This window comes from Streptomyces spinoverrucosus (genome assembly GCF_006539505.1).
GTDB lineage: Bacteria > Actinomycetota > Actinomycetes > Streptomycetales > Streptomycetaceae > Streptomyces > Streptomyces spinoverrucosus.
On sequence record NZ_BJND01000008.1, the window covers coordinates 173015 to 230032 of the forward strand.

The following is a 57018-nucleotide window of genomic DNA, read 5'->3' on the forward strand; positions in this document are numbered from 1 at the left end:
CCTTCCAGATCGTCACCAGCTTCGGGATGTTCGACACCCGGTGGGCGCCGATCGTGCTCTACATGGGCACGGACATCGTGTCGATCTACATCTTCCTGCAGTTCGTCCGGTCCATCCCGATCTCCCTGGACGAATCGGCCCGCCTGGACGGCGCCAACGCCTTCACCATCTACCGAAGGATCATCTTCCCGTTGCTGAAACCGGCGATCGCCACGGTGGTGATCGTGAAGGGGATCACCGTCTACAACGACTTCTACATCCCCTTCCTCTACATGCCGTCACAGGACCTTGGCGTGATATCGACGTCCCTGTTCCGCTTCCGCGGCCCCTTCGGAGCCCACTGGGAGGTGATCTCGGCGGGCGCGGTACTGGTGATCCTCCCGACGCTGATCGTGTTCCTGCTGCTGCAGCGCTACATCTACAACGGCTTCATGCGAGGAGCGACCAGGTGAGACGCCTTTAGGGCGAAAGCCCTACGGGGCTTTGGCGGACAGCGCAGCCACCAGAACCGGCGTAACCAGCTCCACCTGCCACTCCCGAGCCCCGTACCCACGCAGCACCCCGACAACGGCCTCCACGTCGGCAGACGGCGGCTCCCAGCACACCCGCCGCACCGTGTCCGGCGCAATCAGGTTCTCCTGCGGCAGCCCGAGCTCCTCGGCCAGCGCGGAAACCCCGGCGCGCGCCGCCGACAGCCGGGCGGCCGCCGCCGGGTCCTTGTCGGCCCACGCCCGCGGCGGCGGAGGCCCCGTGACCGGCTGCCCCGGCTGCGGCAGCTGCGCCTCCGACAGCGCCCTGGCGCGATCCACCGCGGCCTGCCACTGCTCCAGCTGCCGCCGCCCCATCCGATGCCCGAACCCGTTCAGCGCGGACAGCGCGTGCACCGTGCCCGGAAGCGCGAGCGCGGCCTCCACGATGGCCGCGTCCGACAGCACCTTGCCCGGCGAGATGTCTCTGCGCTGCGCGATCCGGTCCCGGGTCTGCCACAGCTCGCGCACCACGGCGAGCTGCCGCCGCCGGCGCACCTTGTGCATGCCGGACGTACGGCGCCAAGGGTCCTTGCGGGGCTCCGGCGGCGGCGCGGCCACGATCGCGTCGAACTCCTGCCGGGCCCACTCCAGCTTGCCCTGCCGGTCCAGCTCCTTCTCCAGCGCGTCCCGCAGATCGACGAGCAGCTCGACGTCGAGGGCCGCGTACCGCAGCCAGGGCTCGGGGAGCGGGCGGGTGGACCAGTCGACGGCGGAGTGGCCCTTCTCCAGGACGAAGCCGAGCACGCTCTCGACCATGGCGCCCAGGCCGACCCGCGGGAATCCGGACAGCCGCCCGGCCAGCTCGGTGTCGAACAGCCGCGTCGGCACCATGCCTATCTCCCGTAGGCACGGCAGGTCCTGGGTGGCGGCGTGCAGGACCCACTCCACGCCGGACAGCGCCTCACCGAGCGCCGACAGGTCGGGGCAGGCCACGGGGTCGATCAGCGCGGTGCCCGCGCCTTGCCGGCGCAGCTGCACGAGGTACGCGCGCTGTCCGTAGCGGTAGCCGGAGGCGCGCTCGGCGTCGACGGCGACGGGGCCGGAGCCGGCGGCGAAGGCGGCGATCACCTCGGCGAGGGCGGCCTCGTCCGCGATCACGGGCGGAATGCCCTCACGCGGCTCCAGCAAAGGGATCGGCGCCTCCGTAACAGAAGATCCGCCGTCTTCCGGAGGGGCGCCTCCGGTGATGCGCAGTGAACTGTCTGCTGCGGTTTCTTGGGCGTCGGTCACCTGTCAAGGGTATCTGTGTATGGACAGCGCCCGCCGACGGAACGTTCCGTCGGCGGGCGCGCGGGGGTCGCAAACCAGTCAGATCCATGCGGGATACCGGTCACGACCGAGGGGAGACGCGGGCGGGCATCGGCGGCTCGATCCCGTTCACGTCAGTGAATGCCGAGGTGACTCGGCCAGGTGGCGGCTCGGGGAAGATCTTGGGGGAGGGGTGGGGGGAAGCGAAGGAGAGGGCTTGCGGAGAGCGGGGGCGACTCTGTGTGGGGGGCGGTCGTCAGTGGATGATGCCGGTGCGCAGGGCCACGGCGACCATCCCGGCGCGGTCACCCGTGCCGAGCTTGCGGGCGATGCGGGCGAGGTGGCTCTTGACGGTCAGTGCGGACAGGCCCATCGAGACGCCGATCGCCTTGTTCGACTGGCCTTCGGCGACCAGGCGCAGCACCTCGACCTCGCGGCCGGACAGCTCGCGGTAGCCACCCGGGTGACTCGGGGCACCCGGGGGGCGGCGGTGCAGACGGGCGGCGGCCGCGCCGATGGGGGCGGCACCGGGCCGGGTGGGGAGCCCGACGTTGGTGCGGGTGCCGGTGACGACGTAGCCCTTCACGCCGCCCGCGAGGGCGTTGCGCACGGCACCGATGTCGTCGGCGGCGGACAGGGCGAGCCCGTTGGGCCAGCCGGCGGCGCGGGTCTCCGACAGGAGCGTCAGACCGGAACCGTCCGGGAGGTGGACGTCGGCGACGCAGATGTCACGGGGGTTGCCGATGCGGGGACGAGCCTCGGCGATGGACGAGGCCTCGATGACATCGCGCACACCGAGCGCCCACAGATGGCGGGTGACGGTGGAGCGGACGCGGGGATCGGCCACGACCACCATCGCGGTCGGCTTGTTCGGGCGGTAGGCGACCAGGCTTGCGGGCTGCTCTAGGAGAACGGACACCAGGCCTCCTGGGTGCGGGACGGGGTCGGCTCGTGGGGGGTGAAGCCGGGACGAACCGTGCTTTCAAGGTCACAGTCGTCTTCGGCACCAAACCGGTCCGCCTTTAGAGAATGATCACGATCTGGTGAGTAACAATCCGAGCAATTCGGACACGCGATCGATCACCCGAAGATCGAACGGTTTCGGTTCGATTCGATGTCCGGTCGAAAGCGGCCGTATCGCCAAAGAGATCAGCCCGAACGGGTGCATGCGGGTGTGCGCGGCGCGTCAGCGGGACTGCGGGCCGCGCCGCTGCGGCAGGGTCACCACGGAAGCGTCGCCCGGCCCCGCCGGCGGCAGGCCCGCGACCTGGGCGAGCAGGTCGCACCAGGAGGCGAGGTGGGCCGCGGTGTCCGGCACGCCGCCCAGGCCCTCACGGGGCGTCCAGGAGGCCCGGATCTCGATCTGCGAGGCGGCGGGGCGCGCGGACAGCCCGCCGAAGTAGTGCGAGCTCGCGCGCGTGACCGTGCCGCTCGGTTCCCCGTACGTCAGCCCGCGCGCCTGCAGCGCTCCGGTCAGCCAGCTCCAGCACACCTCGGGCAGCAGCGGGTCGGCGGCCATCTCCGGCTCCAGTTCCGCCCGCACCAGCGTCACCAGGCGGAAGGTGCCGTGCCAGGCGTCGTGCCCGGCGGGGTCGTGCAGCAGCACCAGGCGGCCGTCGGCGAGATCCTGGTCGCCGTCGACGACGGTGGCCTCCAGCGCGTACGCGTGCGGGGCCAGCCGCTGGGGCGCGCGCGTGGTTTCGACCTCGATCTGCGGCCGCAGCCGTGCGGAGCGCAGCGCCTCGACGGCGGCCCGGAAGGGCGGCGGAGCCGTGTCGCCCGTATGCAGGTCCCCCTCCTTCGGGTCGTCCATTCCGCCAGCGTCGTCCGACAGTCGTCCCTGAGCCGCAGCCATGCGGTGCAGATTAAGGGGAATGAACGCCGGGCGCAGGCTAGACACCCCGCCCAGCGGTGCGGGGTCGCCGTGGTCAGCCGCACCCGAGGCCCCGCCATGCCCTTGTTGCCGCCATGCGAAACTTGCCCCGTGAGTGCCAACGGAAGCCCCACGGGCCAGCAGCCGACAGCGACGTACGACTCCGCCTTCCTCAAGGCGTGCAGGCGCGAGCCCGTGCCGCACACGCCGGTGTGGTTCATGCGGCAGGCCGGGCGCTCCCTGCCCGAGTACCGGAAGGTGCGCGAGGGCATCCCGATGCTGGAGTCGTGCATGCGGCCCGACCTGGTCACCGAGATCACCCTGCAGCCGGTGCGCCGGCACAACGTGGACGCGGCGATCTACTTCAGCGACATCGTCGTCCCCCTCAAGGCCATCGGTGTCGACCTCGACATCAAGCCCGGCGTCGGCCCGGTCGTCGAGCGCCCGATCCGCTCCCGCGCCGACCTGGCCCAGCTGCGCGACCTGACCCCCGAGGACGTCTCCTACGTCACGGAGGCGATCGGCCTGCTGACCGCCGAGCTCGGCGAGACGCCCCTGATCGGCTTCGCGGGCGCCCCGTTCACCCTCGCGAGCTACCTCGTCGAGGGCGGCCCGTCCCGCACGTACGAGAACGCCAAGGCGATGATGTACGGCGACCCCGAGCTGTGGGCCGACCTCCTCGACCGCCTCGCGGACATCACCGCCGCCTTCCTCAAGGTGCAGATCGAGGCCGGCGCGAGCGCGGTGCAGCTCTTCGACTCCTGGGCCGGCGCCCTCGCCCCCGCCGACTACCGGCGTTCCGTCCTGCCCGCCTCGTCGAAGGTGTTCCGCGCGGTCGAGGCGTACGGCGTCCCGCGCATCCACTTCGGCGTCGGCACCGGCGAGCTGCTGGGCCTGATGGGCGAGGCCGGCGCGGACGTCGTCGGCGTCGACTGGCGCGTGCCGCTCGACGAGGCCACCCGCCGCGTCGGCCCCGGCAAGGCGCTGCAGGGCAACCTCGACCCGACGGTCCTGTTCGCCCCGCAGGAGGCCGTCGAGGCCAAGACCCGTGAGGTCCTGGACGCGGCAGCGAACCTGGAGGGCCACGTCTTCAACCTCGGCCACGGCGTGATGCCGTCCACCGACCCGGACGCGCTCACCCGACTCGTCGAGTACGTCCACACCCGGACCGCCCGCTGACGCCTCACCACGCCTGCCGGGGCCGCGCCCGCCTGCCGAACAGCAGGCCGGGCGGCTCCGGCGGTGGTGGTGTGCCCGGCTTCAGAGGCCAGGCGAGCAGCATGCCGACGAGGAAGCCGACGATGTGCGCCGCGTACGCCACGGTGCCCGCGTCGGAGACGCCCTCGCCGGCGGAGTACACCGCCTGGAGCCCGAACCAGGAGCCCAGCACCAGCCAGGCCGGCAACCTCAGCGGCAGGAAGATCAGGAACGGGACCAGCACCCACACCCTGGCCTTCGGATACAGCACCAGATACGCGCCCAGCACACCGGCGATCGCTCCCGATGCGCCGATCAGCGGCTCGGCGGACTCGGCGTTCAGCAGCGCGAAGCCGTACGACGCCGTGTAGCCGCAGGCGCCGTAGAACAGCGCGAAGCGCACATGCCCCATGCGGTCCTCGATGTTGTTGCCGAAGATCAGCAGGAACAGCATGTTGCCCAGCAGATGCAGCCAGCTGCCGTGCAGGAACATCGCCGTGAGCACGCTCAGTTCGGGCGACTTGTCGTACGTGGGCGGGGCCACCACGCAGCCCGGGCCCTGCGGGCCGACCGCGACCTCGCCGGTGGGTACCAGCCGGGGCATCTGATGGTGGATCAGTTCCTGGGGCACCGCCGCGTACCGGTCGAGGAACGCCTGGAGATGGCACAGTTGCGCCAGGCTGCCGTCACCCGCCACCGAACCCGCGAGGCCGGGCATGAACACGAAGACGACGACGTTCACCGCGATCAGCGCGTAGGTCACCCAGGCCGTGCGGCGCGCGGGGTTCGTGTCATGGACGGGGATCACCACAAGGAAGTAGTGCCCTCGATACGCCCGCCGAATCGGTGAACGCGGCCGACCGGGCGTGCGTATGTCTACTCGACCGGCCGCGGCACGGCGAGGCGCGTCGCGGGACGACGTGAGGAACAGGCGATGAACGACCGAGTTACTCCTCCGATGCAGGCCACCCCCGACGGCGAGGCACAGCTCGCGCTGGTGGTCCACCTCCCCTGGGAGGACGTCGCCCGACTCGGCCAGGAGGCCGGCCGTATGGCGGCGCAGTTGCAGCGACCGGTGACGTTGGACGAGGCGGTGAGCAACCGGTTGCGGTCCGTTTCCCCGGGCGCGCACGCGAAACCGGCGGGGGCGCAGCCCAGTGCCATGCCGGCGGCTGCTTCGGTGTCGTCGCTGCCGTCCAGGCCGCCGTCCGAGCAGGCACGGCAGGCGATCGACAGGATCAACGGGACGGCGTAGACGTGCGGACAGCGCCGTAGAGTGCGCGTTGTGTGCCGGATGCGCGTTGTCCGTGGCTGGTCGCGCAGTTCCCCGCGCCCCTGGGGGCACTGCCCCTACGGCGTCTTGTTCCGCACCGCCGCTGCCGCCTTTCGTGCCGCGACCAGCACCGGATCCCACACCGGTGAGAACGGCGGCGCGTACCCCAGGTCCAGCGCCGTCATCTGCTCCACCGTCATCCCGGCCGTGAGCGCCACCGCCGCGATGTCGACCCGCTTGCCCGCCCCCTCCCGGCCGACGATCTGCACGCCGAGCAGCCGCCCCGTGCGGCGCTCGGCGAGCATCTTCACGGTCATCGGGGAGGCACCGGGGTAGTACCCGGCCCGGCTGGTCGACTCGATGGTGACCGTCTCGAACCGCAGCCCCGCCCGCCGGGCGTCCTTCTCACGCAGCCCGGTACGGGCGATCTCCAGATCGCACACCTTGCTCACCGCGGTGCCGACCACCCCGGGAAACGTCGCGTAACCGCCTCCCGCATTCGTGCCGATGACCTGTCCGTGCTTGTTGGCATGCGTGCCGAGAGCGACATGCCGTTCCCGCCCGGCGACCAGGTCGAGCACCTCGACGCAGTCACCGCCGGCCCAGATGTTCTCGTGACCGCGTACGCGCATCGCCAGATCGGTGAGCAGCCCGCCGTACTCGCCGAGGGGCAGCCCCGCCGCCTTGGCGAGCGTCGTCTCGGGGCGTACGCCGATGCCGAGCACGACCACGTCCGCCGGGTACTCGGCGTCGTCCGTGGCCACCGCCCGCACCTGCCCGTCGTCACCGGTGAGGATCTTGGTGACCTCGGCGTCGTTGACCATGGTGATGCCCATGCCCTCCATGGCCTGGTGCACCAGCCGCCCCATGTCGGGGTCGAGCGTGGACATCGGTTCCGCGCCCCGGTTGACGACCGTCACCTCGTAGCCGCGGTTGATCAGCGCCTCGGCCATCTCGACGCCGATGTACCCCGCCCCGACGACCACCGCACGCCGCCCCCGCGCGCGTGTGAGGGTGTCCAGCAGCTCCTGGCCGTCGTCCAGGGTCTGCACGCCGTGCACGCCGGGGGCGTCGACGCCGGGCATGTCGGGGCGGATCGGCCGGGCGCCGGTGGCGATCACGAGTTTGTCGTACGACGTCCAGGACTCGGCGCCCGAATCGACGTCACGCGCGCGTACCCGCGCCCCGTCGACGTCGATCTCCACGACCTCCGTCCGCAGCCGCAGGTCGATGCCCCGCGAACGGTGCTCCTCGGGCGTGCGGGCGATCAGCTCGTCGCGCTCGGAGACCTCGCCGCCCACCCAGTACGGGATGCCGCACGCGGAGTACGAGGTGAAGTGGCCGCGTTCGAAGGCCACGATCTCCAGCTCGTCCGGGCCCTTCAGGCGGCGGGCCTGGGACGCCGCGGACATGCCCGCGGCGTCGCCGCCGATCACGACCAGTCGCTCTCTCGTACCGCTCATGCTCATGCGAACACGCTACGGCTGCGGGGCATTTCAGTGCTGCTCGCCCTGCTCCTGCTCCGGTGCCTGCCGGGCCGTCGGCAGCGGTCCCAGCGTGGTCGTCGCCGGCGCCGTGGCCGGGCGGCGCGCCCGCCGGGGCCGTACGAGACGCAGCCAGACCAGGACGAGCAGCGCCGCCAGCACGGCGAACGGCAGCACCGCGCCCAGCGCCACGACGATCCAGCGCAGCATGGTCACGAACGCGTCCCAGCCGCCCGCCAGCGCATCCGTGAACCCGGGGTCCTCGTCCTCCTCGACGGTCTTCTTCACCGGCGTCTCGGACAGCGCGAGGGTGATCGTGGCCAGGCTCGTGCGGTCCTTCAGGGACGCCTGCTGGGCGAGCAGCGCCTCCAGATCGGCCTGGCGGCTGCTCAGCTCGCCCTCCAGCTCCACCACGTCGCTCAGCCGGGTCGCCTGGTCCATCAGCTCGCGGATCCGGGCGACGCTGGCGCGCTGGGTCTTGATGCGGCTCTCCACGTCGACGACCTGGTCGGTGACGTCCGTCGCCTTCGCGGTGCGGTCGAGGAGCTTGCCCGCGCCCTCCAGATCGGCGAGGACGTCCTCGTACTTGTCGACGGGCACCCGCAGCACGACCTGGGTGCGCTCGTTGCCGCGCTCGTCGCGGGTGGTGTTCTCGCTGCCCACGAAACCGCCCGCGGTCTCGGTGGTCGTACGGGCCTGGTCCAGGGCCTTGGGCACGTCCTTGACCTGCACGGTCAGGGACGCGGTGCGGATGATGTGGCTCGCGGGGAGCCGGGGCGCGTCCGGGGCCCGGTCGGCGCCGGACCGGCTGCCGCTGTCGACAGCGCCCTCCTCGGCGCCGGGTGCCACGGCGGCCTGGTCCTGGGCGGCGGCCCCGTCACCTGCGGTGGAGGAGGCGGTGTCGGCCCCGCCGCTGCATCCCGTCAGCGCCAGGGCGGCGGCGAGCAGGATCCCGGCCAGGGCCGGAACGGGGCGTGGTGCGGAGTGTCGTGCGGAGCGTGGTGCGCGCATGTGGGCGAAACCCCCGAGGGTCGTGACAACTGACGCTCCTACGACGCCGGGGCAGGCCGCGGCGTTGGACCCGTGCGGTCCCGATGCGATCCCGATGCGGTCACGGTCGGGACTCGGCGGGCCACGGGGTCCCGCCGGTGACTGTCAGTGGCGTCTGAGAAGGTGGAGCCATGAACGCAGCACGCACGGACGGCGGGCAGGTCGTCGTCATCGGAGCCGGAATCGCCGGGCTGGCCGCCGCCCACCGGCTGCTGGGGCGCGGCGCGCGCGTGACCGTGCTGGAGGCCTCCGACCGGGTCGGCGGCAAGCTGCTGCCCGGCGAGATCGCGGGCGTGCGCGTGGACCTGGGCGCCGAGTCGATGCTGGCGCGCAGGCCCGAGGCGGTCACCCTCGCGCGCGAAGTGGGCCTCGAAGCCCGCCTCCAGCCGCCGGCCACCGCGACCGCCTCCCTGTGGACCCGCGGTGCCCTGCGCCCGATGCCCAAGGGCCACGTCATGGGCGTGCCCGGCACCGCCGCCGCGCTGTCCGGCGTGCTGTCCGAGGAGGGCCTGGCGCGCATCGAGCGCGACGCCGACCTGCCCCGTACGGAGGTCGGCGACGATGTGGCGGTGGGGGAGTTCGTCGCGGCCCGCCTCGGCCGCGAGGTCGTCGACCGGCTCGTGGAGCCGCTGCTGGGCGGTGTCTACGCGGGCGACGCGTACCGCATCTCGATGCGCTCGGCCGTCCCCCAGCTGTTCCAGGCCGCCCAAGAGCACGACTCGCTCACCGAGGCGGTCCGGGAGATCCAGGCCAAGGCAGCGGCGGCCCCGCAGACCGGGCCGGTGTTCATGGGCATCGAAGGCGGCGTCGGCAGCCTGCCGCTCGCCGTCGCCGAGTCGGTGCGGGCGCGCGGCGGCGAGATCCTCACCGGCGCCCGCGTGACGGAGCTGCGCCGGGAGGGCCGTACGGGCTGGCGGGTTGTGACCGGCGACCGGGTCCTGAGCGCCGACGCCGTGATAGTCGCCGCCCCCGCGCCCGCCGCTGCCGAGCTGCTGCGCGCCGAGGCCCCGGCGGCCGCGACCGAGCTGGCCGCCGTGGAGTACGCGTCGATGGCGCTGGTCACCCTCGCCTACCGCAGGTCCGAGGCGCGCCTGCCCGAGGGCAGCGGCTTCCTGGTGCCCCCGGTCGACGGGCGGACCATCAAGGCGTCGACGTTCGCCTCCCAGAAGTGGGGCTGGATCGCCGACGAGGACCCGGACCTGATCGTGCTGCGCACCTCCGTCGGGCGGTACGGCGAGACGGAGATCCTGCGCCGCGACGACACCGACCTGGTGGCCGTCTCCCGGCGCGACCTCCAAGCGGCCACGGGCCTGGACGCCACGCCCGTCGCCACGCGCGTCACCCGCTGGGACTCAGGCCTGCCCCAGTACCCCGTCGGCCACCACGCGCGCGTGGTCCGCATCCGCGAGCACGTCGGCAAGCTGCCGGGCCTCGCCGTGTGCGGCGCGGTGTACGACGGCGTGGGCATCCCGGCGTGCGTCGCGAGTGCGTACGCGGCGGTGGACCAGATCCACGGCGACCTTCAGGCTGTGCAGCAGCTCACCGCCCACCCGGTGCAGAGCCTGCACGGCGGAGCGGGAGAATAAGGGACATGAGTGACGACGCCTCCACCACCGGCCCTGCTCGGATCCCGAACAAGGGCAAGCTGGCCAAGGACCTCAACGAGGTCATCCGCTACACCCTGTGGTCCGTGTTCAAGCTGAAGGACGTGCTGCCCGAGGACCGCGCGGGCTACGCCGAAGAGGTCCAGGAGCTGTTCGACCAGCTCGCCGCCAAGGACGTCACCGTCCGCGGCACCTACGACGTCTCCGGGCTGCGCGCCGACGCCGACCTGATGATCTGGTGGCACGCCGAGACCAGCGACCAGCTGCAGGAGGCGTACAACCTCTTCCGCCGCACCAGGCTGGGCCGCTCCCTGGAGCCGGTGTGGTCGAACATGGCGCTGCACCGCCCCGCCGAGTTCAACCGCAGCCACATCCCGGCGTTCCTCGCCGACGAGACGCCCCGCGCGTACGTCAGCGTCTACCCGTTCGTGCGCTCCTACGACTGGTACCTGCTGCCGGAGGAGGACCGCCGCCGGATGCTCGCCGACCACGGCAAGATGGCCCGCGGCTACCCGGACGTGCGCGCCAACACGGTCGCCTCCTTCTCCCTCGGCGACTACGAGTGGCTCCTCGCCTTCGAGGCCGACGAGCTGTACCGCATCGTCGACCTCATGCGCCACCTGCGCGGCTCGGAGGCCCGGCTGCACGTCCGCGAAGAGGTGCCGTTCTTCACCGGCCGCCGCAAGGAGATCGCGGAACTGGTCGCGGGCCTCGCCTGACCTAAGGGGTACTCCGGCGCCGGATCAGCGAACGCGCGCCGCGGCGTCGCCCTTCCGTGCCGCGTCGCCCTTCCGCGCGGCGGCGTCCGGCTTCGGCTCCGGGCGGGATGCGCAGGACGTGTGGCGTGCCGGGAGGCGGCCCTGGAGCAGGTAGGCGTCCACGTGGGCGTTGACGCACAGGTTGGGGCCGGCCGCGATGCCGTGGGTGCCGGAGTCCCGCTCGGTGACCAGGAGCGAGCCGGACAGCCGACGGTGGAGTTCGAGGGCGCCGTCGTAGGGGGCGGCGGCGTCCCGCTCGGCGGCCAGGATCAGCGTCGGCGGCAGCTCGCCCGGCGCGGTCCGCACGTCGAGCGGCCGCTGACGCGGCGCCGGCCAGTACGCGCACGGCAGGTTCAGCCACGCGTTGTTCCACGTCTCGAACGGCGCCACGCGCGCGAGCCGCGTGTTGTCCCGGTCCCAGACCTCCCACTGCGTCGGCCAGGGCGCGTCGTTGCACTCGACGGCCGTGTAGACCGCACGGGAGTTCTCCGCCTCCACGGCCGCCTTCTCGCTCGGCGTGGCCAGGTCGGTCAGCGGCTGAGGATCACCCTTCAGATACGCCGACAGCGCCTCGGCCCGCTGCGGCCAGTAGTCGTCGTTGTAACCGGCGTCCAGAAACGCGCCCTGCAACTGCCCCGGCCCGACCTTCCCGCCCGCCGGTTTCCGGGCGAGCCGCGCCCGCGCGGTGTCGTAGCTGCGCTGCACCTCCTGAGGCGTGGCGCCCAGCCCGTACACGCCGTGGTGCCTGGCGATCCACTCCTTCATGTCCGTCCAGCGGCCCTCGAACGCCGCGGACTGGTCGAGGTTGTTGCGGTACCAGATCTGCGCCGGGTCGGGGTTCACCGCCGCGTCGAACACCATCCGCCGTACGTGCGAGGGGAACAGCGTCGCGTACAGCGCCCCGAAGTAGGTGCCGTACGAGGCGCCCATGAACGTCAGCTTCACCTCGCCCAGCGCGGCGCGCAGCACGTCCAGGTCGCGGGCGTTGTTCAGGGAGTGGTAGTGGCGAAGCGCGCTGCCCGACCGCTGCGCGCACCCGCGCGCGTAGGCCTTCGCCCGCGCGATGCGCTCCCTCTTGTACGACTCCGAGGGGTGCGTCGGCGCCGACGAGGGGGCCTTGAAGTGCTGCTTGGGGTCCTGGCAGGACAGCGGCGCGGAGGGGCCGACCCCGCGCGGGGCATAGCCGACCAGGTCGTACGCGGCGGCCAGGCGCTTCCACTCGGGGAGCTTGCCGACCAGCGGGAAGAGGAAACCGGAGGCGCCCGGACCGCCCGGGTTGTAGACCAGGGCGCCCTGACGGGGCACCCTGCGCTTGCTGTTGTGCGGGTCGCGGTGGGTGGCCGGCACCCGGCTGACGGCGAGCCGGATCTGCTTGCCGTCGGGCCGCGCGTAGTCGAGCGGGACGGTGACCGTGCCGCACTCCATGTCCTTCGGCAGGTCCTGGTTCTTCGGCAGGTCCTGCGCGTCGGCGCACCGGCCGAAGTCGATCCCGGCGGCCGCGGCCCGCGCGGCGGCCACGGCGGTGCCGCGCAGCTCGGCCGCCTGCGCCCCGGCTGGTGCGCCGCCGGCCGGGGCGGCGGCGACGGTGGTCAGGAGCAGGGAACCGGCGGCCGTGTAGAGGGCGGCAGCTTTCATCGCGTATCCCTTCGGAGCGCGGCAGCGACAAAAGGGATGCTTCGTACGATTGTTGGCAAAGGCAAGCACAGGCGGCCGGTGTCGGCCCCAATGCGCCCGTACGCCCGCGCGGACCCTCGGATCTCGTGTCAGACGCGCCGGTACGGGCCGCGCTGCGCGAAGGCCGCCCGCAGGTCCGGCTCGCCGACCGCGCGGATGCCGCGTACGGCGACCGAGGTGAGGTAGGCGCGGTCGTCCCCGGTGTCGCCCGCGTGCCGGGCCAGCGCATCCAGCAGGCGCTGCCCGGCCGGGGAGGCCCAGGGTGAGTACGGGAGGGTCTCGATCCGGGCCAGGGCGAGGCAGCTCAGGCAGAGCACCAGCGGCAGCGCGAACCAGAGGGCGATCAGATGCCGCGGCATCTGGTCCTGAGCCGGCATCAGCAGTGCGGCCACGCCGAGCGCAAGCACGGTTGCCGCGGCGAGCCGCACCTGACGCACCCCGGCCCCGACGGTGGTCCCCGCCCCGGCCGGCACGGCGAGACCGGCGCTGACGAGCCGGTCGGCGAGGCCGTGCACCGCGTCGGCGGCGGCCGCCGCGGCCCGTATCGGAGCGATGGGGGACTGGCCCTCCGGCCCGATGGCCCCTATCACCGACCGCTCGATGTCGTCGCGCCCGCGCGGATCCACGACGGTCGCCCAGCCCGTGTGCGCGAGGAGCAGCCGCCGCTGGCGCGCCATCGACACCAACGTCAGATCGGCGACCCGCGCCGGACCGCCGGACAGGAACGCGGCCTCGTACAGCGTCAGATCGTGCTTCCCGCCCGTTTCCGTGTCGACGTCCGCGGCCCGTACGGCGGCCAGGCACAGCCGGGTGCACGCCAGGCCGGCCAGGGCCCAGGCCGGCAGGAGAAGGAGGACCCAGAACATGCCGTGTTTCTATGCCAACCGACTCGGAAACTCCATGCCTTGTTCACATTCCGGGACCGAGCGTTGTCGGCACGTGACGTTCCGCTTGACTGCCTGCCGATCAGCGGCGCAGTAGCACCCGGCGGGCCCGCGCCATCCGTGAGCGCGGACGCGGTGCCGAACCGGACCGGTCCAGCCACCACTCCCGCAACTCCCGCCGCGCCCGTGCCTCCTGCGGCCGCCCGTCGAGCAGCAACCGCTCGGCGAAGTCCAGCGCGTCCCGCCGGTAGCCCCCGGTCATCGGGTGCCGCTGGGCGTACGCCAGGAAGGTGGGCCGGTAGGCGGGCCCCAGGATCACCGGCAACTCCGGGGCGACCTTCGCCACCACATCCGCCCGCTTCCCGGCCAGCGCCCGCGCCTGCACCCCGAGCCGCACCCGGTCGAACCCTTCGGGGACGGGGGTACCGGCGACCAGCGCGGAGAGCAGCGCGGCCTGGGTGAGGGCGAGGCGCTGACGGGCGGGCTCGTGGGCGGAGGCGTGGTGCGAGGGGGCGGCAGGCTCGGACGTGGAGTCGGCGGAATCGCGCGCTGTTGCGGGGGCACTGGCGGTGGACCCGGAAGCAACCCGTATCGCCGCCCGGGTCCGACGCCCCTCCTCCAGCGCGCCCCGAATCTCCGCCAACTCCCGCTCCAACTCCGCCGGTTCGGGGAAGTTCTCGTCCCTCTCCAGCAGGACGCCGGGCGGGGACACGCGGGACGCGAGGTCGGTCAGGACGTCGAGGACCGGCCGGGGGACCGGGTGGGCGTGGCTGTCGTGCCAGACGCCGTCGCGTTCGAAGCCGCCCGCGACATGGACGTAGGCGATGGCCTCCAGCGGGAGTTCGGCGAGCGCCTTGGCCGGGTCCTCGCCGCGGTTGACGTGGTTGGTGTGCAGGTTCGCCACGTCGATCAGGAGCCGTACGCCGGTCCGCTCGGCCAGCTCGTACAGGAACTGTCCCTCGGTCATCTCCTCGCCCGGCCAGGAGATGAGCGCGGCGATGTTCTCCACGGCGAGCGGCACGGGCAGCGCGTCCTGCGCGATGCGGACGTTCTCGCACAGCACGTCGAGGGCGTCCCGGGTGCGCGGCACGGGCAGCAGGTGCCCGGCCTCCAGCCGCGGGGACGCCGTGAGCGGACCGCCCGCCCGGACGAACGCGATGTGCTCGGTGACCAGCGGCGAGCCGAGCGCCTCCGCCCGCTCGGCGAGGGCCGCAAGGCGCGCCGGGTCGGGCCGGTCGGCGCCGCCGAGGCCCAGGGAGACGCCGTGCGGGACGACGGTCACCCCGCGCTCGCGCAGCCGCAGCAGCGAGTCGGGGAGGTGTCCGGGGCAGACGTTCTCGGCGACGACCTCGACCCAGTCGATGCCCGGCATGCGCTCCACGGCGTCCGCGATCTCCGGCCGCCATCCGATCCCGGTTCCCAGTCGCTCCATGACCCCCTCCTTCACGTCTGTCATGCACCCGGCGTGAGGGGGGTATGGCCCCGCTGCCGGGGCCCGAACCCTGTCGCGTGCGCCTTCAGAGCAACATTTGAGGTTGCCAGGAGATACGCGGGACCGGCCCCGGATGTTCAAACACCCTGGTTCAGCGCAGCGCCGGGTGGTCGGCGACGACGGTGCAGCTTCCGGCGGGGATCTCGGTGTACCCGGCATCGCGCACCAACGGCAGGCCGGACGTGGTGAGTCGACCCCAGCGCGTCGGGTCGGCGATCCGGACGGCGAGCGGAAAGCCCGCGTCCCGCCAGGCCGCGCGCTCCTCGTCCGGCAGTTCCCACCAGGCGAGTTGGGCGCCGTGCCCGGCCTGCGCCATCGCCTTGCCGGCCGACATCTCGATCTCCGGGTTCAGCCACAGCACCGGCGCACTCGCGTCCGCCTCGACCGGCGGCTCCGGATCGTCGAGATCGGTTCCGGAAACCTGCAGCCGCGCCAGCTCCTTGGGCCACCCGTCCAGGGGAACAGGAGGAAACACCCTCACTTCCGCCGACTTCCCCGTCACCGTGATCCCGGGCAACGCCTCGGCCCGCCGCCACTCGGCCCCCCGGGCCCGCCGCACCACCTTCCGAATCCGCGCGTCCTGCCAGTCCCGCACGGCCTGGGCCCACTCCCCGTCACCCAGCGACCGCTCATCACTCAACATGACCAGCACGGCACGCGCGGCGGTTTCCAAGGCGTCGGTACGGGCGGGAGGCGCACCCTTTTCGATCCGTACGACCAGAGGCAGTACAAACTGAGGCGCGGTATCGCGCGCGCTGGGCTCGGACCGGAAGGGACTGTCAGTCGGTTCGGTAGTCACGCCGTCCAGTCTGCCAACCTCAGGGGCGCGGGGGACTGCGCGACCAGCCCACCACCACCCGCACCCCGAACTCACACAGCACTACCCCCGAACAGGCCGTACGCTGCGCCTCCAGCCCCTCACACTCATACCTCCAGCGTATGCCGCTCACGTCAACCCGCCGGAGGCCACCGCTCCGATCAGCTCGGACACCTTCACGAACCGATACCCCTGCCGCCGCAGCTCCGGCACGATCGTGCGGATCGCCCGCTCGGTCGTCGGCGCCGCGCTCCGCGTGCAGTGCAGCACGACGACCGACCCCGGCCGCACCCAGTCCAGCACCTGCCGGGCCACCGCGTCCGCGTCCGTCGCGAATGCGTCCCCGCCCACCACGTCCCATTGCACCGCCGTCACGCCGGTGGCGCTCAGCGCCCGCAGAGCCCGCTGGTCGTAGCAGCCACCGGGGAACCGGAAGTACGGCTTCGCGTCCGGCACGCCCGCCCGGCGGAACGCCGTGTACGCCCGCTCCACATCGGCCCGCATGCGGTCCTCATCGATGGTCGGCAGGCCGTAGCAGTCGGCGGTGAAGGCGTAATGGCTGTAGGAGTGGTTGGCGACCTCGAAGAGCGGGTCCCGGCCGATGCCGCGGGCCTGGATCGGGTACTGCTCCGCCCACCTGCCCGTCATGAACACGGTCGCCGGTACCTTCAGCGCCCGCAGCGTCGCAATCAGCTGCGGGTTGTCGAAGCGTTCGCCCTCGGCTGCCCGGGGCCCCTGGTCGGCTGTCATGTCGGCATCGAAGGTGAGCGCGACGGTCTTGCCCCCGGTCCGCGGGCCGCTGGTGAACACCGGCGTGAGGCCCGCGGGGCCGGGGGCGAGGGTGGGAGGTGCCGGGGGCGAGGGGGCGGGCGTCGAGGGGACCGCCGTATCGCCGCCCCGCGGCGCATCAGCGGTGCCGCAGGCCGCTAGGGCGGCGCTCAGGACACAGACGGTGATGACGCTTCGTGCATGTCTGATCACCGTATGAAAGTATGACCTTCAGGTCGGTGTGGGCGCCGACGCGACGGCCGGGTCACCCGGCCGGCGGCCTCCGCCACGGACCGCGCACCGCGAAGGTGGTCCCCGGTGTGTAGCAGTTGACGTACATCGTCTCGCCGTCCGGTGAGAAGGTGACGCCCGCGAACTCACCCCACTCCGGGGCCTCGGGCGTGCCTGTGTTCTGGCGGTTGCGGGCCAGCGCGTACACCTCGCCCCGGCGCGTGACACCGAAGACGTGCTGCGCGCCGTTGCCGTCCTCGCACACCATCAGGCCGCCGCTGGGCGCGAGGCAGATGTTGTCCGGGGACTCGCCGGGCAGCCGCACGTCGGAGTTCGGGCCGAAGACGATCACCAGGGTGAGGCGGCGCGCCGCCGGGTCGTAGCGCCAGACCTGGCCGAAGTGGTCGGCCGCCGAGCCATCCGCACTGCGGGCGTACGAGGAGACGAAGTACACGCTCCGGCCGCCCCAGTAGCAGCCCTCCAGCTTCTGCGCGCGCGTGATGCCCTTCGGGCCGTAGTCCTGGAGGCGGACGGGGGTCTCGGTGGCGAGCGGGTCCGGTACGTCCACCCACTCGACGCCGTCGAAGCACGCGCCGGTCTCCTGGATCGACGACAGGTCGGGTACGCCGGGCACGCGCATCGCCTGGAGGCGGCCGCCCGCCCGCAGGGAACCCGTCCCGCCGAGCGGCTTCTCGGGCAGGAACCGGTAGAAGAGGCCGAACGGCTTGAGGAAGGCGTCCTCCGTCTCGTAGACGACGCCGGTGCGCGGGTCGATCGCGACCGCCTCGTGCTGGAAGCGGCCCATCGCGGTCAGCGGGACCGCGCCGGTGCGGTGCGGGTCGGCCGGGTCGACCTCGAAGACGAAGCCGTGGTCCTTGGTGTAGCCGCCGGTGCCCGCTCTCTCCTCGTTCTCCTCACAGGTCAGCCAGGTGCGCCAAGTGGTGGGGCCGCCCGCGCAGTTGACGGCCGTACCGGCGAGGGCGACCCGCTCCGACCGGACATGGCTGCCGGAGTCCAAGGTCAGCGCCGTACAGCCGCCTTTGGCCGCCGGGTCGTAGGTGAGGCCCTTGACCACCGGGACTGGGACCTTCGCGTTGGTGCGGTTCTCGTGGTTGCGGACGAGGTGGACCCGGCCGTGGCGGCCGGGGAGGGCCGTCATGCCGTCATGGTGGGAGGGGACGCGGCCCTCGCCGGAGCGCAGCGGGTCGCCCTCGCGGGACAGAACCCGGTAGCGGAAACCTTTCGGCAGGTCGAGCAGGCCCTTCGGGTCGGGTACGAGGGGCCCGTAGCCGGTGTGGCCGAGGTGCTGGGCGGCGGCCGTACCGGTGAAGAGCTCGGACAGGGCGCCGGAGAACGCGATGCCCGCTCCCAGGGCACCGCCGCGGGCGAGGACATGACGGCGTGTCACGGACATGGGGAAACCTTCCTGCTGGCGGACAGGACAGTGACCCCGCCGTGTTTATCAGCTGCCGCCCGTCCCCGGAACCACGCGCGTAGCACCTGTCACGGACGGTCGGTGAGGTCCGGGGTGGGGTGGGGTTCCTCGGTGCGGCCGGGGGTGGTGTTGTTCGCGGGTTGCGGCTCCTGTGCCGCGTGGCCCGGGGCGCCGTCGGACTGTTGCGTGAGGCTCGCGGAGTCGTCGGGTTGCGGGGTGAGGCCGGGAGTCTGGCCGGTCTGGGGGGTAAGGCCTGGAGTCTGGCCGGGCTGCTGGGTGAGGCCTGGGGTGGGGCCGGGCCCCTGTGTGTGGTCGTGCGTGTGCTCCGCCACCAGGGGTGCCCTCTCCAGGAAGCGCAGCAGCTCCACCGGGAACGGGAGCACCAGCGTCGAGTTCTTCTCGGCGGCGACGGCCACGACCGTCTGGAGCAGCCGCAGCTGGAGCGCGGCGGGCGTGTTCGCCATCTGCTGGGCCGCCTCGGCCAGCTTCTTGGACGCCTGGAACTCGGCGTCGGCGTTGATGACCCGGGCCCGCCGCTCCCGGTCCGCCTCGGCCTGCCGGGCCATGGAGCGCTTCATCGTCTCGGGCAGCGACACGTCCTTGATCTCGACCCGGTCGACCTGCACGCCCCAGCCGACGGCCGGGCTGTCGATCATCAGTTCCAGGCCCTCGTTCAGCTTCTCGCGGTTGGACAGCAGGTCGTCCAGTTCGCTCTTGCCGATGATCGAACGCAGCGAGGTCTGCGCCATCTGCGAGACCGCGAACTTGTAGTCCTCGACCTTGATCAGCGCGCTCGCCGCGTCGACCACCTTGAAGTACACGACGGCGTCCACGCGCACGGTCACGTTGTCGCGGGTGATGCCCTCCTGGGCCGGGACCGGCATGGTGACGATCTGCATGTTGACCTTGTGCAGCCGGTCCACGAACGGAATGATCAGGGTGAATCCGGGCGGTCGTATGGTGCCCCTGAGCCGGCCGAGCCGCAGCACCACGCCGCGTTCGTACTGCTTGACGATCCGCGCCGCGGCCGCGAGGTACACCACCCCCGCGGAACCGGCCATGGCGGCCGCCACCAGGAGATCTTCGACCATGACGACCCCCTCACGAGAGGCGTGTGGTGCCTGCTCCTGCAACGATATGCCCGGTGTCCGGTCCGGGGCCATGGGGGCGACGGAGCGGACACCGGGCGGACGGCGTCGGTCAACGGGTGACGACCTTCACCGGTTCGGTCACGGGCGGTGACCTTCAGGGGCCGGTCAGGTCGAGGTGAGCTTCACCGGGTCGGTGCCGGACGTGCTGTGCCGCTCGGCCCAGCCCTCCAGCGCCGTACGGCACGCGTGGTCCAGGTGGTGCAGACCTGACAGGTTCAGCTCGATGGGCCGGTCCTGGGGGAGTGCCTCCAGGCTGTCGAGTATCTTCGGCAGCCTCAGGAAGGTCGCGTTGCCCGACAGGTAGACCTGGATCGGACCGGCGCCCTTGTCTATGACCTCCATCTTCAGGTGCGAGGCCTCCCAGGCGGTCTTGACGACCGCCAGGGCGAGACCGATCAGGACGCCCTCGAACATGTTCACGGTGACAATGGCCACGGCCGTGATCACGAGGATCAGCGCCTCACCCTTGTGCGACCGCCACAGCCCGGTGATCTGGCGGAACGGGATCAGCTTCCACCCGGCGTGCACGAGGATGCCGGCGAGGGCGGGAATCGGGATCAGCGCCAGGGCGGACGGCAGCGCGGCCGCGAACAGCAGCAGCCACACACCGTGCAGCACACGCGACGCCTTGGTCTTCGCGCCCGCGTTGACGTTGGCCGAGCTGCGCACGATCACCGCGGTCATCGGCAGCGCACCCAGCAGACCGCACAGGGTGTTGCCCGCGCCCTGGGCGATCATCTCCTTGTTGTAGTGGGTGCGCGGACCGTCGTGCAGCCGGTCCACGGCCGCCGCGCTGAACAGGCTCTCCGCCGAGGCGATCAGCGCGAACGCCACAATGGTGCCCCAGATGGCCGGTCCGGCCAGCTCGCCGAACGCTTCGGAGCCCGGCGGCTGGATGACACCGAGCAGACCTTCCACCTGGACGGTGGCGACCGGAAGGTTGAAGGCGAGCGCGACGACCGTGGCCAAGACCACCGCCGCGAGGGCGCCGGGCACGGACTGCACCGCCTTCGGCATCTTCTTCCACAGCACGATGACGGCGACGGTGCCTGCGCCGATGGCGAGTGAGGTCAGAGCCGCAGTGCTGCCGAGCGCGTCGGCGAACGCCCCGGGCAGACCGGCGATCTTGCCGATACCGCTCTCCGGGGCCTTCAGGCCCGCTGCCGCGTACACCTGCCCGGCGATGATCACCAGACCGATACCGCAGAGCATGCCCTCGACGACCGAGACGGATATCGCCCGGAACCAGCGGCCGATCCCGAAGAAGCCCATGGCGAGCTGGAGCAGACCGGCCATCAGCACGATCACGCCGAGCGCGGCCACGCCGAACTCGCTGACGGCCTCGAACACCAGCACGGTCAGGCCCGCGGCCGGGCCGGACACCTGAAGGCTGCTGCCGGGCATGAGCCCGGTGACGAGGCCTCCCACGATGCCGGTGACCAGGCCCAGCTCCGCGGGGACACCGGAAGCGACCGCCACGCCGACGCACAGCGGCACGGCGACCAGGAAGACGACGATGGAGGCGAGGAAGTCCTGCCTCAGGTAAGGGAACTTCGACAGCATGGTCATCGGTCCCTCAGAGCGTTTCGAAGGTGTCAGTCTCCGCGCGGTGTTCCCGCACGGTTCCGGTGTGGACTTCGTAGTACCAGCCGTGCAGCCGGAGTTGACCGGCCTGGAGGCGCTGGTCGACGCACGGGTAGGAGCGCAGGCGCAGCAGCTGCGCGAGGACGTGGTTCTGCACGGCCTCGGCGACCGTCGGGTCGCTGGGGTCCGAGCACTTGGGCTCGTCCGCCGCGTGCGCGAGCCAGTCGCGTACGGCGGGTACGGCCGCCAGGTCGTCGTGGCGCACCACCGCGCCGACGGCGCCGCAGTGCGAGTGGCCGCAGACCACGACGTCCTGGACGCCGAGCACCTGCACGGCGTACTCGATGGTGGCCGCCTCACCGGTGGGGCGGTCGGAGTTGTACGGGGGGACGATGTTGCCCGCGGTGCGCAGCTCGAACAGCTGGCCGGGGCGGGCGCCGGTGATCAGGGCCGGTACGACCCTGGAATCGGAGCAGGTGATGAACAGGACTTCAGGGGACTGGCCCTGGGCCAGTTGAGCGAACTCCTCAGGGCGCTGTCCGAACGTGCGGGCGTTGTCGATGAGGGGCTGCATGACGTGGTGACTCCTCCTGGCGCGCCGTGGGGGCGCGTCGGACGTGCATGACAGAGGGTGAGAAGTGGGGGGACTGCTCTGCTCTCAGCAGCGGAAGACCTGAAGCGCGGCCGGAGAGTGGGCGGTCGAGGGTCTCGACATACGGTCGTACGCGGCGTTGGGCACGACCGCGTCGGATTCGGCCCCCTTGTGCCGCGCCGGCTGCGGGCGCTGGGCCGCGCAGGACGCGGAATCGACCGTGCGGTGGCGGTCGCGTATCCGCAGGGGACCGGTCGGGTCCCCCGCGTGGGTGCAGCTGTGGAACGCGGCGCCTTCGGCGCGCAGTGCCTTGCCGGAGGGCTTGGTTCCGGGCTGAGCCTTGGCCTCGACGTAACGGGCTGTGTGCGCAGCTGCGAATGATGTGGGAGGTGTGAAGAACGGGAGGATGAACAGAACGGCTGCGAGGCTCGCGAACAGGGTCCGGGCCGTCGCAGCCGTCGTACCTCGAAACATGAGCCTCCCTCCGGTTCGGCGCACCTCTAGTCCGTACCAACGGTTGGTCAACGGCTGGTCAAGAAAGACATTAACCCTGCAAAGTTGTTTGCAGGGTTAACTTGGCGTTTCGAGCCGAAGAGAGCCTCAAAAGTGAGGTTGAGCTGGCGTGATCCGTACCGTGATCTTGGTTACGGCGTGGCGCTACTGAGGTTCCGTCAGACGCTGGGCGTCGCGGGCCAGCGCGGTCAGCCGGGAGATGGCCCGGAAGTACTTCTTGCGGTAGCCGCCCTTCAGCATCTCCTCGCTGAACAGCTGGTCGAAGGGCAAACCCGAGGCCAGGACGGGCACTTCACGGTCGTAGAGCCGGTCCGCGAGCACGACCAGGCGCAGCGCGGTGGACTGGTCCGGAATCGGCTGTACGTCGGTGAGACACACGGCTTTCAGGCCATCGGTCAACGCGCCGTAACGGCTGGGGTGGACGCGGGCGAGGTGCTCCAGCAGGTGCGGGAAGTCGTCGAGCGAGGCACCCTCGGTGGCGTGCGCCGTCCGTGTCACCTCTTCGTCGCTGTACGGCGCCGGGGCCTCGGGCAGGCCGCGGTGGCGGTAGTCCTCGCCGTCGATGCGCAGGGTGCGGAAGTGGGCCGACAGGCCCTGGATCTCGCGCAGGAAGTCGGCCGCCGCGAACCGGCCCTCGCCGAGCTTGCCCGGCAGGGTGTTCGAGGTGGCGGCGAGTGCGACGCCCGCGTCGACCAGCTTGCCGAGCAGGGTGGAGACCAGGACGGTGTCGCCCGGGTCGTCCAGTTCGAACTCGTCGATGCACAGGAGGCGGTGGCCGGAGAGCGTCTGGACGGTCTGCTGGAAGCCGAGGGCGCCGACCAGGTTCGTGAGCTCCACGAACGTGCCGAACGCCTTGAGGGCGGGCTCGGCGGGGGTGGCGTGCCAGAGGGAGGCGAGCAGGTGGGTCTTGCCCACGCCGTAGCCGCCGTCGAGGTAGACACCGCGGGGTCCTGCCGGGGGCTTGGGCGACTTGGCCCTGCCGAACCCGAAGAATCCGCGCCTGCCCGCGCCGGGTATCGGGCCGAGGCCGGCCGCGAAGCCCTCCAGGACCCGTACCGCCTCGCTCTGGCTGGGCTGGTTCGGGTCCGGGATGTACGTGCTGAAGCGCACGGAGTCGAAGCGGGGCGGGGGCACCATCTCGGCCACCAGACGGTCCGCGGGGACGTGCGGCTGTCGCGCGCAGAGGGAGAGGGGGGTGGCTTCGGCGGCTATCGGGCTTCGGCCGGCGGCGGTGGAGGAGGACACGCTTACCCATGCTAAGGGGTGGGGTGGGGGTGGTTTGGGCCGCGGGGTGGTCGGGGGGATTGGGGGGTGCCTGGGTGGGTGTGCGGGGTGCTGATGCGCGGGTTCGTGGGGTGGGTTGTGGGGTCCGCTGTGCGGCGGGGGCGGGGGTGCGGCTTGGTGGCGGTTCGGCGGGGTTGGCGGCGCGGCTTGGTTGTGTTTTGCGTGGCCAGCGGTGCCATTGGGTCGGAGGTGCGAGGCGGTGCCGCTGGGTCGGAGGTGCGGTGCGGTTTGGTGTCGTGTGATCTGCGGCCTTGCGGCCTGCGGCTCTGCGCCTTCTGGCCTGGCGGCCCGGGGTCGCGGGGGCCCGGGGACCCGGTGGTCCGGCGGTTCGGCGGTGCTGCGGTCTGCGGCCTGCGGTCTGTGGCCTCGGCCCGGTGGCCTGGTGGTGCTGCGGTCTGCGGCCTCGGCCCGGTGGCCTGGTGGTGCTGCGGTCTGCGGCCCGTGATGCTGTGGTCCGGTAGTCCGGTAGTCCGGTAGTCCGGTAGTCCGGTGGCCCGTGGCCCGTGGCCCGTGGTCCGGTGGTCCGGTGGTCCGGTGGTCCGGTGGTCTGCGGCCTCGGCCCGGTGGCCTGGTGGTGCTGCCTGTGGCCCCGTGATGCTGTGGTCCGGTGGCGCTGTGGTCCGGTGGCGCTGTGGCCCGTGGCCCGTGGTCCAGTGGTGCTGTGGCCGGTGGCCGGTGGCCCGTGGTGCTGTGGCCGCTCGGTGGCTCTGTGCCCGGTGGCTCGGTGGTCCGGTGGTGCTGCGGCCTCTGGCCGGGGCCCTGTGGCCCCGGGCGCCGTGGCCCTGTGGCGCTGTGGCCCTCTGAGCCCAGGGCCCCGTGCCCGGTGGACCCTGATGCGGCTGGGGGTCCTTTCCGCGTGGAACACTGCACGGCATGCGACGCCTGTTTCCCGTGACCGATACGACAGTGGACCTGGCCGACCGTGAGTGGGGGCTCGCGGAGCTGGCCGATGTCTATGCCTATCCCGAGCCGGAGCCGGGGGAGCCGGTCGCGTGGTTGCGGGCCAACATGGTCTCCACGCTCGACGGAGCCGCTCAGCACGACGGGAAGTCGCAGTCCATCTCCAACGCCACCGACATGCGGATCTTCGGCACGCTGCGCGCGCTCGCGGACGTGGTGCTGGTCGGCGCGGAAACGGTCCGCCGGGAGGTCTACCGCCCCGCACGCGTGCGTGCGGAGTTCGCGGCGCGGCGGAAGGCCGCCGGGCAGGACCCCGTGCCCGCGATCGCCGTGGTCAGCGCAGGCCTGGACCTGGACTTCTCGATGCCCCTGTTCACCTCGCCCGTGGTCCCCACGCTGATCCTCACCGGCGCGGCGGCGGCACCGGACCGGGTCGCCGCGGCCGAGAAGGCCGGTGCGCGGGTGGTGGTCGCCGGGGACGGTGTCGGCGTGGAGCCCGCACGGGCCGTACGGGCGCTCGCCGAACTCGGTCACACGCGGCTGCTCACCGAGGGCGGGCCGCGGCTGCTGGGCCAGCTGGTGGCGGCCGGGGTGCTCGACGAGCTGTGCCTGACCGTCTCCCCGATGCTCGCCGCGGGAGGCGCGCAGCGGATCGCCGGGGGACCGTCGGTGGCGGTTCCGCAGCGGTTCGAGCTGGTGTCCCTGCTCGAAGAGGCCGGGTTTCTGTTCTCCCGCTACCGTCGGTCCTGAGATACCTGAGATAGGCGGAATCTGCTGTTTGGAGGACAGAGGGCCCGCGGGCCCTCAAGGAGATAGGGGCGCCTGGTGTTCACAAGCGTTTTGATGATCGAGAAGGCCCTGACGTCCGCCGACGTGGAGTTCGTCACCACCTTGCACGGGGACGAGCCGGTCACTTTCCACGTACTGCTCCAGCCGCGCGGCGAGCAGGCGGACCGGTTGCTGCGTGCCATCGACGACCTCGCGATGGGCGCGATCGACGAGGCGGCGCGGGAGGGGGAGACGCCGGAGGGCGAGGCGGCGAAGAGCGAGGGGCAACGGGCGCTGGACGTGTCCCTGCAGGCCCTGCGCGCCTCCGGCAGCACGGCGGAGGGGCGGCTGATCGAGGACCATCCGCTGGACGCGCTCAAGGGGGTGGTGGAGGAGGTCGGGGCCGATGAGGTGATCGTGCTGACGGATCCGCACTACGTGGAGGAGTTCTTCCACCGGGACTGGGCTTCTCGGGCTCGGCACAAGGTGGGGGTGCCGGTGCTGAAGCTCTTCTCGCACAGCAAGGTGTAGGTGGTGGTTGCGGGTGTCGGCAAGCGCGGGTTGTGGGGGCCGGTCGCGCAGTTCCCCGCGCCCCTCAGGGCGTAGCTGCACCGCCCCTTACGAGGTACCCCACGCCGTACGGAATAGGCTGGGGCCGCGCTTCCCACCGGGGGGCGCGCTGATCGTCGTACCGGATCTTGGGGAGAACACGCATGGCACCCGGCCTTCCTACCGCCATGGACCGACCGCACTTCATCGGCATCGGTGGGGCCGGGATGTCCGGTATCGCGAAGATTCTGGCGCAGCGGGGGGCCAAGGTCGCCGGCAGTGACGCCAAGGAGTCGGCGACCGTCGAGGCGCTGCGGGCGCTGGGCGCCACCGTGCACATCGGGCATGCGGCGGAGCACCTCGCGGACGACGCCAGCTGTGTGGTCGTCTCGTCGGCGATCCGGGCCGACAACCCGGAGCTCGCCCGCGCGGCCGAGCTGGGCATCCCCGTGGTGCACCGGTCCGACGCGCTGGCCGCCCTGATGGACGGGCTGCGGCCGATCGCGGTCGCCGGTACGCACGGCAAGACCACGACCACCTCGATGCTGGCCGTGTCGCTGTCCGAACTCGGGCTGCGGCCGTCGTACGCGATCGGCGGTGACCTCGACGCGCCCGGCTCCAACGCGCTGCACGGCGAGGGCGACATCTTCGTCGCCGAGGCGGATGAAAGCGACCGCAGCTTCCACAAGTACGCGCCCGAGGTCGCCATCGTCCTCAACGTGGAGCTCGACCACCACGCCAACTACGCCTCGATGGACGAGATCTACGAGTCCTTCGAGACCTTCGTCGGCCGGATCGTGCCCGGCGGCACGCTGGTGATCTCGGCGGACCACGAGGGCGCGCGGGAGCTGACGCGGCGGGTCGCCGCCTCGGGCGTCAAGGTCGTGACGTACGGCGCGGCGGACGACGCCGACGTGCGGGTGCTGGCGGTCGTGCCGCAGGGGCTGAAGAGCGAGGTCACCGTACTGATGGAGGGCCGGGAGCTCACCTTCGCGGTCTCCGTCCCCGGTCGGCACTACGCCCACAACGCGGTCGCCGCCCTCGCCGCCGGCGTGGCCCTCGGCATCCCGGCCGCGGAGCTGGCACCGGCGCTGGCGGCGTACACCGGCGTGAAGCGGCGGCTGCAGCTGAAGGGTGAGGCGGCCGGGGTGCAGGTGATCGACTCCTACGCCCACCACCCGACCGAGATGACCGCGGACCTGGAGGCGATGCGGGCGGCGGCCGGCGACGCGCGGATCCTGGTGGTCTTCCAGCCGCATCTGTTCTCGCGGACGCAAGAGCTGGGCAAGGAGATGGGCCAGTCCCTCGCCCTCGCGGACGCCTCCGTGGTGCTGGACATCTACCCGGCCCGTGAGGACCCGATCCCGGGGGTGACCAGCGAGCTGATCATCGAGGCGGCCTGGGCGGCGGGCGCGGACGTGACGGCGGTGCACGACAAGGGCGAGGTGCCCGAGGTGGTGGCGGGAATGGCCGGGGCCGGTGATCTCGTTCTCACGATGGGCGCGGGCGATGTCACCGACCTCGGACCGCGCATTCTGGACCGCCTGTCGAAGTGAGGGGCTGACACCCATGTCGTACGACGTCGAGAAGCCGGACGAGCAGTGGCGCGTGGAGCTGACGCCGGCCGAGTACGCCGTGCTGCGCCAGGCCGCGACGGAGCCCGCGTTCACCGGTGAGTACACCGACACCAAGACCAAGGGCGTGTACTCGTGCCGCGCCTGCGGTGCCGAGCTGTTCACCTCGAACACCAAGTTCGAGTCGCACTGCGGCTGGCCGTCCTTCTACGACCCCAAGGACAGCGACGCGGTGGAACTGATCGAGGACCGCTCGCACGGCATGGTGCGCACGGAGGTGCGCTGCGCGCGGTGCGGGTCGCACCTCGGGCACGTGTTCGAGGGCGAGGGGTATCCGACGCCTACGGATCAGCGGTACTGCATCAACTCGATCTCGTTGCGATTGATGCCGGACGAGGGCTGACCGGAGCGGTCACAGCAGCTGGCCCGAGGGGTGAAGCGGCAAGTGCGCGAGGCCCATCCCGGCGCCGCCCCGGGGGCTCGGGCAGGCAGTGGGCGCGGGTGGGAAGGCGGCGGTGAGGCGACGCGCCTGCAGGCGTCGTAGCCGGCGTCGGTGAGGCCGGATGGAGTCGGCTGTCGGCGAGCAGCCGTGGCGCGAAGCGGGAGGCAGCCGGCCAGGCTGCGGCGGAACGGATGGGCCGACTGGGCGTCGGCCAGGGCGGCGACGGCGACGGCGGTGGACAGCGTCTAGCCCTCCACCTCTCCGGCGGTCGGAGCGACCGGTCGTGCGGCAGCACCAATTCCACCGACTTGGTTCGACGCCCGCGGGCTCGGCGAGCGCAGCCTCGGTGTCACTCGCAGTGGGCACTCTGCACTCGCGTGCGGACGTGTGCCGAGCGAGACGACCATGGGCGCATATCGCAGTATGCTCGGGTCATGGCGGATACGACACGTATCACAGTGACGCTGCCGACCGAGCAGGTCGCGGAACTCAGGAAGCTCACCGACAACGTCTCCGGCTATGTGGCCGAGGCGGTGGCGCGTCAGTTGCGGCACCAACTGCTCGGTGCCGATCTTCAGCGCCACCAGGAGGAACACGGGGCATTCACCGAGGAGGAGCTGGCGGAGGCGCGCTCCAGGATCTTCGGGACGACGGATACGGGCGGATCGGCGAGCGCGGCGTGAACGAGCATGTCGAGACGGTCGTCCTGGACTCCGAGGGGCTCTCCGCCTGGATTGCGCAAGACCGCAAGATCCTCGCGATGTTCCAGGTGCTGCATGCCATGGGTGCTGATTTCGTCATCGGAGCCAACACCATCGTGGAGGTCAGCCACGGGCGGGTGAACATGCCTCGTTTGCGGTGGGCGCTGTCACGCGTCAAGGTCGAGCCGGTAACCGAGGGCGCGGCGAAAGCATCCGCGGAACTACTCAAGGCCGCGGGTTTGCATGGCCACAAGTACGCGATTGATGCGACCGTGGCCGAGGTGGCACTGCGCCAGCCGGGCCCAGTGGCCATGCTGACCTCCGATGTCGATGACATGGCCCGGTTGTGCGGCGACCGCGTCCGGCTCATCGGCATCTGAGCGGGCAACTGCGCCATCATGGGCGTGAGCCGTGTCGTCGCGGGTCGCATCAGCAGGGCTTCGTCGATGCTGCTGTGCGCAAGCTCAGCAATCCGGGTCAACTGATCGCGACCGACCGGGATTTCGGTATCACCTGTGGCGATCACGGCATCCCTGGGTCGGTCGGTTCCTGGCTTCCCAGTAGGTAGTGGCCCTGGCGGCCATCGGTGTCATTCTCGGCTACGGGGGTGTCACGGACACCGTGCTCATCGAGGGCGGGCGCCTGCGTCAGGTGTTCGGCTTCTTCGCCTGGTCCTCGTCGATCACCGATCGGTCACCTGGTGGCGCAGGTGGCCGTAGATCTCCAGGATGAGCAGCCCGTGCATCCGGCTCCACAACCGCAGGCAGAGCGCCACCGCGGCCGGCGGCAGTTCCGGGAAGGACTCGCGTGCCAGGGTCACGAGGCTGGGCTGGAAGTCGCTCCAGTCGTAGTCGCAGGCCTCCTGGGTGTGCGCGGCCCGGTCCCAGATGCCCGTGACGAGACCGAGCTAGGACCGCGCACAGCCGGTGGTTCCGCCTCCTGCGCGACGCCGCCCTCGGGGGCCTGATAGCCGGGCACCGGGTCGCCGTAGATGAGTCGTTCCCGGTGAGAATCCCCCGTCCACCGCCTGCTGAGCCACGGCTGCTGATTACCTTCCTCGACGGCCTTGACTACTTCTTCTGTTCGGGCTTTCTCTCTGAAGTCTTCGTCATCCAGGACTGACAGACCCATCGGGCAAGCCCGCCCACGGCGAGGGACACGAGGATGGCTCCCCAGTCGATGACGTGCGGAAGGCCGGGAAGAAGACGAAGAAGGCGAGCGTGGCGACGAAGCCGACGAGGAACGCGGCGATCCCGGCTCGGCGCCGCCGTGTTTCCGACGCTGGGCCCGAATTCTGCCCCTCTTGTTGCTCGATCATGAAACGACTCACTTCGTGATGTGGTGGCACTAACTCACACGCCGCACTCCGTTGATGTAGAGGTGGGCGCACGCCTTGCCATAACGAGGCAGCGTCTGGGGAGAGTTGCTTCGCATCGGGTCGATCTTCCGGCGTTCTGGTACGTGATCTTCTTGCCCTTGCCTCGGATGATCGGGGTGGTGAGGAGGAGGGCTCCCGCGACCAGGATGTAGGCCGATTCACCGCTATGAGCGGCTAGTCGTTCGGGCAGACATCGTGTGAGCCCCCTGGCGGAGCCGGGGGGTGGCCCGAGGTGGGCCCTCTCCGGGGTGTGCAGAAGGGCTGAAACGCGGTCATCCCGCCCCGCCGAGCGGGATACTGGTGGTGACGACGACGGCGACCAGGGGAGTGGATCGGTGGGCTCTGCCGGAGGAGTGGGCGGTGGTCGGGGTGGGCGGCATGTGGTTGTTGTGGGTGGGAGTCTCGCGGGGTTGCTCGCGGCGCATGTGCTGGCCGGGCATGCCGAGCGCGTGACCGTCGTCGAGCGTGACCGGTTTGCGGACGGCGGCAAGGCCCGGCCCGGCGTGCCGCAGGGGCGGCATCCGCATGTCCTGTTGGAGGGCGGGCAGGTGGCCCTGGAGTCGCTGCTGCCGGGATTCCTGGCGGAGTTGCGGGCGGCGGGGGCGCCGCGGGTGGGCATGCCGTCGGACATGGTGCTGTGGCAGAACGGGCGTTGGTTCCGCCGGGTGCCCGCGACGACGCACATCTACACCGGTTCCCGCGCGCAGTTGGAGGAGCTGGTACGGCGGCGGGTTCTGGCCAATCCGGCGATCAGCGTGGTCGAGGGGGCCGATGTTGTCGGGCTTCTCGGCGACGGCTCGCGCGTGCGGGGCGTGCTGCTGCGGGAGCGTTCCGGCGAGGCTCGAACAGAGGCCCGGGCCCTTGAGGCCGACCTGGTCGTCGACGCGTCCGGCAGTGGGACGAAGGCTCCGCAGTGGCTCGCGGCGATCGGCGCCGATGCCCCGCACGAGGAGACCATCGACACCGGGCTCGCCTACGCCTCCCGCGTCTACCGCGGCAAGAGCGGCGTCCTCGACGGCGACACCCTGGGCTACTACGTCTATCCCTGCCCCGACCAGGTGCACGCCGGCGGTGCGCTGCCGCTGGAGGACGGCAGCCACCTGGTCATCGTCTCGGGGCTGCGCGGCGATGAACCGCCCACGGACGACGACGAGTTCGTGACGTACACCAAGAGGCTGCCGCATCCGCTCCTGCACCGGTGGCTGGAGGACGCCGAACCGCTGTCACCGGCGTTCGGTTACCGGCGGACCGCGAACGTCCGCCGACGGTACGACCTGCCCGGCCGCCGCCCGGCCGGGTTCCTCGCCACCGGCGACGCCCTGTGCACCTTCAACCCGATCTACGGGCAGGGCATGGCCGTCGCCGCGATGAGCGCGGTCGCCCTGCGCGACGCGCTGGCCGATCCGCGCCGGACGCCCACGACGCGGCGCGTGCAGCGGGCGCTCCTCGCGGCGTCCCGGCAGGCGTGGGACATCTCCGCCGGGGCGGACCGTGCGATGCCGGGCGCGGTCGGCACCGCGGTCGCCGGCGGGCCCGCGGACCGCGTCGCCGGTTGGTACCTGGACCGGGTCCAGGAGCGATCCCCCGGCGACCCTGTCGTGGGGCGCGCCTTCCGCTCCGTGCTGACCCTCGCCGCGCCGGTCACCGCCCTGTTCGCCCCACCCGTTGCCCGGGCCGTCCTCTTCGGCCCACCCGCGCCGTCGCCCACCGAGCCCCCGGCGTCACCGGAGGGGCCGGGGGCCTGAGTGGGGTCAACGGCCGTCCTCGAACGCCCCCAGAATCCGCTCCGCCGCCCACCGAGCCGCCGGCGTCACCGGAGGGGCCGGTGGCCTGAGCGAGGTCAACGGCTTCCTCCTCGAACGCCCCCAGAATCCGCGCCATCGCCCACCGAGCCCCCGGCGACACCGGAGGGCCCGGGTGCCTGAGCGAGGTCAACGGCCGTCCTCGAACGCCCCCAGAATCCGCTCCGTCGCCCACCGAGCCGCCGGCGTCACCGGAGGGGCCGGTGGCCTGAGCGGGGTCAACGGCCGTTCTCGAACGCCCCCAGAATCCGCTCCGCCGCCAGCGTCGCCGTCAACTCGCCGTCCCGCACCTGCTGTTCGAGGGTGGGCGCGAGGGCTCGTACGCCCGGGTGGGCGTGCAGACGGCCCAGCAGGTCGTCGCGGACCATCGTCCAGGTCCAGTCGACCTGCTGGTCGCGGCGCTTGGCGGCGAGGCGGCCCGTGGAGTCGAGGAGCGTGCGGTGTTGTTCGAGGCGCTCCCAGACGGTGTCCAGGCCGGTCGACTCGCGGGCGCTGCAGTGCAGCACCGGCGGCGTCCAGACGGCGTCCTTGCCGTGCATCAGCCGCAGCGCGCCCGACAACTCCCGTGCCGCCGCCCGCGCGTCCCGCTCGTGCGGGCCGTCCGCCTTGTTGACGGCGATCACGTCGGCCAGCTCCAGGACACCCTTCTTGATGCCCTGCAGCTGGTCGCCGGTGCGGGCGAGGGTGAGCAGCAGGAAGGAGTCGACCATGTTCGCGACGGCCGTCTCGGACTGGCCGACACCGACCGTCTCGACGAGCACCACGTCGTAGCCCGCCGCCTCCATCACCACGATCGACTCGCGGGTGGCCTTGGCGACCCCGCCGAGCGTGCCGGCGGTGGGGGAGGGGCGTACGAAGGCCGCGGGGTCCACGGCCAGCCGCTCCATCCTGGTCTTGTCGCCCAGGATCGAGCCGCCGGTCCGGCTCGACGACGGGTCGACGGCGAGCACGGCGACCCGGTGCCCGAGCCCGGTCAGCAGGGTGCCGAACGCGTCGATGAACGTCGACTTGCCGACCCCCGGCACTCCGCTGACGCCGATCCGCCGCGCCTTCCCGCTGTACGGCAGCAGCGCGGTCAGCAACTGCTGGGCCAGCACCCGGTGTTGCGGCCGGGTGGACTCGACGAGCGTGATCGCGCGCGCCACGATCGCCCGCTTTCCGTCGAGCACGCCCTTCACATACGCGTCAAGGTCGATCACAGCTCGTGCCCGAGGTCGGCCGCCAGCCGCCGTACCAGGTCGTGGGCCGCGTCCGGGATCACCGTCCCCGGCGGGAACACGGCCGCCGCACCCATCTCCAGCAGGGTCGGCACGTCCTGCGGCGGGATCACCCCGCCGACGACGATCACGATGTCCTCGCGTCCTTCCGCGGCCAGTTCCTCGCGCAGTGCCGGTACGAGCGTGAGGTGACCGGCGGCCAGCGAGGACACGCCCACGATGTGCACGTCCGCCTCCACCGCCTGCCGGGCGACCTCGGCGGGCGTCTGGAACAGCGGGCCGACGTCCACGTCGAAGCCCAGGTCGGCGAACGCGGTCGCGATCACCTTCTGGCCGCGGTCGTGACCGTCCTGGCCCATCTTGGCGACCAGGATGCGCGGACGGCGGCCCTCGGCCTCCTCGAAGGCGTCCACCAGGGCGCGGGTGCGGTCGACGGACGGGGACTCGCCTGCTTCGTTGCGGTACACGCCGGAGATCGTACGGATCTGGCTCGCGTGCCGCCCGTACACCTTCTCCAGGGCGTCCGAGATCTCCCCGACGGTCGCCTTCGCCCGGGCTGCGTGCACGGCCAGCTCCAGCAGGTTGCCGTCGCCGTCGGCCGCCCGGGTGAGTGCGTCGAGTGCGTCCTGGCAGGCCTGCTCATCCCGCTCCGACCGCAGCCGCCGTAGCTTCTCGATCTGCTGAGCGCGCACAGAGGAGTTGTCGACCTTGAGCACCTCGATCTGCTCGTCGCTGTCGACCCGGTACTTGTTCACGCCGATCACCGGCTGCCGACCCGAGTCGATACGGGCCTGGGTGCGGGCCGCGGCCTCCTCCACCCGCAGCTTGGGGATGCCGGCGTCGATGGCCTGGGCCATGCCGCCCGCCTGCTCGACCTCCTGGATGTGCTGCCAGGCGCGGCGGGCGAGGTCGTACGTCAGTTTCTCGACGTAGGCACTGCCGCCCCACGGGTCGATCACCCGCGTGGTGCCGGACTCCTGCTGGATGAGCAGCTGGGTGTTGCGGGCGATCCGCGCCGAGAAGTCGGTGGGCAGCGCTAGAGCCTCGTCCAGGGCGTTGGTGTGCAGCGACTGGGTGTGGCCCTGGGTGGCGGCCATCGCCTCGACGCACGTACGTGTGACGTTGTTGAACACGTCCTGCGCGGTCAGCGACCAGCCGGAGGTCTGCGAATGGGTGCGCAGGGAGAGGGACTTGGTGTTCTTCGGGTCGAACTGCTTCACCAGCTTCGCCCACAGCAGGCGGGCCGCGCGCAGCTTGGCGATCTCCATGAAGAAGTTCATGCCGATCGCCCAGAAGAAGGACAGGCGCGGTGCGAACGCGTCCACGTCCAGGCCCGCCTCCCGGCCCGCCCGGATGTACTCCACGCCGTCGGCGAGGGTGTACGCCAGCTCCAGGTCGGCCGTCGCGCCCGCCTCCTGGATGTGGTAGCCGGAGATGGAGATGGAGTTGTAGCGGGGCATCCGCTGCGAGGTGAAGGCGAAGATGTCGGAGATGATCCGCATCGACGGCTTCGGCGGATAGATGTAGGTGTTGCGGACCATGAACTCCTTGAGGATGTCGTTCTGAATGGTCCCGGCCAGCTTCTCGGGCGGTACTCCCTGCTCCTCCGCCGCCACGATGTACAGGGCGAGCACCGGCAGCACCGCGCCGTTCATCGTCATCGACACGGTCATCCTGTCCAGCGGGATGCCGTCGAACAGCTGTCGCATGTCGTAGATCGAGTCGATCGCCACGCCCGCCATGCCGACGTCACCGGTCACGCGCGGGTGGTCGCTGTCGTAGCCGCGGTGCGTGGGCAGGTCGAAGGCGACGGACAGGCCCTTCTGACCGGCCGCCAGATTGCGCCGGTAGAAGGCGTTGGACTCCTCGGCGGTGGAGAAGCCCGCGTACTGGCGGATGGTCCAGGGCTGGTTGACGTACATCGTCGGGTACGGCCCGCGCAGATACGGCGCGATGCCCGGGTAGGTGTCCAGGAAGTCCAGGCCCTCCAGGTCCTGCCCGGTGTAGAGCGGCTTGACCGCGATGCCCTCCGGGGTCTCCCAGAGCAGGTCGTCGCCGGCGGCCGCCTTCTTCACCGCCGTACGCCACTCGTCGGTGCCGCCGCCGGTGGCCGGGGTCCCCAGCTCGATCCCGGAGAAGTCGGGGACGGACATCAGGACACTCCCATCCGGTCGAGGGTCGCGGAGAGCACGGCGACCGCGTCGCAGCCCGCGAAGATGTAACTGTCGACACCCGCGTACTGCCCGGGCCGCCCCGCGAGGAACACATGCGTGGCGCCCGCCGCCGACAGCTCGCGGGCGCGGGTCTCGGCCTGCTCCGCGTACAGCTCGTCGCTGGAGCACAGGCAGACCTCGCTCGCCCCGCTCTCCTCGAACGTGCCCTCGGTGACGGGCTCGATGCCGCCCGCCTGGAAGAGGTTCGCGGCGAAGGTGGCGCGCGCGGTGTGGGCGGCGGCCGGGCCGAGGGTGGCCAGGAAGATCCGGGGGCGGGAGCCGGTCGCGGCGAGGTGGGCGTCCGAGCGGGCCCGCAGCGCCTCGTAGGCGTCGTCGCGGCGGACCCGGGGCAGGCCGCCGGTAGGCGGAGCTGGCGCGGGCTCGCGGACGACGGGCTTCTCGGCCAGGTGCGGGAACTCGCTGACGCCGGTGATGGGTTCACGCCGCTTGGCGAGCTTCGCGCCCCGAGCGGCCCAGGTCTCGGCCAGCCGCTCCCGGACCATCCCCGAGCGCAGGGCGGCGGCCTGGCCACCCGCCCGCTCGATCGTGCGGAAGAACTCCCAGCCCGCGTGGGCGAGTTCGTCCGTGAGCCGCTCCACGTACCAGGAGCCACCGGCCGGATCGATCACCCGGGACAGGTGCGACTCCTCGATGAGGATCGTGGAGGTGTTGCGGGCGATACGACGCGCGAACGCGTCCGGCAGTCCGAGCGCGTGGTCGAACGGCAGTACGGTCACCGCGTCGGCGCCCCCGACCCCGGCCGCCAGCGTGGCCACCGTGGTGCGCAGCATGTTCACCCACGGGTCGCGGCGCGTCATCATCACCGGCGAGGTCACGACGTGCTGCACCTGCGCGCCAGGCCCCCCGCAGACCTCGGCGACCCGCGCCCACAGCCGTCGTGCCGCCCGCAGCTTGGCGATCGTCAGGAACTGGTCGGCGCTGGCCGCGTACCGGAACTCCAGCTGCGCGCACGCCTGTTCGACGCTCAGCCCCGCCTCGGTCAGCGCCCGCAGATACGCGACACCGGTCGCCAGCGAGCACCCCAGCTCCTGCGCGGCCGAGCCACCGGCCTCGTGGTACGGCAGCGCGTCCACGGTCAGCGCCCGCAGCCCCGGGTAGTCGTCGGCGCAGCGCCGCGCCAGTCCGGTCACGACCGAGAAGTCGTACGACTGCCCCGTGCGCGCCTCGAATCCCAGCGGGTCGGCGCCCAGGTTGCCGCGCGCCGCCTCACGGGCGACGCCCCGCTCCTCGTACAGCCGCAGCAACTCCCGCGCCGCGTCCTCGACCTCGCGTCCGGCGTCGAGGACGACGGGCGCCAGGTCGAGATAGACGCCGTCGAGGACGCGGCCGAGCGAGGACACCGGGAGACCGCCCTCGCCGGTGACCAGCCAGAGCGAGGTGACGCCGTTCTCCAGGTCGGCGAGCACCGCGCCGCCGTCGACGGTCGCGTGCCGCTGTCGTACGTCCCAGCCGCCGAGGGTGTTTCCCTCGGCCCGGGCGCCCCGTACAAAGGGTGCGAAACCGGGGAAGCCGGGCTCGGGCGCGGCGTCGTGGGCGGTGTACAGGGGGCGGACACGGAGTCCGTCCTCCAGTGTGGTGGACAGGGCGTCCTCGGCGGCCGCGTCCTCGACGTCCTTGCCCGACTTGCGCAGTACGCCCGCCACAAGGCGCTGCCACTGCTCACGGGTCGCGTCGGAGAACTCGGCGGCCAGAGTAAGCCCGTCGTCGGGCAGGACCGTCATGCTCGGATGCTAGGCCAGGCGAACAAAGGAGCAGCAGAGATCACGGCTGTGACCTTGCCCTCTTTGAGTGAGCCTTGAGCGGCGGCTGATTCCGTACTACGCCGTGGTGTGACCGCGCTCACGCGTCCGGCGCCGACCGGGGCTCGGGTTGCGGTGCCGCCCACAGGCCCCGGACATGGCCTAGGTGGCGGGTCATGACGGCGTGCACGGCGGTCTCGTCGCGGGCGAGCAGGGCGTCGAGGAGTTCCAGGTGCTCCTCGGCCGACGCCTGGAGGCGGCCCTGCTCGGCGAGTGCGGTCAGGCCGTAGAGGCGGGCGCGGCGGCGCAGGTCGCGGACCACCTCGACGAGGTGCTCGTTGCCCGCGAGGGCCAGCAGGCCGAGGTGGAAGCGCAGATCGGCCTCGACATACGCGATCAGGTCGCCGGCCACGGCCGCGGTGACGATCTCCTCGGCGACCGGACGCAGCTCCGCCAGCGCCACCGGGTCGGCGGTGCGGGCCAGTTGGACCGTCGTCGGAATCTCGATCAGCGCGCGGATGTGGGTGTACTCGTCGAGCTGTTTTTCGGAGACGGCCGTGACCCGGAAGCCCTTGTTGGGCACCGAGTCGACCAGGCCCTCCTTGGCCAGGTCCAGCAACGCCTCGCGCACCGGCGTCGCGGAGACCCCGAAACGGGCGGCGAGCGTGGGCGCCGAGTAGACCTCGCCGGTGCGCAGCTCACCCGCGATCAGGGCGGCGCGCAGGGCGTCGGCGACGCGCTCGCGGTAGCTGCTCTTCTTGCCGCCGAGCGCGGGGAGGCTGGGGGTGGGCGCGGTCATGGGGGGTCTTCCTCGATCTCGGTCATCACAGAACGAACCCGGCGGGGAACGGGTCCTCCGGGTCGAGCATGTACTGGGCCGTGCCCGTGATCCACGCCCGCCCCGTGAAGCTGGGCAGCACCGCCGGGATCCCGGCCACGTCCGTCGTGCCGAGCAGACGGCCCGTGAAGTGGGTGCCGATGAAGGACTCGTTGACGAACTCGGTGTGCAACGGCAGTTCACCACGGGCGTGCAGTTGCGCCATGCGCGCGCTGGTGCCCGTACCGCAGGGGGAGCGGTCGAACCACCCGGGATGGATCGCCATCGCGTGGCGCGAGTGGCGGGCGGTGGCGTCCGGGGCGAGCAGATGGACATGGTGCAGGCCGTGGATCGACGGGTCCTCGGGGTGCACCGGCTCCTCCTCGGCGTTGACGGCCTCCATCAGCGCCAGGCCCGCCTTCAGGATGTCGTCCTTGCGGGCACGGTCGAACGGCAGGCCGAACTCCGCGAGCGGCAGGATGGCGTAGAAGTTGCCGCCGTAGGCGAGGTCGTACGTCACCGTGCGCCCGTCGGCGAGCGTGGCCTTGCGGTCGAGGCCGACGGCGAAGGACGGGACGTTGCGCAGGGTCACGTTCCTGGCCGCGCCGCCCTCGACCGCGACCTCGGCGACCACGAGACCGGCCGGGGTGTCCAGGCGGATGGTGGTGACCGGCTCGGTGACCTCCACCATGCCGGTCTCCACCAGCACGGTCGCCACGCCGATCGTGCCGTGCCCGCACATCGGCAGATAGCCGGAGACCTCGATGTAGACGACGCCCCAGTCGCAGTCTGGGCGGGTGGGCGGCTGGAGGATGGCGCCGCTCATCGCCGCATGGCCGCGCGGCTCGTTCATCAGCAACTGCTTGATGTCGTCGCGGTGTTCACGGAAGTACAGCCGCCGCTCGTTCATGGTCGCGCCGGGGATGGTGCCGATCCCGCCGGTGATCACGCGGGTGGGCATGCCCTCGGTGTGCGAGTCGACGGCGTGCAGGACGAGTGAGCTGCGCACGGCCAACCTCCTTATGAGAGATACGAGTTATCCGAGCCCCGCCACTTATCCGAGCCCCGCCGCGACGGCCTTCTCCGTCGCCGCCCGCACCGCCGCTTCCTGCTCCGGCGCCAGCGGCACCCGCGGGGGCCGGCATGGACCGCCGTACCGTCCGACGATGTCCATCGACAGCTTGATGGCCTGCACGAACTCCACGCGCGAGTCCCAGCGCAGCAGCGGGTGCAGCTGCCGGTACAGGGGCAGCGCGGTGTCCAGGTCGCCGGCCACCGCGGCCCGGTACAGCTCGACCGAGGCCTTCGGCAGCGCGTTCGGATACCCGGCCACCCAGCCCTTGGCGCCCGCGATCGCCAGCTCCAGCGCGACATCGTCGGCGCCGATCAACAGGTCCAGCTCCGGGGCGAGTTCGGCGATGCGGTACGCCCGCCGGACGTCTCCCGAGAACTCCTTGACGCCCCGGATCAGCCCCTCGCCGTGCAGCTTCGCCAGCAGCTCGGGTACGAGGTCGACCTTGGTGTCGATCGGGTTGTTGTACGCCACGACGGGCAGGCCCGCCCGCGCGACCTCGGCGTAGTGCGCGAGGACCGACCGCTTGTCGGCGCGGTAGGCGTTGGGCGGCAGCAGCATGACCGCGCCGCAGCCCGCGTCGCGCGCCTGTTCGGCCCACCGCCGGGCCTCCGCGGCGCCGTACGCGGCGACCCCGGGCATCACCCGCTCGCCGCCGATCGCGGCGACGGCGGTCTCGACGACCCTGGCGCGCTCCTCGGGGGTGAGGACCTGGTACTCGCCGAGCGAGCCGTTCGGTACGACGCCGTCACAGCCGTTCGCCACGAGCCAGGCGCAGTGCTCGGCGAACGCCTCGTAGTCCACGGCCAGGTCGGCGGTGAGGGGGAGCGCGGTGGCGACGAGGACGCCGCGCCAGGGGCGGTGCTGTTCAGTCGTCATGGGGGTCCTTCCCGTCCGGGGGGTTGTCGGGTGGGGGTGGTCCGGTCTGTGTGTCGGGGGCCTGTCCGGCCAGTACGCCGAGTGGCACCGGCCGGGCGAACGGTGTGCGGGCCGGGGTCTGGGGGCAGCCGGTGAGGGCGGCGACGGCGGGCCCGCACATCCGGCCCTGGCACCAGCCCATCCCGGCGCGGGTGAGCAGCTTCACGGTCCGTACGTCGCCGGCGCCGAGCTCGCCGACGGCCGTCCGGACGGCGTGCACCGGAACTTCCTCGCAGCGGCAGATCAGGGTGTCGTCGGTGAGCTGCTCGGCCCAGTGCGCGGGCGGTGCGTAGACGGAGTCGAGCGCGGCGAAGAACCCGCGCAGCGCCGCGCGGCTCCGGGCTGCCCCGGCCCAGGTTCGTGGGTCGGGCTGTCTGCCGGTCAGCCGTGCGGCGGCCGAGCGGCCCGCGATATGGCCCTCGGCGAGTGCGAGGTCCGCGCCGCCGATGCCGGTGGCCTCGCCCGCCGCCCACACGCCGGGCACGTCGGTGCGCTGCTCGTCGTCCACGCGTACGGCGACCCCGTCGAGGCGGCAGCCCAGGGTGGCGGCGAGGTCGGTGTGCGGCAGCATGCCGTGGCCGACGGCGAGCGTGTCGCAGGCGATACGGCGCCGGGTGCCCGGACGGACCCGGCCCTCGGCGTCGAGGGCGGCGACCGTCACGGCGTCCAGCCGTTCGTCGCCGTGCGCCTCCACCACCGTATGGCGTGCCAGCACCGGGACTCGGTGGCGTAGGAGCCGGGCCGCGTATCCGGCGCCTTCTGCCAGCTTCACCGGCAGCGAGGCCAGTGCGCGGGAGCGGCGTACCAGGGCTTTCGGGTCGGCGGACTCGACGAGCGCGGCGACGTGTGCGCCCGCCGCGGCCAGCCCGGTCGCGACGGGCAGCAGCAGAGGGCCGGTCCCGGCGACCACGGCGGTGCGGCCGGGCAGGACGAGTCCGCCCTTGAGCAGGGCCTGGGCGCCGCCCGCGGTGACCACGCCGGGGAGGGTCCAGCCGGGGAAGGGCAGCACCTTCTCGTAGCCGCCGGTGGCGAGGACGACGGCGTCGGCGTCCACGGTCACGCCGTCTTCCTGGAGCGGGCCGAGCAGCGCGTGCACGGTGAAACCGGCGGAGTGCCGCTCGACGTACCAGACGTGATGGTCCGTCAGGTGGGTGACGCGGCCTGCCGTGATCTGCCGGCCGAGGCCCTCGCGCAGCCGCCGCCAGGTGCGCCAGCCGTGGTGCAGCGCCTGCGGGCGGCGGGCGCCGAGCCCGGGCGCGGGCTGCCGGTAGAACTGGCCGCCCGCCTCCGGGGCGGAGTCGACGAGGGCGACTCGTACGCCCGCGGCGGCCGCCGCCAATGTCGCCGCGAGCCCCGCCGGGCCCGCGCCGATCACGGCGAGTCGGGGACGGTCAGTCATCGTGTCCCGTCCCCTCCTGCGTACGGATCGCGTCGCCCGGCCGTACCGGGACCAGGCAGGCGCGCTGGTTGGGGCGGCCGTTGAGGCTCACCAGGCAGTCGAAGCAGACCCCGATCCCGCAGAACACCCCACGCGGCCGCCCGGCACCCCGCGTGCCGCGCCAGGAGGTGACACCGGCCGCCCACAGCGCGGCGGCGACGGTCTGGCCGGGCAGCGCGGTGATCTCCCGGCCGTCCAAGGTGACCGTGAAGGCGGGGCCGGGTCGGGCGTCGGTCAGCTTCAGTGGGTTCATATTGCGTTCCCCTCGCATGGGGCCTCCCCGGCGAAACGGTCGGGACGAAAAGGCGCCAGGTCCAACTCCGGCGCCCGTCCGCTCAGCACCTGGGCGATCAGATGCCCGGTCCCGGTCGCCAGCCCGATGCCCGCGCCCTCGTGCCCGCACGCGTGCAGCAGGCCCGGCACGCGCGGATCGGGGCCGATGGCGGGCAGGTGGTCGGGCAGGTACGGGCGGAAGCCGACGTACGTCCGCATGGCCCGCACCCGCCCGAGGAACGGGAACAACCGGACGGCGCCCGCCGCCAGCGCCCGTACCACCGGCAGCGAGAAGGACCGGTCGAAACCCACCCGTTCGCGGCTCGCGCCGATCAGCACCGGGCCGGCCGCCGTGCCCTCGACGACCGGCGAGGTCTGCAGCGCCGCCGAGTCGCTGGCCACGTCGGCCACGTAGTCGGCGGCGTACACCTTGTGCCGTACCAGACGCGGCAGCGGCTCGGTGACCAGGACGAACCCGCGCCGGGGGAGGACGGGCAAGTGGACCCCCGCCAGTGCGGCGACCTCGCCGCCCCAGGTCCCGGCGGCGTTCACGACGGCCGGCGCGTGGATCTCGCCCCGGTCCGTCCGTACGCCGCGCACGGCACCGTCCGGGCCGCGCAGGACGCCGGTGACGGTCCGGCCGGTTTCGAGCCTGGCGCGGGAGGCCCGAGCGAGGTGCGCGGCGGCGAGGGCGGGCATGACCTGGGCGTCCTGCGGATAGTGCATGCCGCCCGGGAGGCCGGGGGCGAGGTGCGGCTCCAGATCCTTGAGTTGGTGCTCGCCGACGGGTACGGCCTCGACGCCTGCGGTGCGTTGACCGGTCGCGAACTCCTCCAGGGCGGTCAGGCCCTCGGGCGACGAGGCGACGACCACGCCGCCCTTGGCCTCGTACTCGACCGCGGTGCCGAACTCCTCCGCCAGCTCCGCCCACAGGCGGGCGGACAGCAGGGCGAGTTCGAGTTCGGGCCCCGGTTCCTTGTCGGAGACTAGGACGTTGCCCTCGCCCGCGCCGGTGGTGCCGCCGGACACCGGGCCCCGGTCGACCAGCGTGACGTCCAGGCCCGCCCGGGCCGCGTGGAAGGCGCAGGCGGCGCCCACCATGCCGGCTCCTACTACGACGACATCGCAGGTCAACTGGTTGGTCACGACAGTAATATGTCACATAGCGCGCTGCGTCGGAAGACCGCCGGCGCGGATCCCTTCGCCTCCGGTTGCAGGTAACGGGAAGATGGCGCTTAGGTGAATTCACCGTGACGCTGTCGGCAGTACGTGATCACGCGCGGCGGTCGCTCCGATCAGCGGGCCGCCCCCGTGCGGGCGGGCCGGGCGTCGCGCGGCGGTGTGGGTGGATACCTTTGGCAACCAGTGTTTTCCGGTGGACGTCATGAGGTGAGAAGGCGGGTCTGCCGTGGTGGCCGAGCACGGTCGCCCCGGCCGCCCCGAGCGGGACGGCCGCAGTCTCGGGCAGTGGACGCGTGGCTCATGTCGGTTTATCACCCATTTAAGGTGTTCTGTGTGGCGCGATGGCTTCAGTCGTTTCGAAAACCTCCGACGGTCAGTGCCGTCGGCCGTACGAACACGCCCATACCGGGACCTGGCGTGTCGTCGCGGCTGACGGCGCTGCGGTCGACCGTGGCCGGGATCGGGACCACGCTCGACGAGGAGACCACCTGCGTCGAGCTCACCAAGGTGGCCGCCGAGAAGACCGGGGGCACCGCGGCCATCGTGCGGCGCGGCGAGGAGGGCGAGGCGGAGTACGAGGCGGTCAGCGGCGACCGCACGCTCCTGCCCGACCTGCGATGGGCAGTGGAGGTGGCGCGCCGGGCGGACAGCCGGGTCGGGCACGAGCGGCGCGGCCCCGCGCTCTGCGTGCCCCTCGCCAGCGGCGAGGACCGCTTCGGCGTCCTGGTGTGCGTCCGGGGCTACGGGCCCTTCACCCCGTCGGAGACGGACATGCTGGCGCTGCTCGCCGAGCGGGCCGCCTCGCACATCCGGCACGCCCGGGAGCACGACCGGATGAGCCGGATCGTCGGCGATCTCCAGCGCGCCCTGCTCGCCGAGCCCGGCCGGCCGCACCCCAACCTGGACGTCGCCATCCGCTATCTGCCCGTGGGGCACCGCGCCCTGGTCGGCGGCGACTGGTGCGAGACCGTCCGGCTGCACTTCGGGCGGACCCTGCTCGTGGTCGGCGACGTGATGGGCCATGGCCTGGAGGCGGCCGTCGACATGACCGCCTACCGTTCCGCCCTGCGCTACATCGCCTCCGCCGACCTCCCGCCGCACCGTGTGCTGCGCCAGCTCGACGACATCGCCTCCAGCGAGTCCGACCGTCGTCCTGCCACCTGTCTGATCGCCCGCGTCGACCCCGTGCGCGGTCAGGTCACGCTGGCCAGCGCCGGTCATCTGCCGCCCGCCGTGATCGACGGCAAGGGCGACACCTCGCTGCTGGCGGTGCCGGTCGGCCCGCCGCTGGGCACGGGGCTCGGCGGCTACGAGCCGGCGACGTTCCAGCTGGACTCCCAGGAGACGCTGCTGCTGTTCACCGACGGGCTCGTGGAGCATCGCGGCGAGGACATCGACCAGTCCCTGGACCGGCTGGCCAGGCTGCGCTTCACCTCCTCGGAGAGCGTGGAGACCATCATCGACACCGTCCTCGCCAACCTCGACGCCCGCCACGCGGAGGACGACGTGGCCGTCCTGGCGTCCCGGCTGCGGCACCGGCCGCACGCCGAGGAGGAGAGCGCGGCGTTCGGCATGTGAACGCCCCGTCCTGCGGAGCGTTTCTCACGCCCCTCCTGAGGAGCCCTTCTAAACGCCCCTCCTGAGGAGCCTTTCTTACGGATCGGGGACATCCGGGGGCGCCGGTCCCGCACCCGCGCGCGGAGTGCGAGGCTGGCGGCATGGAACAGCAGTCGTACGGGGCCCGGGTCCTGGTCGTCGACGACGACCCGACCGTCGCCGAGGTGGTCTCCGGGTATCTCGACCGGGCCGGATACGTCGTGGACCGGGCCGGTGACGGCCCCGACGCGCTGGCGCGGGCCGCCGCGCACTGGCCGGACCTGGTCGTGCTGGACCTGATGCTGCCCGGCATGGACGGACTGGAGGTGTGCCGGCGGATGCGCGTACGCGGCCCGGTGCCGGTGATCATGCTCACCGCGCGCGGGGACGAGGACGACCGCATCCTCGGCCTGGAGGTCGGCGCCGACGACTACGTCACCAAGCCCTTCAGCCCCCGCGAGCTGGTCCTGCGAGTGGAGTCCGTGCTGCGCCGGACCCGGCCCGCACCGCACTCCACGGGCACCCTGAGCGCCGCCGGGCTCACGGTCGACCCGGCCGCCCGGCGCGCCGCCAAGAACGGGGCGGAACTCGCCCTCACCATCCGGGAGTTCGACCTGCTCGCGTTCCTCCTGCGGCACCCGGGGCAGGCGTTCAGCCGGGAGGAGCTGATGCGTGAGGTGTGGGGGTGGGACTTCGGCGATCTGTCGACGGTGACCGTCCATGTACGGCGGCTGCGCGGGAAGGTGGAGGACGATCCGGCCCGGCCGCGGTTCATCCAGACGGTGTGGGGCGTCGGCTATCGCTTCGACGCGGGCGACGGGGAGGCGTGAGCCATGCGGGACACCCTCCTCATCGCGCTGTTCGCCTTCCTCGGCGCCGCCGCGGCCGGGCTGCTGGGCGCCGGGGTGCTGCTGCTGATCCGGCGGCGCTCGCTCACCGAGCACATCACCGTGGTCGCCGCCGTCGCTGTCGGCGCGATGTTCGCCGGCACGCTCGCGGTCGCGCAGGCGATGTTCCTGTCCGCGCACGACCTGACCGTCGTGACCACCGTGGTCGCGATGGCCGCCGTGGTCTCCCTGGCCACCGCGCTGCTGCTGGGCCGCTGGGTCGCCGCCCGCAGCCGCGCCCTCACCCTCGCCGCCCGCTCCTTCGGCGACGGCGGCGACTTCACCAGCCCCGACGGCCCCGCCACCGCCGAACTCGCCGCACTCAGCCGCGAGTTGGAGGCGACCAGCCGCAAGCTCGCCGAGTCCAGGGACCGCGAGCGCGCCCTGGAGAGCTCCCGGCGCGAACTGGTCGCCTGGATCTCGCACGACCTGCGCACCCCGCTCGCCGGACTGCGCGCCATGTCCGAGGCGCTGGAGGACGGCGTCGCCGCCGACCCCGACCGCTACCTCCGCCAGATCCGCGCCGAGGCCGAACGCCTCAACGACATGGTCAGCGACCTCTTCGAACTCTCCCGCATCCACGCGGGCACCCTGGCGCTGAGCCCGAGCCGGATCTCGGTGTACGACCTGATCGGCGACGCCCTCGCGGGCGCGGACCCGCTCGCCCGGGAGCACGGCGTACGGCTCGTCGGCGACCGGGTCGAGCCGGTGCCCGTCGAGGTGGACGGCAAGGAGATGAGCCGGGTGCTGGGGAACCTGCTCATCAACGCGATCCGGCGGACGCCCGCCGACGGCACGGTGGCGGTGGCCGCCGAGCGCTCGCCCGACGGCGGGGTCGTCCTGTCCGTGACGGACGGCTGCGGCGGGATACCGGAGGAGGACCTGCCGCGCGTCTTCGACACCGGCTGGCGCGGCACCGACGCCCGGACGCCACCGGCCGGGGCCGGGCTGGGACTCGCCATCGTGCGGGGCATCGTGGAGGCCCACCACGGGCGGGCCGCCGTACGCAATGTCTCGGGCGGCTGCCGTTTCGAGGTGACGCTGCCGATGGCGGACGTCTGAGGCGCGGCACGTGACCGGGCGGTGCGACTGCGCTCCGCTGGGAGTGCCGCGGTATGCCGTCGATCGTCTGCGGCACCGTCGTGGCTGGTCGCGCCCACGCGGCGGAGCCGCACATCGAGAGAGCCCCGCGCCCCTTCAGGGCGCTACGCCCGCCGGCAGCCGGACCGTGAACACCGTCGCCCCCGGCTCGCTGGTCAGCTCGATCGTCCCGCCGTGCGCCCGCACCAAGGAGTTCGCCACCGCCAGGCCGAGTCCGCTGCCGCCGCGGTCGCGGCTGCGGGCCTTGTCGACCCGGTAGAAACGGTCGAAGACGCGTTCCCGGTCGGCGTCCGGTATCCCCGGACCCGCGTCGGAGACCCGCACCAGCGCCGCCCCGGCCGTGACCGAGACCGCCACGCACACCTTGGTTCCGGCCGGGGTGTGCACTGCGGCGTTGGTGAGCAGGTTGTCCAGCACCTGACGGATCCGCTGCGGATCCAACCGCAGTGCCACCGGCCGGTCCCCGGTGGTCACCGTCAGCGGATGGCCCGGGTGCGCGGCGCGGAAGGCGTCGGCGGCCTGCTCGACCAGCTCGACAAGATCCGCGTCCACCAGCCGCAGCGGCGTCTCCACCTCGGCGGCGTCGAGCCGGGCGAGCAGCAGCAGGTCGTCCAGCAGGAAACCCATCCGGGCGGCCTCGGCCCGCAGCCGCGCCAGGTGCTTGTCCCGTTCCTCGGGCGCGTTCGCGGCCGCGTACTGGAAGAGGTCCGCATAGCCGCGTACCGACATCAGCGGCGTCCGCAGCTCGTGCGAGGCGTCCGCGACGAACCGGCGCAGCCGCTGCTCGGCCTCGGCGCGTACGGCGAGGGAGTCGTCGATGTGCTCCAGCATGGTGTTGAACGCCGTGCGCAGCTCCTCCACCTCCGGGCCGCCGCCCCGGCGGTCGGCGCGCAGCGGCAGCCGGGCCGCGGACTCGGTCAGATCGTGCGAGGCGATGCCGTGCGCGGTGTGCGCCATGTCGCTGAGCGGTTGCAGCCCGCGCCGCAGCATCTTCCGGCCGAGCACCACCAGCGCCAGCAGCGCCAGCCCGAACGTGACCACCTGGATCGTGATCAGCTGCCCGACGGTGTCCTCGATGCCGTCCATGGGAGCGGCGCTGACCAGGACCACCCCGGGCTCGACCTCGCAGGCGCGCAGCCGGTAGGCGCCCGCGCCCTTGATGTGTTCGGTGCGCAGCAGCTCCGTGTGCGCGGCGGCCTGGGCACGGGCCAGGGCGGTGAAGTCGTCGACGTCCGCCGGCAGGTCGGCGGGGTCCTCGGGCTTGCGGAGCACGGCGGCGCCGTCCGACACGTCGTACACGGCGTAGTACCAGCTGTAGTACTTCTTGCCCGCGAGCGTGCCGTAGTTCGCGATGTTCTTGGACTGGGCGATCTGGGCCTGTGCCAGCTGTGTGTCCAGCTGGGCCGACAGGTAGTCCCGCATGTACGTCGTCAGGGCCGTGCCCACCACGGAGAACACCACCAGCGACAGCGCGCCCAGCCCCAGCGCCAGCCGGGTGCCCAGGCGCAGCCTGCCGTAGTCGTGGCGCAGTCGGCCCAGCACGCGCCTCACTTGGCGGCCTGCCGGATCACATAACCGAAGCCCCGCACGGTGTGGATCAGCGGTTCACCGGTGTCGTCGAGCTTGCGCCGCAGCCGGCTCACGACCAGCTCCACCACGTTGGAACGGCCGCCGAAACCGTACTCCCACACATGATCGAGGATCTGCGCCTTGGTGAGCACGGTCGGCGACTTGCGCATGAGGTAGCGCAGCACCTCGTACTCGGTCGGCGTCAGCGTCAGCAGCCGCTCGCCGCGTCGCACCTCACGGGTGTCCTCGTCCATGGTGAGGTCCCCCACCCGCAGCACCGACCGCTGGAACCCGGGCCCCGCGGCGCGCCGCAGCACCGTGCGCAGCCGGGCCATCAGCTCCTCGACCGCGAACGGCTTCACCAGGTAGTCGTCCCCGCCCCGGGTCAGCCCCGCCACCCGGTCGGAGACCGCGTCGCGCGCGGTGAGGAACACCACCGGCACCATCGTCCCGGAGCGGCGCAGCCGGTCGAGCACGCCGAAGCCGTCCACGTCCGGCAGCATCAGGTCGAGCACGACGATGTCCGGATGGAACTCGGCGGCGCGGCGCAGCGCATCTTCGCCGGAGTTCGCGGTGACCGCCTCCCAGCCCTCGTAGCGGGCGACCGTGGCGACGAGGTCGGCGATGGGCGGGTCGTCGTCCACGACCAGCAGTCGTACTTTCTCCACCCGTTCATAGTGCGGCACCGGCCGTCCGCCGCCAGACCCGGTCACCATGCGGACGCACATCGATATCCACTTGAAAGTTGTACGACAGGGAAACGACAGCTGCGGCCAGCCAAGCTCGGTGTCGCAAGGCCCCGACCAAGACCCCGACCAAGGAGTTGCCGTCCGTGACGACCGTCCAGTCGCCTGCCGCGCCCGTCGCGGCGATACGTCCCAAGGTGGTGGCCCGCACCGGCCTGTACGCCGTGCTGGCCGCCAACGTGGCCGTGGTCACGTACTTCTTCGTCCAGGCCGGGTTCGCCTCCAACGCGCTGATCGTCCTCGGCCGTCTCGCCGGGCTGTACGGCGCCCTCCTCATGGCCTTCCAGCTGGTGCTGGTGGCCCGGCTGCCCTGGTTCGACCGCCGGATAGGCATGGACCGGCTCACCCTGTGGCACCGCTGGATCGGTTTCTCGCTGCTGTGGACGCTGCTGGCCCACGCGGTGTTCATCACCTTCGGCTACGCCGACTCCTCCGGCCTGGATCCGGTCAACCAGCTCGTCGACCTCGCCGAGACGGTCGAGGGCGTGCTGCGGGCGGTGGTCGCGCTGGTGCTGATCATCGTGATCGGCACGGTCTCGGCGCGGTTCGCCCGACGCCGGCTGGCCTATGAGACCTGGCACTTCATCCACCTCTACACCTACATCGCCGTCGTCCTGGCCTTCTCCCACCAGGTCGCGGTCGGTACGACCTTCGTCGCCTCGCCGGTGGCCACCGGCTACTGGTGGACCCTGTGGACCGTCGCCCTCGGCTCGGTGTTCGTGGGCCGCCTGGTGCTGCCGCTGTGGCGGAACTGGCGCCACCAGCTGCGCGTCTCGGCCGTCGTCCCCGAGAACGACAACGTCGTCTCCGTCTACGTCACCGGCCGCGACCTCGACCGGCTGCCCGCCCGCGCCGGCCAGTTCTTCCTGTGGCGGTTCCTGACCCGTGGCCGCTGGTGGCAGGCCAACCCCTGGTCGCTGTCGGCCGCGCCCGACGGCCGCTCCCTGCGCCTGACCGCCAAGGCCGTCGGCGACGGCAGCGCCGGCCTGCGCCACCTCAAGGTCGGCACCCGCGTCTTCGCCGAGGGCCCCTACGGCGCCTTCACCACGATGCACCGCACCCGGCCGGACGCCGTGCTGATCGCCGGCGGCGTCGGCATCACGCCGATGCGGGCCCTGCTGGAGGAACTGCACGGGCACGCCGTACTGATCTACCGCGTGACCACCGACCAGGACGCCGTGCTCTACGACGAACTGCGCGAACTGGCCCACGCCAAGGGCGCCGAGCTGTACCTGGTCACCGGCCCCGCCGAGCCGGACCGGCTGTCCAAGGCCGAACTCGCCCGACTGGTGCCCGACATCGCCGAACGCGACGTCTATCTGTGCGGACCGCCCGGAATGACCCGCGGGGTGCTGCGCAGCCTGCGCGAGCTGGGCGTGGCCAAGGCGCAGATCCACCACGAGCGCTTCAGCCTGGCCGGCTGACGGACCGACGGGAAACGAGGAACCACCGTGAAACGAGCACTGCCTGTCCTGGCCCTGACCGTCGCGGGCCTGATCCCGGTCTGGCGCTACGCGCCGTCCCAGGCCACGACGACCACCGAGGCGACCCAGCCGGCCTCGACGCCCTCCTCCTCAAGTTCAGGGAACTCCACCTCGCGCGTCGTCGCGGGCTCGACGGTGAACACCGAGAAGGGCCCCGTGCAGGTGGAGGTGACCTTCGAGGGCGGTGAGATCACGGCCGTACGGATGCTGCAGCAGCCCGACCACCCGCAGACCACGGCCGCCGTCCCGACGCTGATCGAGGAGACGCTTCAAGCCCAGAGCGCGGACATCGACTCGGTGTCGGGCGCGACGATCACCAGCGAGGGCTACAAGGAGTCGTTGCAGGCCGCGATCGACGCGCAGGCCGCGGCGGCGGCTTCGGCAAGCCCCTCCGGGAGCGCTTCCGCAACGGAGTCCGAAGTCGTCGCGGGCCCGACGGTGAACACCGAGAAGGGACCTGTGCAGGTCGAGGTGACCTTCGAGGGCGACGAGATCACGGCCGTGCGCATGCTCCAGCAGCCGAACCACCCGCAGACCACGGCCGCCGTGCCGACGCTGGTCGAGGAGACGCTTCAGGCCCAGAGCGCGGACATCGACTCGGTGTCCGGTGCGACGATCACCAGTGAGGGTTACAAGGAGTCGTTGCAGGCCGCGATCGACGCGAAGGGCGCCTGACGTGCACCGCGTCGAACATGTCATGGGCTTCCCGGTCTCGCTGCGGATCGACGACGAGCACGTGCCCGAGGGGCTCGCGGACGCCGTGTTCGCCTGGCTGCGCGATGTGGACGAGCGGTTCAGCCCGTTCAAGGCGGACAGCGAGGTGTCCCGGCTGGACCGGGGCGAGATCGGCCTCGGCGAGGTCAGTGCCGACCTCGCCGAGGTGCTCGACCTGTGCGAGGAGTACCGGCTCGCGAGCGGCGGCGCCTTCGACGCCCGGCTGCCCGGCCGTGGCCTCGACCCGTGTGCGGTGGTCAAGGGGTGGTCCGTGCAGCGGGCGGCCGAGCTGCTGACCGGCGCCGGGGTGCGGCGGTTCTGTCTGAACGCCGGGGGCGATGTGGTCGTCGGGGGTGGTCCATGGCGCGTGGGGGTACGGCATCCCGAACACGCCGATCAGGTGTGCACCGTGCTGGAGTTGACCGACGGGGCGGTGGCGACGTCCGCGTTGTACGAGCGGGGCGAGCACATCGTCGACGGGCGCACGGGGCGTCCGGCGAGCGGTCTGCTCAGCGTCACGGTGGTCGCCCCGACGCTGACGGAGGCGGACACGGCGGCGACGGCGGCGTTCGCGATGGGGGCGGAGGGGGTTGCCTGGGTGGCCGGGCGGGAGGGGTGTGAGGTGTACGCCGTGGACGTGGGGCGGAGGGTGCGGAGGACTGCTGGGTTGCCGGTGGCCTAAGAGCTCGGGTTGCCAGGTCGTCGTGCGGCTGCGGGTTGTGTGTGGCTGGTCGCGCAGTTCCCCGCGCCCCTGGGGGCGTTGCCCGCCCCTCGGCCGCAACGCAACCGGTCTAGACTCTCCCCGCAACGGCCCGCCCCCAGGCGTGAGCGGGCGGCGACTGCCACACCCGAAGGGCGTTCGGCGTTTTGATACGGATAGATTCAGTCACCAAGCGGTATCCCGACGGCACGGTGGCGGTCGACCGGCTGTCACTGGAGATACCCGACCGTTCGATCACCGTCCTCGTCGGACCCTCCGGGTGCGGCAAGACCACCACCCTGCGGATGATCAACCGGATGGTCGAGCCCAGCGAGGGCAGGATCCTGCTCGACGGCGTCGACATCATGCAGCAGCCGGTCAACACGCTACGCCGGTCCATGGGATACGTCATCCAGAACGCCGGCCTCTTCCAGCACCGTACGATCGTCGACAACATCGCCACCGTGCCCCGCATGCTCGGCTGGGGCAAGGACGTGGCCCGCTCCCGGGCCCGGGAGTTGATGGAGCGGGTGGGACTGGACGCCTCGCTCGCCAAGCGCTACCCCTACCAGCTCTCCGGCGGCCAGCAGCAACGCGTGGGCGTCGCCCGGGCGCTCGCCGCCGATCCGCCGGTGCTGCTGATGGACGAGCCGTTCTCCGCCGTCGACCCTGTCGTCCGCAAGGGACTGCAGGACGAACTGCTTCGGATCCAGGAGGAGTTGGGCAAGACCATCGTCTTCGTCACGCACGACATCGACGAGGCCGTCAAGCTCGGCACCATGGTCGCCGTGATGCGCACCGGCGGCCGGCTCGCCCAGTTCGCCCCGCCCGCCGAGCTGCTGTCCAACCCGGCGGACGACTTCGTCGAGGACTTCCTCGGTGCCGACCGGGGCATCCGGCGGCTGTCCTTCTTCCCGTCCGCCGGACTGGAGCTGCTCACCACGCCGATCGTCGCCGTCGACGCCACCGCCGAGCAGATCGCCGCTCGCGGCTCGGCCGACGTCCCCTATCTCCTCGTAACGGATCTGGACGGCAGGCCACTCGGCTGGAGCGAGCCGCGCGACCTGACCGCCGGGCAGATCGAGCCGGAGCGACTGCTGCCGTACGGGCGGCCGTTCGTCGCCGAGCGGGACTCGCTGCGGGCCGCGCTCGACGGTGCCGTGCTGTCACCCACCGGCTGGGCCGTCGCCGTGGACGGCGAGGGCCGGGCGGCCGGGGTCGTCTCGCAGCAGACCATCGGCGAGGCGATCCGCGGCGCGCACGCCGCGGCACCCGTCGATGCGAAGGCCGGGCGATGAACGGCCTCTTCGACCTGCCCAGCGACCTCCAGAACAGCTACTGGGGCCTGATCGCACTGCACCTGCGCGAGGCAATGATCCCGGTGCTGGCCGGACTGCTCGTGGCGCTGCCGATCGCGCAACTGTGCGTACGGCTGCGCTGGCTGTACCCGCCCGTGCTGTGGGTGACGACCGTGCTGTACGCGATCCCGTCGCTCGCCTTCTTCGTCGTCCTCATCGACTACACCGGCCTGAGCGAGACCACGGTGATGATCCCGCTCGCCGTCTACAGCCTGGTGGTGTTCGTCCCGGCGATCGTGGACGGCGTCCGCTCGGTGCCCCGCGAGACCCTCGACGCCGCCACCGCCATGGGCTTCGGGCCCGTACGCCGCTATGTCCAGGTGCAGTTGCCGATCGCCGCGCCCGCGATCATCGCCGGGCTGCGGGTGGCGTCGGTGTCGAGCATCTCCCTGGTCAGCGTCGGCATGCTGATCGGCAACCAGGGCGCCCTCGGCAACCTGCTCAACAGCGGCATGATCTACAACCAGCCGCGACTGATCTGGCTCTCCGTCGTCGGCACGGCCGTCCTCGCCATCGTCGTGGACGCCGTGCTGATCGGCCTGCGGATCCTCGTCACGCCCTGGATGCCGCGCGGCACCCGTAAGAACGCGCGCCCGATCGCCCTGAAGGACGCCGCCCGGTGAACGTACTGAACTTCATCAACGCCTTCTTCAGCGACAACGCCCACTGGCAGGGCTACGACGGCATCCCCACCCGCGTCCTGGAACACATCCAGTACACGCTGATGGCGCTCGGCATCGCCGCCGCCGTCGGACTCCCCATCGGCCTGCTGACCGGGCACACCGGGCGCGGCGGCAACACGCTCGCCCTGATCGCCACCGCCGCCCGCGCGCTGCCCAGCTTCGGCCTGATGGTGCTGATGTTCGTGCTGCTCGGGCTCGGTCTGGCACCGGTGATGATCCCGCTGGTCGTGCTGGCGATCCCGCCGGTCCTCGTCACCACGTACGAGGCGATGCGCTCGGTCGACCCCGCCCCCGTGGACGCCGCGCGAGGCATGGGCATGGCCGAGGCCGAGGTGCTGTTCCGGGTCGAACTCCCGGTCGCGCTGCCGCTGATCCTCAGCGGTCTGCGCTCGGCGGCCATCCAGATCGTCTCGACGGCCACCATCGCCGCGTACGTCAGCTTCGGCGGCCTCGGCCGCTACATCGTCGACGGCCTCTACCAGCGGGACTACGAGAAGGTCGTGGGCGGCGCCACGCTGGTCGCCGTGCTGGCGCTGGCGACGCTCGGCGTGTTCTGGGCGGTCGGACGCCTCACGGTGTCCCGCGGGGTCCGCCGCAGCGGCTGACCCCGCCTCACCCCTCGGTGCGGGCCAGCGCCAGCTCCAGTACGACGAGCAGCGCGTCCCGCACCGAGCCGCGCTCCCGGGCGTCGAACACGACGACCGGGGTGTGCTCGGCAACGTCGAGCGCCCAGCGGACCTCCTCCAGCGCGTGCTCGACCTTCCCGTCGAAGGCGTTGATCGCCACCGCGAACGGGACCTGCCGGTGCTCGAAGTAGTCCACGGCCGCGTAGCAGTCGTCCAGCCGGCGGGTGTCGACGATGACCAGCGCGCCGACCGCGCCTTCGACGATGTCGTCCCACATGAAGCCGAACCGGTCCTGTCCCGGCGTACCGAACAGATACAGCTTCAGCGTCGGGTCGATGGTGATGCAGCCGAAGTCCATCGCGACCGTGGTCGTCGTCTTGCGCGGGGTGTGCGACAGATCGTCCACCCCGGCCGCGACCTCCGTGATGGCGGCCTCGGTGGTCAGCGGCTCGATCTCGGAGATGGAGCCGACGGCGGTGGTCTTTCCCACGCCGAAGCCGCCCGCGATCACCAGCTTCACCGGCAGCGGCGGCCGTACGGCACTCTGCGCGGCCACGCCGACGGCGAGCGGTTCAGTCGGTGTCACGGAGTACCCCCCGGGAGTCGGGGATGGCGCGGAGGCCATCGATAACCCTTCGCAGGACGGACGCGTCATGGGTGACGGCGGCGTTCGGCACGTACACCGCCAGATGCCCGGCGGTGCGCAGGTCCTCGGCGAGGACCCGGACGACGTTGAGGTGCAGCCGCAGCAGCGCGGCGATCTCCGCGATGGACTGGGGCTGCTTGCAGACGGAGACGATGTCGTGCTGCTCGAAGGAGAGCCGGTCGAGCGCGTCGAGGCCCTCGGCGGTGGTCACCACCTGGGTCTCGACGGGCATCGTCCGGGCGGACGCGGCCTCGCCCCCGCCCGCCACCCGGCCGGCGGTGACGAGGAACGGCCGCACGGCGGGGACGGGGCCCACGGGGGCCGGGTCCGGGGGCGTCGGGTCGTCCGCCATGGGGTGTCTTCCTCCTCGACCGGGCGGTGACCGGTCAGCCCGTCGACGCGACGCCGACGCTGTTCTTCAGTTCGAGCACGAGCTGCGGGCTGAGCGCGGCACCGGCGCGGTTGGCGAACAGCGTCATCTCGTAGGCGATGTTGCCCAGCTTGGCCTCCTTGTCGGCGACCACGCCGAGCACGGCGCCGCTGCCGATCGCGGAGACCAGGACGTGACCGCCCTCCAGGTCGATGATGACCTTGTTCAGCGCGCCGAGGCCGTAGTTGCCGGAGGCGCCGGCGGCCAGGCTGGTGAGGCCGGAGACGATCGCCGCCAGCCGCTCGGAGTGCGCGCGCTCGCGCAGCTGTGCGACGGCGATCAGCAGTCCGTCGGAGGACACCGCGATGGCGTCCACGACGCCCGCGGTCTCGGTCGCGAAACGGTTGAGCAGCCATGTGAAGTCGGCTGCGGCGGCCCGCAGTTCGTCCGGCGTGGTGCCTCCCGTCGGAGTACCACCTGTCGACGTGCTCACTGCTCCGCTCCTTCCGGGAGGTGCTGGGGGTCTTGCGAGTCGTGCGTGTCGCTGTCGAGCGGTCCGCGGTTGTTTCCGTTGCTGCTCAGTGCCCGGCTTTCGCCGTCGTCGCGTCGGGCGTCCCGATGGGCGCGTTCCACGGCCGCCTCGAACTCCTCCAGGGCGTCGCGGACGGCTTCGGCGTCGGCGGGCGCGGTGGCCTGTCGCGCGGCCCGGCGCTCGGCCTCGGCGCCGACGGTGGTCCGCAGGGTCGCGCCACGGACGCGGCGGCGCAGCGGGCGGGCGCCGTTCGCGGGCGTCTCGGTGCGGGCCCGGGGGATGAGCGGGGAGTCGGCGTCACCGGCTGCGGGATCGCGCCGGGGGACCCGGCGGGGGAGCGGGGTGGAGTCGTCGTGTCGCTCAGGCGTGGTGTCCGCCGCGGCGTCCACGGGGTCTGCGGACAGGGCCGGTGCGGCGGCCGAGGGCTGCGGCCCGGACGCCGCCTCGGGAGTCATACGGTCTCCCGTCGTGCCGCCGGACGCCCCGTCGCCGTTGCCCGCCGAACCGCCGGAGGCCAGCGCGCTCATCGTCAGCAGCAGCGTCGACGGAATGCCGACCTCGGCCGTGACACCGCCGCCGGGGGTACGGGAGAGGGTCACGCCGATCTCCCAGCGGCGGGCCAGGTTGCCCACCACGAACAGGCCCAGCACCTTGGTCGGGACCAGGTCGAGGCGCTCGCGGCGGATCAGGCGGGCGTTCTCCTCGGCGAGTCGCTCGGCGCTCATGCCGAGGCCGTGGTCGGCGATGGTGATCGTCGCGCCCTCGTCACCGGTCCGGACGGTCACCTCGACGGGGCTGCCCGCGGGCGAGAACGACACGGCGTTCTCCAGCAGTTCGGCCACCATCAGCGTGAGGTCGCCGACGATGTCCGGCTCGACCATGATCTCGGTACCGGCGTGCAGTTCGACCCGCTGGTAGCCCTCGATCTGGCCGAGCGCGGCCCGTACGACGTTGGTGAGCGCGGTCGGCCCGCCGTCCAGGACGGTCTCGCGGATACCGGCGAGCAGCATCAGGCTGTCGGCGTTGCGGCGCAGCCGGACCGCGATGTGGTCGATGCTGTAGAGCCGTTCGAGCAGGGCGGGGTCGGTCTCGCCGCGTTCGACGGCGTCGATGAGGGCGAGCTGGCGGGTGGTGAGGTTGCTGACCCGGCGGCCGACGTTGCCGAACATCTCGGCGACGTTGCGGCGGCTGAGCACCTGCCGCTCCAGCAGCGCGGCCGCGGTGGTCTGCACCTGGTTGAAGGCGTCGGCCAGGTCGCCGATCTCGTCCTTGGCGGTGACCGGGATCTCGCGCAGCCGCGGCGGCGCGTCGTCCTCGGTGTCGTCGTCGGCCACGCGCGCCAGCTCACGCCCGGCCACGTCGGCGACCTGCCGGGCGGCACCGGTCAGTGCCTGCACCGGACGGATCACCGAGCGGCGTACCGTCACCGACAAGAAACCCCACAGCAGGAAGCCGAACACGGCGAGACCCAGCAGCCAGGCGGCGTTCCACCAGGCGTCGTTGGAGGCGTCGTCGGCGCGGTCGGCGATCTGGTCGATGAGCGAGCCGGTGATCCCCAGC

Annotated in this window: 55 protein-coding genes (2 of these 55 only partly in view); 21 read left to right on the forward strand and 34 right to left on the reverse strand. The window is 72.0% G+C overall.

The window, feature by feature from the left end:
• Nucleotides 1–452 carry the 3' portion of a carbohydrate ABC transporter permease gene (locus SSP24_RS06875; RefSeq protein WP_141307887.1) on the forward strand. 379 nt of this gene lie to the left of the window's left edge, so the window shows 452 of its 831 coding nt (coding positions 380–831); the start codon falls outside the window, past its left edge; the stop codon is at nt 450–452.
• Between the two features lie 21 nt (nt 453–473).
• Here SSP24_RS06875 and SSP24_RS06880 read toward each other — a convergent pair whose 3' ends face one another.
• From SSP24_RS06880 to SSP24_RS06890, 3 genes are all read right to left on the reverse strand, one after another.
• Nucleotides 474–1760, reverse strand: a complete 1287-nt coding sequence (locus SSP24_RS06880) for a ribonuclease D (protein WP_141307888.1) — start codon at nt 1758–1760, stop codon at nt 474–476.
• 274 nt (nt 1761–2034) lie between these two features.
• The gene (locus SSP24_RS06885; protein WP_003993737.1) at nt 2035–2697 is read right to left on the reverse strand and encodes a response regulator transcription factor; all 663 of its coding nucleotides are present in this window, start codon (nt 2695–2697) and stop codon (nt 2035–2037) included.
• A 267-nt stretch (nt 2698–2964) separates the two neighbouring features.
• The gene (locus tag SSP24_RS06890; RefSeq protein ID WP_229864885.1) at nt 2965–3591 is read right to left on the reverse strand and encodes a DUF3000 domain-containing protein; all 627 of its coding nucleotides are present in this window, start codon (nt 3589–3591) and stop codon (nt 2965–2967) included.
• Between the two features lie 171 nt (nt 3592–3762).
• On the opposite strand from SSP24_RS06890, the gene hemE reads away from it, so the two are divergent.
• Complete coding sequence (hemE, locus tag SSP24_RS06895) at nt 3763–4830, forward strand: uroporphyrinogen decarboxylase (protein WP_141307890.1); 1068 nt, start codon at nt 3763–3765, stop codon at nt 4828–4830.
• Between the two features lie 4 nt (nt 4831–4834).
• Here hemE and SSP24_RS06900 read toward each other — a convergent pair whose 3' ends face one another.
• The gene (locus SSP24_RS06900) at nt 4835–5659 is read right to left on the reverse strand and encodes a rhomboid family intramembrane serine protease (RefSeq protein WP_141307891.1); all 825 of its coding nucleotides are present in this window, start codon (nt 5657–5659) and stop codon (nt 4835–4837) included.
• 123 nt (nt 5660–5782) lie between these two features.
• Here SSP24_RS06900 and SSP24_RS06905 point away from each other — a divergent pair, with 123 nt between their 5' ends.
• Nucleotides 5783–6103 carry a hypothetical protein gene (locus SSP24_RS06905; RefSeq protein WP_141307892.1) on the forward strand — a complete coding sequence of 107 codons (321 nt, stop codon included), beginning with the start codon at nt 5783–5785 and terminating at the stop codon, nt 6101–6103.
• 95 nt (nt 6104–6198) lie between these two features.
• On the opposite strand, the gene SSP24_RS06910 is transcribed toward SSP24_RS06905, so the two are convergent.
• A complete protein-coding gene (locus SSP24_RS06910; RefSeq protein ID WP_141307893.1) occupies nt 6199–7590 on the reverse strand; it encodes an FAD-dependent oxidoreductase in 1392 nt (463 codons plus the stop codon).
• Between the two features lie 27 nt (nt 7591–7617).
• A complete protein-coding gene (locus tag SSP24_RS06915; RefSeq protein ID WP_141307894.1) occupies nt 7618–8616 on the reverse strand; it encodes a DUF4349 domain-containing protein in 999 nt (332 codons plus the stop codon).
• A gap of 170 nt (nt 8617–8786) precedes the next feature.
• Between SSP24_RS06915 and hemG the strand changes: the two genes are divergently transcribed.
• Nucleotides 8787–10241, forward strand: coding sequence for a protoporphyrinogen oxidase (hemG, locus tag SSP24_RS06920; protein ID WP_141307895.1), 1455 nt, complete (start codon nt 8787–8789; stop codon nt 10239–10241).
• A gap of 5 nt (nt 10242–10246) precedes the next feature.
• A complete protein-coding gene (gene hemQ / locus SSP24_RS06925; protein ID WP_141307896.1) occupies nt 10247–10978 on the forward strand; it encodes a hydrogen peroxide-dependent heme synthase in 732 nt (243 codons plus the stop codon).
• Nucleotides 10979–11002: 24 nt separating this feature from the next.
• Here the strand turns inward: hemQ and SSP24_RS06930 are convergent, their stop codons facing one another.
• From SSP24_RS06930 to zapE, 11 genes are all read right to left on the reverse strand, one after another.
• Nucleotides 11003–12652, reverse strand: coding sequence for an alpha/beta hydrolase (locus SSP24_RS06930; protein ID WP_141307897.1), 1650 nt, complete (start codon nt 12650–12652; stop codon nt 11003–11005).
• 128 nt (nt 12653–12780) lie between these two features.
• Nucleotides 12781–13557 (reverse strand): TIGR04222 domain-containing membrane protein, encoded by a 777-nt coding sequence (locus SSP24_RS06935; protein ID WP_141307898.1) that lies wholly within the window; start codon nt 13555–13557, stop codon nt 12781–12783.
• Between the two features lie 100 nt (nt 13558–13657).
• Nucleotides 13658–15007: an MbnB/TglH/ChrH family RiPP precursor modification enzyme gene (locus SSP24_RS06940; RefSeq protein WP_141307899.1), complete on the reverse strand. Its 1350-nt coding sequence runs from the start codon at nt 15005–15007 to the stop codon at nt 13658–13660.
• Nucleotides 15008–15158: 151 nt separating this feature from the next.
• Nucleotides 15159–15875, reverse strand: a complete 717-nt coding sequence (locus SSP24_RS06945) for a peptidyl-tRNA hydrolase (protein WP_141308236.1) — start codon at nt 15873–15875, stop codon at nt 15159–15161.
• Nucleotides 15876–16013: 138 nt separating this feature from the next.
• A complete protein-coding gene (locus tag SSP24_RS06950; RefSeq protein WP_141307900.1) occupies nt 16014–16865 on the reverse strand; it encodes a polysaccharide deacetylase family protein in 852 nt (283 codons plus the stop codon).
• 52 nt (nt 16866–16917) lie between these two features.
• On the reverse strand, nt 16918–18297 hold the full coding sequence (locus SSP24_RS06955) for a PhoX family protein (protein WP_141307901.1): 1380 nt from the start codon (nt 18295–18297) through the stop codon (nt 16918–16920).
• A gap of 89 nt (nt 18298–18386) precedes the next feature.
• A complete protein-coding gene (locus SSP24_RS06960; RefSeq protein ID WP_141307902.1) occupies nt 18387–19409 on the reverse strand; it encodes a slipin family protein in 1023 nt (340 codons plus the stop codon).
• 165 nt (nt 19410–19574) lie between these two features.
• On the reverse strand, nt 19575–21038 hold the full coding sequence (locus tag SSP24_RS06965; RefSeq protein ID WP_141307903.1) for a SulP family inorganic anion transporter: 1464 nt from the start codon (nt 21036–21038) through the stop codon (nt 19575–19577).
• Between the two features lie 7 nt (nt 21039–21045).
• Entirely contained in the window at nt 21046–21627 is a 582-nt protein-coding gene (locus SSP24_RS06970) for a carbonic anhydrase (RefSeq protein ID WP_141307904.1), read from the reverse strand.
• An 84-nt stretch (nt 21628–21711) separates the two neighbouring features.
• Entirely contained in the window at nt 21712–22119 is a 408-nt protein-coding gene (locus tag SSP24_RS06975) for a hypothetical protein (RefSeq protein WP_141307905.1), read from the reverse strand.
• Between the two features lie 183 nt (nt 22120–22302).
• Entirely contained in the window at nt 22303–23403 is a 1101-nt protein-coding gene (gene zapE / locus SSP24_RS06980; protein WP_141307906.1) for a cell division protein ZapE, read from the reverse strand.
• A 912-nt stretch (nt 23404–24315) separates the two neighbouring features.
• Here zapE and SSP24_RS06985 point away from each other — a divergent pair.
• From SSP24_RS06985 to SSP24_RS07010, 6 genes are all read left to right on the forward strand, one after another.
• Nucleotides 24316–25092, forward strand: a complete 777-nt coding sequence (locus SSP24_RS06985; protein WP_141307907.1) for a pyrimidine reductase family protein — start codon at nt 24316–24318, stop codon at nt 25090–25092.
• A 93-nt stretch (nt 25093–25185) separates the two neighbouring features.
• Nucleotides 25186–25641, forward strand: coding sequence for an indole-3-glycerol phosphate synthase (locus SSP24_RS06990; RefSeq protein WP_141307908.1), 456 nt, complete (start codon nt 25186–25188; stop codon nt 25639–25641).
• Nucleotides 25642–25823: 182 nt separating this feature from the next.
• Entirely contained in the window at nt 25824–27215 is a 1392-nt protein-coding gene (murC, locus tag SSP24_RS06995; RefSeq protein ID WP_141307909.1) for a UDP-N-acetylmuramate--L-alanine ligase, read from the forward strand.
• A 13-nt stretch (nt 27216–27228) separates the two neighbouring features.
• The gene (msrB, locus tag SSP24_RS07000; protein ID WP_141307910.1) at nt 27229–27636 is read left to right on the forward strand and encodes a peptide-methionine (R)-S-oxide reductase MsrB; all 408 of its coding nucleotides are present in this window, start codon (nt 27229–27231) and stop codon (nt 27634–27636) included.
• Nucleotides 27637–28109: 473 nt separating this feature from the next.
• Nucleotides 28110–28358 (forward strand): type II toxin-antitoxin system CcdA family antitoxin, encoded by a 249-nt coding sequence (locus SSP24_RS07005; RefSeq protein ID WP_141307911.1) that lies wholly within the window; start codon nt 28110–28112, stop codon nt 28356–28358.
• Nucleotides 28355–28756 carry a DNA-binding protein gene (locus SSP24_RS07010; protein WP_141307912.1) on the forward strand — a complete coding sequence of 134 codons (402 nt, stop codon included), beginning with the start codon at nt 28355–28357 and terminating at the stop codon, nt 28754–28756. Before SSP24_RS07005 ends, SSP24_RS07010 begins: the two co-directional genes overlap by 4 nt.
• A gap of 302 nt (nt 28757–29058) precedes the next feature.
• Here the strand turns inward: SSP24_RS07010 and SSP24_RS43485 are convergent, their stop codons facing one another.
• Nucleotides 29059–29196, reverse strand: a complete 138-nt coding sequence (locus SSP24_RS43485) for a TetR-like C-terminal domain-containing protein (protein WP_218037069.1) — start codon at nt 29194–29196, stop codon at nt 29059–29061.
• A gap of 830 nt (nt 29197–30026) precedes the next feature.
• Nucleotides 30027–30194: a hypothetical protein gene (locus SSP24_RS43360; protein ID WP_174864607.1), complete on the reverse strand. Its 168-nt coding sequence runs from the start codon at nt 30192–30194 to the stop codon at nt 30027–30029.
• Between SSP24_RS43360 and SSP24_RS07020 the strand changes: the two genes are divergently transcribed.
• A complete protein-coding gene (locus SSP24_RS07020; RefSeq protein ID WP_174864613.1) occupies nt 30144–31499 on the forward strand; it encodes an FAD-dependent oxidoreductase in 1356 nt (451 codons plus the stop codon). The genes SSP24_RS43360 and SSP24_RS07020 overlap by 51 nt on opposite strands.
• Before the next feature lie 275 nt (nt 31500–31774).
• On the opposite strand, the gene meaB is transcribed toward SSP24_RS07020, so the two are convergent.
• The 9 genes from meaB to SSP24_RS07065 all read right to left on the reverse strand — a co-directional run bounded on the left by meaB (nt 31775) and on the right by SSP24_RS07065 (nt 42410).
• Nucleotides 31775–32755, reverse strand: coding sequence for a methylmalonyl Co-A mutase-associated GTPase MeaB (meaB, locus tag SSP24_RS07025; protein ID WP_141307914.1), 981 nt, complete (start codon nt 32753–32755; stop codon nt 31775–31777).
• Nucleotides 32752–34926 carry a methylmalonyl-CoA mutase gene (gene scpA, locus SSP24_RS07030; protein WP_141307915.1) on the reverse strand — a complete coding sequence of 725 codons (2175 nt, stop codon included), beginning with the start codon at nt 34924–34926 and terminating at the stop codon, nt 32752–32754. The genes meaB and scpA overlap by 4 nt, the downstream gene beginning before the upstream one ends.
• On the reverse strand, nt 34926–36728 hold the full coding sequence (locus SSP24_RS07035) for a methylmalonyl-CoA mutase subunit beta (RefSeq protein ID WP_141307916.1): 1803 nt from the start codon (nt 36726–36728) through the stop codon (nt 34926–34928). Before SSP24_RS07035 ends, scpA begins: the two co-directional genes overlap by 1 nt.
• Nucleotides 36729–36846: 118 nt before the next feature.
• On the reverse strand, nt 36847–37545 hold the full coding sequence (locus SSP24_RS07040; protein WP_141307918.1) for a GntR family transcriptional regulator: 699 nt from the start codon (nt 37543–37545) through the stop codon (nt 36847–36849).
• 25 nt (nt 37546–37570) lie between these two features.
• Nucleotides 37571–38572, reverse strand: a complete 1002-nt coding sequence (locus SSP24_RS07045) for a proline racemase family protein (protein ID WP_141307920.1) — start codon at nt 38570–38572, stop codon at nt 37571–37573.
• Between the two features lie 45 nt (nt 38573–38617).
• Complete coding sequence (locus SSP24_RS07050; RefSeq protein WP_141307922.1) at nt 38618–39514, reverse strand: dihydrodipicolinate synthase family protein; 897 nt, start codon at nt 39512–39514, stop codon at nt 38618–38620.
• Complete coding sequence (locus SSP24_RS07055; protein ID WP_141307924.1) at nt 39504–40952, reverse strand: NAD(P)/FAD-dependent oxidoreductase; 1449 nt, start codon at nt 40950–40952, stop codon at nt 39504–39506. Before SSP24_RS07055 ends, SSP24_RS07050 begins: the two co-directional genes overlap by 11 nt.
• Nucleotides 40945–41244, reverse strand: coding sequence for a (2Fe-2S)-binding protein (locus tag SSP24_RS07060; protein WP_141307926.1), 300 nt, complete (start codon nt 41242–41244; stop codon nt 40945–40947). Before SSP24_RS07060 ends, SSP24_RS07055 begins: the two co-directional genes overlap by 8 nt.
• Nucleotides 41241–42410, reverse strand: coding sequence for an NAD(P)/FAD-dependent oxidoreductase (locus SSP24_RS07065; RefSeq protein WP_141307928.1), 1170 nt, complete (start codon nt 42408–42410; stop codon nt 41241–41243). The genes SSP24_RS07060 and SSP24_RS07065 overlap by 4 nt, the downstream gene beginning before the upstream one ends.
• A gap of 453 nt (nt 42411–42863) precedes the next feature.
• Between SSP24_RS07065 and SSP24_RS07070 the strand changes: the two genes are divergently transcribed.
• From SSP24_RS07070 to SSP24_RS07080, 3 genes are all read left to right on the forward strand, one after another.
• The gene (locus SSP24_RS07070) at nt 42864–44024 is read left to right on the forward strand and encodes a PP2C family protein-serine/threonine phosphatase (RefSeq protein ID WP_229864884.1); all 1161 of its coding nucleotides are present in this window, start codon (nt 42864–42866) and stop codon (nt 44022–44024) included.
• Nucleotides 44025–44164: 140 nt separating this feature from the next.
• Nucleotides 44165–44872 (forward strand): response regulator transcription factor, encoded by a 708-nt coding sequence (locus SSP24_RS07075; protein ID WP_141307932.1) that lies wholly within the window; start codon nt 44165–44167, stop codon nt 44870–44872.
• 3 nt (nt 44873–44875) lie between these two features.
• Entirely contained in the window at nt 44876–45991 is a 1116-nt protein-coding gene (locus tag SSP24_RS07080) for a sensor histidine kinase (protein WP_141307934.1), read from the forward strand.
• A gap of 135 nt (nt 45992–46126) precedes the next feature.
• On the opposite strand, the gene SSP24_RS07085 is transcribed toward SSP24_RS07080, so the two are convergent.
• Together SSP24_RS07085 and SSP24_RS07090 are read right to left on the reverse strand one after the other, a co-directional pair.
• Nucleotides 46127–47572, reverse strand: coding sequence for a sensor histidine kinase (locus tag SSP24_RS07085; protein WP_141308240.1), 1446 nt, complete (start codon nt 47570–47572; stop codon nt 46127–46129).
• Nucleotides 47573–47577: 5 nt separating this feature from the next.
• Nucleotides 47578–48267, reverse strand: coding sequence for a response regulator transcription factor (locus SSP24_RS07090; protein WP_280527078.1), 690 nt, complete (start codon nt 48265–48267; stop codon nt 47578–47580).
• 164 nt (nt 48268–48431) lie between these two features.
• Between SSP24_RS07090 and SSP24_RS07095 the strand changes: the two genes are divergently transcribed.
• The 6 genes from SSP24_RS07095 (at nt 48432) to SSP24_RS07120 (ending at nt 53889) form a co-directional block, all read left to right on the forward strand.
• A complete protein-coding gene (locus SSP24_RS07095; protein ID WP_174864615.1) occupies nt 48432–49769 on the forward strand; it encodes a ferredoxin reductase family protein in 1338 nt (445 codons plus the stop codon).
• A gap of 27 nt (nt 49770–49796) precedes the next feature.
• Nucleotides 49797–50504, forward strand: a complete 708-nt coding sequence (locus tag SSP24_RS07100) for an FMN-binding protein (protein WP_141307936.1) — start codon at nt 49797–49799, stop codon at nt 50502–50504.
• 1 nt (nt 50505) lies between these two features.
• Nucleotides 50506–51225 (forward strand): FAD:protein FMN transferase, encoded by a 720-nt coding sequence (locus SSP24_RS07105; protein ID WP_229864883.1) that lies wholly within the window; start codon nt 50506–50508, stop codon nt 51223–51225.
• A gap of 185 nt (nt 51226–51410) precedes the next feature.
• Nucleotides 51411–52541, forward strand: a complete 1131-nt coding sequence (locus tag SSP24_RS07110; protein WP_141307938.1) for an ABC transporter ATP-binding protein — start codon at nt 51411–51413, stop codon at nt 52539–52541.
• Entirely contained in the window at nt 52538–53224 is a 687-nt protein-coding gene (locus SSP24_RS07115; RefSeq protein ID WP_141307940.1) for an ABC transporter permease, read from the forward strand. Before SSP24_RS07110 ends, SSP24_RS07115 begins: the two co-directional genes overlap by 4 nt.
• A complete protein-coding gene (locus SSP24_RS07120) occupies nt 53221–53889 on the forward strand; it encodes an ABC transporter permease (protein WP_141307941.1) in 669 nt (222 codons plus the stop codon). Before SSP24_RS07115 ends, SSP24_RS07120 begins: the two co-directional genes overlap by 4 nt.
• Nucleotides 53890–53896: 7 nt before the next feature.
• Here the strand turns inward: SSP24_RS07120 and SSP24_RS07125 are convergent, their stop codons facing one another.
• The 4 genes in view from SSP24_RS07125 to SSP24_RS07140 are tightly spaced (at most 34 nt apart) and all read right to left on the reverse strand, a layout consistent with a single transcriptional unit that may run on beyond the window.
• Nucleotides 53897–54496 carry a GTP-binding protein gene (locus SSP24_RS07125; RefSeq protein ID WP_141307943.1) on the reverse strand — a complete coding sequence of 200 codons (600 nt, stop codon included), beginning with the start codon at nt 54494–54496 and terminating at the stop codon, nt 53897–53899.
• Nucleotides 54483–54908 (reverse strand): DUF742 domain-containing protein, encoded by a 426-nt coding sequence (locus tag SSP24_RS07130; RefSeq protein WP_141307945.1) that lies wholly within the window; start codon nt 54906–54908, stop codon nt 54483–54485. The genes SSP24_RS07125 and SSP24_RS07130 overlap by 14 nt, the downstream gene beginning before the upstream one ends.
• 34 nt (nt 54909–54942) lie before the next feature.
• The gene (locus tag SSP24_RS07135; RefSeq protein WP_141307947.1) at nt 54943–55419 is read right to left on the reverse strand and encodes a roadblock/LC7 domain-containing protein; all 477 of its coding nucleotides are present in this window, start codon (nt 55417–55419) and stop codon (nt 54943–54945) included.
• Nucleotides 55416–57018: the 3' portion of a sensor histidine kinase gene (locus SSP24_RS07140; RefSeq protein ID WP_141307949.1), read on the reverse strand. Its footprint extends 923 nt past the window's final position; only the last 1603 of its 2526 coding nucleotides appear in the window; its start codon lies beyond the right edge, outside the window — the gene reads right to left on this strand; its stop codon occupies nt 55416–55418. The genes SSP24_RS07135 and SSP24_RS07140 overlap by 4 nt, the downstream gene beginning before the upstream one ends.

Excerpts from the sequence above, each read along its gene's own strand:
- SSP24_RS06890 (WP_229864885.1), bottom strand. The coding sequence starts at position 3,591 with ATGGACGACCCGAAGGAGGGGGACCTGCATACGGGCGACACGGCTCCG.
- SSP24_RS06905 (WP_141307892.1), top strand. The coding sequence starts at position 5,783 with ATGAACGACCGAGTTACTCCTCCGATGCAGGCCACCCCCGACGGCGAG.
- SSP24_RS06910 (WP_141307893.1), bottom strand. The coding sequence starts at position 7,590 with ATGAGCATGAGCGGTACGAGAGAGCGACTGGTCGTGATCGGCGGCGAC.
- SSP24_RS06915 (WP_141307894.1), bottom strand. The coding sequence starts at position 8,616 with ATGCGCGCACCACGCTCCGCACGACACTCCGCACCACGCCCCGTTCCG.
- hemG (WP_141307895.1), top strand. The coding sequence starts at position 8,787 with ATGAACGCAGCACGCACGGACGGCGGGCAGGTCGTCGTCATCGGAGCC.
- hemQ (WP_141307896.1), top strand. The coding sequence starts at position 10,247 with ATGAGTGACGACGCCTCCACCACCGGCCCTGCTCGGATCCCGAACAAG.
- SSP24_RS06930 (WP_141307897.1), bottom strand. The coding sequence starts at position 12,652 with ATGAAAGCTGCCGCCCTCTACACGGCCGCCGGTTCCCTGCTCCTGACC.
- SSP24_RS06935 (WP_141307898.1), bottom strand. The coding sequence starts at position 13,557 with ATGTTCTGGGTCCTCCTTCTCCTGCCGGCCTGGGCCCTGGCCGGCCTG.
- SSP24_RS06940 (WP_141307899.1), bottom strand. The coding sequence starts at position 15,007 with ATGGAGCGACTGGGAACCGGGATCGGATGGCGGCCGGAGATCGCGGAC.
- SSP24_RS06955 (WP_141307901.1), bottom strand. The coding sequence starts at position 18,297 with ATGTCCGTGACACGCCGTCATGTCCTCGCCCGCGGCGGTGCCCTGGGA.
- SSP24_RS06960 (WP_141307902.1), bottom strand. The coding sequence starts at position 19,409 with ATGGTCGAAGATCTCCTGGTGGCGGCCGCCATGGCCGGTTCCGCGGGG.
- SSP24_RS06965 (WP_141307903.1), bottom strand. The coding sequence starts at position 21,038 with ATGACCATGCTGTCGAAGTTCCCTTACCTGAGGCAGGACTTCCTCGCC.
- SSP24_RS06970 (WP_141307904.1), bottom strand. The coding sequence starts at position 21,627 with ATGCAGCCCCTCATCGACAACGCCCGCACGTTCGGACAGCGCCCTGAG.
- SSP24_RS06975 (WP_141307905.1), bottom strand. The coding sequence starts at position 22,119 with ATGTTTCGAGGTACGACGGCTGCGACGGCCCGGACCCTGTTCGCGAGC.
- SSP24_RS06985 (WP_141307907.1), top strand. The coding sequence starts at position 24,316 with ATGCGACGCCTGTTTCCCGTGACCGATACGACAGTGGACCTGGCCGAC.
- SSP24_RS06990 (WP_141307908.1), top strand. The coding sequence starts at position 25,186 with ATGATCGAGAAGGCCCTGACGTCCGCCGACGTGGAGTTCGTCACCACC.
- murC (WP_141307909.1), top strand. The coding sequence starts at position 25,824 with ATGGCACCCGGCCTTCCTACCGCCATGGACCGACCGCACTTCATCGGC.
- msrB (WP_141307910.1), top strand. The coding sequence starts at position 27,229 with ATGTCGTACGACGTCGAGAAGCCGGACGAGCAGTGGCGCGTGGAGCTG.
- SSP24_RS07005 (WP_141307911.1), top strand. The coding sequence starts at position 28,110 with ATGGCGGATACGACACGTATCACAGTGACGCTGCCGACCGAGCAGGTC.
- SSP24_RS43360 (WP_174864607.1), bottom strand. The coding sequence starts at position 30,194 with ATGCCCGGCCAGCACATGCGCCGCGAGCAACCCCGCGAGACTCCCACC.
- scpA (WP_141307915.1), bottom strand. The coding sequence starts at position 34,926 with ATGTCCGTCCCCGACTTCTCCGGGATCGAGCTGGGGACCCCGGCCACC.
- SSP24_RS07035 (WP_141307916.1), bottom strand. The coding sequence starts at position 36,728 with ATGACGGTCCTGCCCGACGACGGGCTTACTCTGGCCGCCGAGTTCTCC.
- SSP24_RS07040 (WP_141307918.1), bottom strand. The coding sequence starts at position 37,545 with ATGACCGCGCCCACCCCCAGCCTCCCCGCGCTCGGCGGCAAGAAGAGC.
- SSP24_RS07050 (WP_141307922.1), bottom strand. The coding sequence starts at position 39,514 with ATGACGACTGAACAGCACCGCCCCTGGCGCGGCGTCCTCGTCGCCACC.
- SSP24_RS07055 (WP_141307924.1), bottom strand. The coding sequence starts at position 40,952 with ATGACTGACCGTCCCCGACTCGCCGTGATCGGCGCGGGCCCGGCGGGG.
- SSP24_RS07060 (WP_141307926.1), bottom strand. The coding sequence starts at position 41,244 with ATGAACCCACTGAAGCTGACCGACGCCCGACCCGGCCCCGCCTTCACG.
- SSP24_RS07075 (WP_141307932.1), top strand. The coding sequence starts at position 44,165 with ATGGAACAGCAGTCGTACGGGGCCCGGGTCCTGGTCGTCGACGACGAC.
- SSP24_RS07080 (WP_141307934.1), top strand. The coding sequence starts at position 44,876 with ATGCGGGACACCCTCCTCATCGCGCTGTTCGCCTTCCTCGGCGCCGCC.
- SSP24_RS07115 (WP_141307940.1), top strand. The coding sequence starts at position 52,538 with ATGAACGGCCTCTTCGACCTGCCCAGCGACCTCCAGAACAGCTACTGG.
- SSP24_RS07130 (WP_141307945.1), bottom strand. The coding sequence starts at position 54,908 with ATGGCGGACGACCCGACGCCCCCGGACCCGGCCCCCGTGGGCCCCGTC.